The sequence below is a fragment of the Nocardia thailandica NBRC 100428 genome, assembly GCF_000308795.1.
Taxonomy (GTDB): Bacteria; Actinomycetota; Actinomycetes; order Mycobacteriales; family Mycobacteriaceae; genus Nocardia; species Nocardia thailandica.
In genome coordinates, this window is the sequence record NZ_BAGK01000130.1 from 1 (window position 1) to 46,526 (window position 46,526).

At 73.2% G+C, this 46,526-nt stretch carries 47 protein-coding genes; 14 read left to right on the forward strand and 33 right to left on the reverse strand.

Features of this window, described 5'->3' with window-relative positions; translation table 11 throughout:
- Positions 1-92 precede the first annotated feature (92 nt).
- Positions 93-3,800, reverse strand: coding sequence for a cobaltochelatase subunit CobN (gene cobN / locus ON36_RS14560; protein WP_043652795.1), 3,708 nt, complete (start codon positions 3,798-3,800; stop codon positions 93-95).
- A gap of 253 nt (positions 3,801-4,053) precedes the next feature.
- Here cobN and ON36_RS14565 point away from each other — a divergent pair, with 253 nt between their 5' ends.
- A complete protein-coding gene (locus ON36_RS14565) occupies positions 4,054-4,350 on the forward strand; it encodes a putative quinol monooxygenase (protein ID WP_043652798.1) in 297 nt (98 codons plus the stop codon).
- Between the two features lie 353 nt (positions 4,351-4,703).
- Entirely contained in the window at positions 4,704-4,985 is a 282-nt protein-coding gene (locus tag ON36_RS36175; protein ID WP_245558081.1) for a TetR-like C-terminal domain-containing protein, read from the forward strand.
- Between the two features lie 17 nt (positions 4,986-5,002).
- Here ON36_RS36175 and ON36_RS14575 read toward each other — a convergent pair whose 3' ends face one another.
- Genes ON36_RS14575 through ON36_RS14585 form a run of 3 tightly spaced genes read right to left on the reverse strand, consistent with a single transcriptional unit; the run spans position 5,003 to position 7,374 of the window.
- Positions 5,003-6,160 carry a MerR family transcriptional regulator gene (locus ON36_RS14575; RefSeq protein WP_043652804.1) on the reverse strand — a complete coding sequence of 386 codons (1,158 nt, stop codon included), beginning with the start codon at positions 6,158-6,160 and terminating at the stop codon, positions 5,003-5,005.
- A gap of 45 nt (positions 6,161-6,205) precedes the next feature.
- Positions 6,206-6,883, reverse strand: coding sequence for a hypothetical protein (locus tag ON36_RS14580; protein WP_043652806.1), 678 nt, complete (start codon positions 6,881-6,883; stop codon positions 6,206-6,208).
- A 53-nt stretch (positions 6,884-6,936) separates the two neighbouring features.
- A complete protein-coding gene (locus ON36_RS14585) occupies positions 6,937-7,374 on the reverse strand; it encodes a nuclear transport factor 2 family protein (protein ID WP_043652807.1) in 438 nt (145 codons plus the stop codon).
- A 108-nt stretch (positions 7,375-7,482) separates the two neighbouring features.
- Here ON36_RS14585 and cobG point away from each other — a divergent pair, with 108 nt between their 5' ends.
- A complete protein-coding gene (gene cobG, locus ON36_RS14590; protein WP_043652809.1) occupies positions 7,483-8,676 on the forward strand; it encodes a precorrin-3B synthase in 1,194 nt (397 codons plus the stop codon).
- A gap of 3 nt (positions 8,677-8,679) precedes the next feature.
- On the opposite strand, the gene ddaH is transcribed toward cobG, so the two are convergent.
- Together ddaH and ON36_RS14600 are read right to left on the reverse strand one after the other, a co-directional pair.
- Positions 8,680-9,525, reverse strand: coding sequence for a dimethylargininase (gene ddaH / locus ON36_RS14595; RefSeq protein ID WP_052313991.1), 846 nt, complete (start codon positions 9,523-9,525; stop codon positions 8,680-8,682).
- 123 nt (positions 9,526-9,648) lie between these two features.
- Positions 9,649-10,263: a putative glycolipid-binding domain-containing protein gene (locus ON36_RS14600; protein WP_052313992.1), complete on the reverse strand. Its 615-nt coding sequence runs from the start codon at positions 10,261-10,263 to the stop codon at positions 9,649-9,651.
- A 145-nt stretch (positions 10,264-10,408) separates the two neighbouring features.
- Here ON36_RS14600 and ON36_RS14605 point away from each other — a divergent pair, with 145 nt between their 5' ends.
- From ON36_RS14605 to ON36_RS14620, 4 genes are all read left to right on the forward strand, one after another.
- Entirely contained in the window at positions 10,409-10,846 is a 438-nt protein-coding gene (locus ON36_RS14605; protein ID WP_043652812.1) for an Lrp/AsnC family transcriptional regulator, read from the forward strand.
- A 38-nt stretch (positions 10,847-10,884) separates the two neighbouring features.
- Entirely contained in the window at positions 10,885-11,520 is a 636-nt protein-coding gene (locus tag ON36_RS14610) for a precorrin-8X methylmutase (protein ID WP_043652818.1), read from the forward strand.
- Positions 11,517-13,088: a precorrin-3B C(17)-methyltransferase gene (gene cobJ / locus ON36_RS14615; RefSeq protein ID WP_043652822.1), complete on the forward strand. Its 1,572-nt coding sequence runs from the start codon at positions 11,517-11,519 to the stop codon at positions 13,086-13,088. The genes ON36_RS14610 and cobJ overlap by 4 nt, the downstream gene beginning before the upstream one ends.
- 110 nt (positions 13,089-13,198) lie before the next feature.
- Positions 13,199-13,729 (forward strand): PadR family transcriptional regulator, encoded by a 531-nt coding sequence (locus tag ON36_RS14620; protein WP_043652825.1) that lies wholly within the window; start codon positions 13,199-13,201, stop codon positions 13,727-13,729.
- On the opposite strand, the gene ON36_RS35845 is transcribed toward ON36_RS14620, so the two are convergent.
- The 4 genes from ON36_RS35845 to dprE2 form a co-directional block, all read right to left on the reverse strand.
- A complete protein-coding gene (locus ON36_RS35845; RefSeq protein WP_218001205.1) occupies positions 13,672-14,457 on the reverse strand; it encodes a cobalt-precorrin-6A reductase in 786 nt (261 codons plus the stop codon). The genes ON36_RS14620 and ON36_RS35845 overlap by 58 nt on opposite strands.
- Complete coding sequence (locus ON36_RS35850) at positions 14,454-15,068, reverse strand: DUF8020 domain-containing protein (RefSeq protein WP_043652832.1); 615 nt, start codon at positions 15,066-15,068, stop codon at positions 14,454-14,456. The genes ON36_RS35845 and ON36_RS35850 overlap by 4 nt, the downstream gene beginning before the upstream one ends.
- A gap of 269 nt (positions 15,069-15,337) precedes the next feature.
- Entirely contained in the window at positions 15,338-16,570 is a 1,233-nt protein-coding gene (locus tag ON36_RS14635; RefSeq protein WP_043652835.1) for a bifunctional cobalt-precorrin-7 (C(5))-methyltransferase/cobalt-precorrin-6B (C(15))-methyltransferase, read from the reverse strand.
- Positions 16,567-17,316, reverse strand: a complete 750-nt coding sequence (dprE2, locus tag ON36_RS14640; RefSeq protein WP_043652838.1) for a decaprenylphospho-beta-D-erythro-pentofuranosid-2-ulose 2-reductase — start codon at positions 17,314-17,316, stop codon at positions 16,567-16,569. Before dprE2 ends, ON36_RS14635 begins: the two co-directional genes overlap by 4 nt.
- A gap of 117 nt (positions 17,317-17,433) precedes the next feature.
- On the opposite strand from dprE2, the gene ON36_RS14645 reads away from it, so the two are divergent.
- A complete protein-coding gene (locus ON36_RS14645; RefSeq protein WP_043652841.1) occupies positions 17,434-17,832 on the forward strand; it encodes a PPOX class F420-dependent oxidoreductase in 399 nt (132 codons plus the stop codon).
- A 1-nt stretch (position 17,833) separates the two neighbouring features.
- Here ON36_RS14645 and ON36_RS14650 read toward each other — a convergent pair whose 3' ends face one another.
- Complete coding sequence (locus ON36_RS14650) at positions 17,834-18,961, reverse strand: M24 family metallopeptidase (RefSeq protein ID WP_043652843.1); 1,128 nt, start codon at positions 18,959-18,961, stop codon at positions 17,834-17,836.
- Positions 18,962-19,061: 100 nt separating this feature from the next.
- Here ON36_RS14650 and ON36_RS14655 point away from each other — a divergent pair, with 100 nt between their 5' ends.
- Positions 19,062-20,036 (forward strand): 5'-3' exonuclease, encoded by a 975-nt coding sequence (locus ON36_RS14655; RefSeq protein ID WP_043652909.1) that lies wholly within the window; start codon positions 19,062-19,064, stop codon positions 20,034-20,036.
- A gap of 13 nt (positions 20,037-20,049) precedes the next feature.
- On the opposite strand, the gene ON36_RS14660 is transcribed toward ON36_RS14655, so the two are convergent.
- The 14 genes from ON36_RS14660 to ON36_RS14725 form a co-directional block, all read right to left on the reverse strand.
- Positions 20,050-20,484: an HIT family protein gene (locus tag ON36_RS14660; protein WP_052313994.1), complete on the reverse strand. Its 435-nt coding sequence runs from the start codon at positions 20,482-20,484 to the stop codon at positions 20,050-20,052.
- 77 nt (positions 20,485-20,561) lie between these two features.
- Positions 20,562-21,290, reverse strand: coding sequence for a DUF4333 domain-containing protein (locus ON36_RS14665; protein ID WP_043652846.1), 729 nt, complete (start codon positions 21,288-21,290; stop codon positions 20,562-20,564).
- Positions 21,291-21,445: 155 nt separating this feature from the next.
- Positions 21,446-24,142 carry a DEAD/DEAH box helicase gene (locus ON36_RS14670; protein WP_043652849.1) on the reverse strand — a complete coding sequence of 899 codons (2,697 nt, stop codon included), beginning with the start codon at positions 24,140-24,142 and terminating at the stop codon, positions 21,446-21,448.
- Positions 24,143-24,145: 3 nt separating this feature from the next.
- Entirely contained in the window at positions 24,146-25,096 is a 951-nt protein-coding gene (gene tatC, locus ON36_RS14675) for a twin-arginine translocase subunit TatC (protein ID WP_043652852.1), read from the reverse strand.
- An 89-nt stretch (positions 25,097-25,185) separates the two neighbouring features.
- The gene (gene tatA / locus ON36_RS14680; RefSeq protein ID WP_043652854.1) at positions 25,186-25,452 is read right to left on the reverse strand and encodes a Sec-independent protein translocase subunit TatA; all 267 of its coding nucleotides are present in this window, start codon (positions 25,450-25,452) and stop codon (positions 25,186-25,188) included.
- A 92-nt stretch (positions 25,453-25,544) separates the two neighbouring features.
- Positions 25,545-26,573, reverse strand: a complete 1,029-nt coding sequence (locus tag ON36_RS14685) for a 2-dehydropantoate 2-reductase (protein ID WP_043652858.1) — start codon at positions 26,571-26,573, stop codon at positions 25,545-25,547.
- Complete coding sequence (locus ON36_RS14690) at positions 26,570-27,553, reverse strand: helix-turn-helix transcriptional regulator (RefSeq protein ID WP_043652861.1); 984 nt, start codon at positions 27,551-27,553, stop codon at positions 26,570-26,572. The genes ON36_RS14685 and ON36_RS14690 overlap by 4 nt, the downstream gene beginning before the upstream one ends.
- Positions 27,550-28,545 (reverse strand): helix-turn-helix transcriptional regulator, encoded by a 996-nt coding sequence (locus ON36_RS14695; RefSeq protein ID WP_083885147.1) that lies wholly within the window; start codon positions 28,543-28,545, stop codon positions 27,550-27,552. Before ON36_RS14695 ends, ON36_RS14690 begins: the two co-directional genes overlap by 4 nt.
- 63 nt (positions 28,546-28,608) lie before the next feature.
- Positions 28,609-29,064, reverse strand: a complete 456-nt coding sequence (locus ON36_RS14700; protein ID WP_043652867.1) for a MaoC family dehydratase — start codon at positions 29,062-29,064, stop codon at positions 28,609-28,611.
- Positions 29,061-30,554: a long-chain-fatty-acid--CoA ligase gene (locus tag ON36_RS14705; RefSeq protein ID WP_043652868.1), complete on the reverse strand. Its 1,494-nt coding sequence runs from the start codon at positions 30,552-30,554 to the stop codon at positions 29,061-29,063. Before ON36_RS14705 ends, ON36_RS14700 begins: the two co-directional genes overlap by 4 nt.
- Before the next feature lie 9 nt (positions 30,555-30,563).
- Positions 30,564-31,808, reverse strand: coding sequence for an acetyl-CoA C-acyltransferase (locus tag ON36_RS14710; RefSeq protein WP_043652870.1), 1,245 nt, complete (start codon positions 31,806-31,808; stop codon positions 30,564-30,566).
- Positions 31,809-32,966: an acyl-CoA dehydrogenase family protein gene (locus tag ON36_RS14715; protein ID WP_043652873.1), complete on the reverse strand. Its 1,158-nt coding sequence runs from the start codon at positions 32,964-32,966 to the stop codon at positions 31,809-31,811.
- A gap of 13 nt (positions 32,967-32,979) precedes the next feature.
- Positions 32,980-33,732, reverse strand: a complete 753-nt coding sequence (fabG, locus tag ON36_RS14720) for a 3-oxoacyl-ACP reductase FabG (protein ID WP_043652875.1) — start codon at positions 33,730-33,732, stop codon at positions 32,980-32,982.
- 13 nt (positions 33,733-33,745) lie between these two features.
- Positions 33,746-34,897 carry an acyl-CoA dehydrogenase family protein gene (locus ON36_RS14725; protein WP_043652878.1) on the reverse strand — a complete coding sequence of 384 codons (1,152 nt, stop codon included), beginning with the start codon at positions 34,895-34,897 and terminating at the stop codon, positions 33,746-33,748.
- A gap of 126 nt (positions 34,898-35,023) precedes the next feature.
- Here ON36_RS14725 and ON36_RS14730 point away from each other — a divergent pair, with 126 nt between their 5' ends.
- Positions 35,024-35,683: a TetR/AcrR family transcriptional regulator gene (locus ON36_RS14730; protein WP_052313995.1), complete on the forward strand. Its 660-nt coding sequence runs from the start codon at positions 35,024-35,026 to the stop codon at positions 35,681-35,683.
- Between the two features lie 365 nt (positions 35,684-36,048).
- Here the strand turns inward: ON36_RS14730 and pafA are convergent, their stop codons facing one another.
- From pafA to dop, 5 genes are all read right to left on the reverse strand, one after another.
- A complete protein-coding gene (gene pafA, locus ON36_RS14735) occupies positions 36,049-37,407 on the reverse strand; it encodes a Pup--protein ligase (protein WP_218001204.1) in 1,359 nt (452 codons plus the stop codon).
- A 165-nt stretch (positions 37,408-37,572) separates the two neighbouring features.
- Positions 37,573-38,328 (reverse strand): proteasome subunit alpha, encoded by a 756-nt coding sequence (gene prcA / locus ON36_RS14740; protein ID WP_052313996.1) that lies wholly within the window; start codon positions 38,326-38,328, stop codon positions 37,573-37,575.
- Positions 38,325-39,095, reverse strand: coding sequence for a proteasome subunit beta (prcB, locus tag ON36_RS14745; protein WP_083885149.1), 771 nt, complete (start codon positions 39,093-39,095; stop codon positions 38,325-38,327). Before prcB ends, prcA begins: the two co-directional genes overlap by 4 nt.
- 62 nt (positions 39,096-39,157) lie before the next feature.
- Positions 39,158-39,352, reverse strand: coding sequence for a ubiquitin-like protein Pup (locus tag ON36_RS14750; protein ID WP_043652918.1), 195 nt, complete (start codon positions 39,350-39,352; stop codon positions 39,158-39,160).
- Positions 39,353-39,467: 115 nt separating this feature from the next.
- Complete coding sequence (gene dop / locus ON36_RS14755) at positions 39,468-40,967, reverse strand: depupylase/deamidase Dop (protein ID WP_043652887.1); 1,500 nt, start codon at positions 40,965-40,967, stop codon at positions 39,468-39,470.
- Positions 40,968-41,092: 125 nt separating this feature from the next.
- Here dop and ON36_RS14760 point away from each other — a divergent pair, with 125 nt between their 5' ends.
- Complete coding sequence (locus ON36_RS14760; RefSeq protein ID WP_052313997.1) at positions 41,093-42,307, forward strand: DUF418 domain-containing protein; 1,215 nt, start codon at positions 41,093-41,095, stop codon at positions 42,305-42,307.
- Here the strand turns inward: ON36_RS14760 and ON36_RS14765 are convergent.
- Positions 42,261-42,998: a TetR/AcrR family transcriptional regulator gene (locus ON36_RS14765; RefSeq protein ID WP_052314000.1), complete on the reverse strand. Its 738-nt coding sequence runs from the start codon at positions 42,996-42,998 to the stop codon at positions 42,261-42,263. The two genes, ON36_RS14760 and ON36_RS14765, sit on opposite strands and share 47 nt — an antisense overlap.
- Before the next feature lie 106 nt (positions 42,999-43,104).
- Between ON36_RS14765 and ON36_RS14770 the strand changes: the two genes are divergently transcribed.
- Together ON36_RS14770 and ON36_RS32740 are read left to right on the forward strand one after the other, a co-directional pair.
- A complete protein-coding gene (locus tag ON36_RS14770) occupies positions 43,105-43,998 on the forward strand; it encodes an AurF N-oxygenase family protein (protein WP_043652890.1) in 894 nt (297 codons plus the stop codon).
- Positions 43,995-44,897, forward strand: coding sequence for a DUF4873 domain-containing protein (locus ON36_RS32740; RefSeq protein ID WP_052313998.1), 903 nt, complete (start codon positions 43,995-43,997; stop codon positions 44,895-44,897). The genes ON36_RS14770 and ON36_RS32740 overlap by 4 nt, the downstream gene beginning before the upstream one ends.
- Here the strand turns inward: ON36_RS32740 and ON36_RS14780 are convergent.
- Positions 44,870-45,250: a nitroreductase family deazaflavin-dependent oxidoreductase gene (locus ON36_RS14780; RefSeq protein WP_043652892.1), complete on the reverse strand. Its 381-nt coding sequence runs from the start codon at positions 45,248-45,250 to the stop codon at positions 44,870-44,872. The genes ON36_RS32740 and ON36_RS14780 overlap by 28 nt on opposite strands.
- A gap of 54 nt (positions 45,251-45,304) precedes the next feature.
- Here ON36_RS14780 and ON36_RS14785 point away from each other — a divergent pair, with 54 nt between their 5' ends.
- Positions 45,305-45,835 carry an NUDIX hydrolase gene (locus ON36_RS14785; RefSeq protein ID WP_043652895.1) on the forward strand — a complete coding sequence of 177 codons (531 nt, stop codon included), beginning with the start codon at positions 45,305-45,307 and terminating at the stop codon, positions 45,833-45,835.
- A gap of 3 nt (positions 45,836-45,838) precedes the next feature.
- On the opposite strand, the gene ON36_RS14790 is transcribed toward ON36_RS14785, so the two are convergent.
- Positions 45,839-46,195 carry an arsenate reductase family protein gene (locus ON36_RS14790; protein WP_043652898.1) on the reverse strand — a complete coding sequence of 119 codons (357 nt, stop codon included), beginning with the start codon at positions 46,193-46,195 and terminating at the stop codon, positions 45,839-45,841.
- Between the last annotated feature and the right edge of the window lie 331 nt (positions 46,196-46,526).

Below are 46,526 nucleotides of genomic sequence, written 5' to 3' on the forward strand. Positions count from 1 at the left end.
ACCGCGAGAAAACGGCGGCCCCCGCCTGACCCGAACCCGAAACGGCCGTACGCCGGACCGGATCCCCGGTCCGGCGTACGGCCGTTCGCGGCCTATTCCAGTTCGCCCTCGGTCTCGAGGTACACCTGGCGCAGCCGGTCCAGCGTCTCGGACTCCGGGTGCTCCCAGAGCCCGCGCTCGGCGGCCTCGAGCAGGCGTTCGGCGATGCCGTGCAGCGCCCACGGATTCGACTGCTCCATGAACTTGCGGTTCACCTCGTCGAACACGTAGCTCTCGGTGAGCTTCTCGTACATCCAGTCGGCGACCACGTTCGTGGTGGCGTCGTAGCCGAACAGATAGTCGACGGTGGCGGCCATCTCGAAGGCGCCCTTGTAGCCGTGCCTGCGCATGGCCTCGAGCCAGCGCGGGTTGACCACGCGGGCACGGAAGACCCGGGCCGTCTCCTCCGACAGGGTGCGGGTGCGCACCGCGTCGGGGCGGGTGGAGTCGCCGATGTAGGCCTCGGGGTTCCGGCCGGTCAGCGCGCGCACCGTGGCGACCATGCCGCCGTGGTACTGGAAGTAGTCGTCGGAGTCGGCGATGTCGTGTTCGCGGGTGTCGGTGTTCTTGGCGGCGACCGCGATCCGCCGGTACGCGGTGCGCATGTCGTCGGCGGCCGGGGCGCCGTCGAGGTCGCGGCCGTAGGCGTAACCGCCCCAGGTGGTGTAGACCTGCGCGAGGTCGTCGTCGGTGCGCCAGCTCTTGGAGTCGATGAGCTGGAGCAGGCCGGCTCCGTAGGTGCCCGGCTTGGAACCGAAGATGCGGGTGGTCGCCCGGCGGGCGTCGCCGTGCTCGGCCAGGTCGGCCTCGGCGTGGGCGCGCACGTGGTTCCGCTCGGCCGGTTCGTCGAGGTCGGCGACCAGGCGGACCGCGTCGTCGAGCAGGGCGAGGACATGCGGGAAGGCGTCACGGAAGAAGCCCGAGATGCGGACGGTGACATCGATGCGCGGGCGGCCCAGCTCCTCGAGCGGGATCACCTCGAGGGTGGTGACGCGGCGGCTGGCCTCGTCCCACACCGGCCGGACCCCCAGCAGCGCCAGGACTTCGGCGATGTCGTCGCCGGAGGTCCGCATGGCCGAGGTACCCCAGATGGACAGGCCGACCGAGGTCGGATATTCCCCGTGGTCCGTCCGGTAGCGGTCAAGCAGCGACTCGGCCATGGCCTGACCGGTCTCCCACGCCAGGCGCGACGGCACGGCCTTGGGGTCGACGGAATAGAAATTGCGGCCGGTCGGCAGGACGTTGATCAGGCCGCGCAGGGGCGAACCGCTCGGGCCCGCCGGGATGAAGCCGCCGTTCAGCGCGTGCAGCACCCGGTCGACCTCGACACTCGTCTCGCGCAGGCGCGGGACGACCTCGGTGGCGGCGAAGCGCAGGACGGTGGCCACCGATGCCAGGCGCGCCGCGTCGGTCGCCGCCTCGGGCGCGCGGGCGGCGCTGTCGGTCGGGTCCGCAGCGGCGGGCAGGCCGGGCGTTCCGCCCGCCGCGTCGCCATTGTCGAGAACGACCGCGGCGAAGTCGGCGACCAGGCCGTCGACCGCGTCGACGGACCAGTCCGCCGCCTGCAGCGCGCCGAGGATCTCGCGGGCCCGCGCCTCGATCACGTCGACCCGGCCGCGCGCCTCGTCCCCGGACTCGCTGAGCCCCAGCGCCTCCCGCAGGCCGGGCACGTTCTGCTCGCCGCCCCACAGCTGGCGGGCGCGCAGCATGGCCAGCACCAGGTCCAGTTCCATCTCGCCCTGCGGCGCCTGGCCCAGGATGTGCAGCCCGTCGCGGATCTGCACGTCCTTGATCTCGCACAGCCAGCCGTCGACGTGCATGAGCATGTCGTCGAAGACGTCCTCGTCGGGGCGTTCGGTCAGGCCCAGGTCGTGGTCCATCTTCGCGGCCCGCATGAGCGTCCAGATCTGCTGGCGGATGGCGGGCAGCTTGGCCGGGTCCAGCGCCGAGATGTTGGCGTGCTCGTCGAGCAGCTGCTCGAGGCGGGAGATGTCGCCGTAGGTCTCCGCGCGCGCCATCGGCGGGATCAGGTGGTCGACCAGCGTGGCGTGGGCGCGGCGCTTGGCCTGGGTGCCCTCGCCCGGATCGTTGACCAGGAACGGGTAGATCAGCGGCAGGTCGCCGAGGGCGGCGTCGGTGCCGCAGGACGCCGACATGCCGAGGGTCTTGCCGGGCAGCCACTCCAGGTTGCCGTGCTTGCCCAGGTGCACCATGGCGTCGGCGCCGAACCCGCCCTCCGCCTCGGGCAGGGCCAGCCAGCGGTAGGCCGCCAGGTAGTGGTGGCTCGGCGGCAGGTCGGGGTCATGGTAGATGGCGACCGGGTTCTCGCCGAAACCGCGGGGCGGCTGCACGATGAGCACGATGTTGCCGAAACGCAGTGCGGCGATGACGATCTCGCCCGCGGGATCGGCCGAGCGGTCGACATACAGCTCGCCCGGCGGCGGCCCCCACGCCTCGACCACGGCCTCGCGCAGGTCCTCGGGCAGGGTCTGGAACCAGCGGGTGTAGGTGGCGGCGCCGATGCGGATCGGGTTGCCCTCCAGCTGTTCGGCGGTGAGCCAGTCCGGGTCCTGGCCGCCCGCCGCGATGAGCGCGTGGATCAGGGCGTCGCCGTCGCGTCCGGCCAGGCCGGGGATCTCGCCGTCGGCCCCGAGATCGTATCCGGCGGCACGCAGTTCGGTGAGCAGCCGGATGGCGCTGGCCGGGGTGTCCAGGCCGACGGCGTTGCCGATGCGGGCGTGCTTGGTCGGATAGGCCGAGAGCATGAGGACCAGGCGCTTGTCGGCCGCGGGGATGTGGCGCAGGCGGGCGTGCCGCACCGCGATGCCGGCGACCCGGGCCGCGCGCTCGGCGTCGGGGACGTAGGTCGACAGGCCGTCGGCGTCGAACTCCTTGAAGGAGAACGGGACCGTGATGATGCGGCCGTCGAACTCCGGCACCGCGACCTGGGTGGCGACGTCGAGCGGGGACAGCCCGTCGTCGTTGGCCGCCCACTGCTCGCGGCTGCTGGTCAGGCACAGGCCCTGCAGGATGGGCACGTCGAGGGCGGCGAGCGCCGCGACGTCCCAGGCCTCGTCGTCGCCGCCCGCCGAGGCGGCGGCGGGCTTGGCGCCGCCGGCGGCCAGGACGGTGACGACCAGGGCGTCCGCGCGGGCGAGGGTCTCGAGCAGCGCGGGCTCGGCGGTGCGCAGCGACGCGCAGTAGACCGGCAGCGCGTTCGCGCCCGCGTCCTCGATCGCCGAGCACAGCGCGTCGACGTAGGCGGTGTTGCCCGCCAGGTGCTGGGCCCGGTAGTAGACGACGGCGACGGTCGGGGCGCCCTCGACGCGGCGGGCCGGGCGGTCGAGTTCCCCCCACGCGGGCAGCTGCACCGGCGGCTCGAAACCGTGCCCGGTGAGCAGCACGGTGTCGGAGAGGAAGTGGTGCAGCTGGCGGAGGTTGTCCGGGCCGCCCGCCGCGAGATAGTTGTGGGCGTCGGCGGCGACGCCCACCGGCACCGTGGAGCACTCCATGAGCTCGGCGTCCGGCGCGATCTCGCCGCCGAGCGCGACCATCGGCACCCCGCTCGCGGCGACCGCGGCCAGCCCGTCCTCCCAGGCGCGCTTGCCGCCGAGGATGCGCACGATCACCAGGTCGGCGCCGTCCAGCAGAGCGGGCAGATCGTCGACCAGCAGCCGCGCGGGGTTGCCCCACCGATAGTCGGCCCCGCTGGCGCGTGCGCTGAGCAGGTCGGTGTCGGAGGTGGACAGCAGCAGGATCACAGGGGACCTTCCTTGGGTGACGCGCCCGGCGGTGTGTGCTCGCCGGTGAGGGTCTGGCTGTGACAGTGGCGCGACCGCCCGGAATCCCACCGGTTTCCTCGTCGCCCGCCGAGCACCGTCATGCTAGCGGCCGACCCGCGCGGCCGGGCCCCCGACCTGTGGCGCTCCCGTTCCACCGTTCTCGCACAGCGTAATTCGATTTCAATACAGCCCTGTATCGTAATGGGGACCGTCCGAGCCGGAGGAGAATCCCATGATCGTCGAGTACATCCGCTACACCGTCGGGGCCGACCGGGCCGAGGCGTTCCTCGCCGCCTACGACACCGCCGCCGAGGTCCTGGACGCGGACCCACACTGCCTGGCCTACGAGATCGCCCGGGGCGTGGAGGAGCCGGAGCACTTCGTGGTGCGCATCGAATGGGACTCGGTGCGCGGCCACGAGGAGGGCTTCCGCACCAGCCCGGCGTTCGGGCGCTTCTTCGCCGCCGTCCGCCCCTTCTTCGGCGACATCCAGGAGATGAAGCACTACGCGGTGCACCGCTCCGCGTAGTTCCCGGACCACCGGCCGCGCGGCCTTACAGTACGGGGATGCACCGACACGGCGGCCCGCGGTGACCGGCCGGACCCGCGACGACGGGATCGACGCCCGCATCCTGGCCGTGGCGGGCCGGCACCTGGCCCGCCACGGCTACGCGGGCATGTCCCTGGCCGCGGTGGCCGCGGAGGCCGAGACCACCCGCCAGGCCCTCTACCGCCGCTGGCCGACCAAGGCCGCCCTCGCCGACGCCGTCGTCGCCACCCTCGGCCCCGCCGACACCCCCGCGCCCCCCGCACGCGTTCGACGCGCTCGTCGCCGAACTCACCGCGTTCTCCCACGACATCACCCGCCCGGGCCGCCTGTCGCTGGTCGGCACCATGCTCCAGGACACCACCGATCAGCGGGTCCTCGACCGCTACCGCCGCACCGTGATCGCGCCGCGGCGATCCCGCCTGCGCGCGATCCTGGAATCCGCTCGCGCGGCGGGGGAGATCGACGCGGGCGCCGACCTCGAGGTCGCGCTGACGATGTGCACCGGCAGCTGGTACGGGCGTGCCCTGGCCGGCGAGCCGGTGCCCGGCGACTGGCCACGGCGGACGGCGGCGCTGGTGTGGCGGGCGCTCGGGGGTGTACCGCCCGGACCGTGAATGCCGCCCTCGGCCGGTCAGCGCGGGCCCGGCCGGTCCGCCGGGCCCTCGGGGTCGATCGGCATGGCGAGGGTGAGCAGGTCGCCGTCGTCGGCGGAGCGGACGCGGGCGGGGAGGTCGCGGCCGGTGAACTCGAGCATGACGTCGGGGCCGACGCCGCCGGTGACGGCCGGGTGCAGGACGGTGATGTCGAAGTGCACGGTGAGGTCGTCGCCGGTCGTCGTCGCGGCGAGCCGGGCGGGTTCGGCGCCCGGCGTGCCCACCTCGACGGTGCCCGATCCGGATCGGAGGCGCAGGCGGACGACCCGGTCGTGGTGGGCGTCGAGCACGCGCAGCAGGTCGGCGCGGGCGAGGACGGCGCGGGTGCGGACCGGGCCGAGGCCGTCGAGGACGACCCGGTGGTCCGGGAACGCGGCGCCCGGCGCGCCGCAGCGCCGGGTCTCCCCGTCCGCGCCGACGGCGAGCTCCTCGCCGGCCGCCCGCAGGGTGATCTCGGGGCGCCGCCGCACCCACGACAGCAGGGCGCGCAGGTCCCCGGCCGTCGCGGTCACCGCCCACGGCACGCCCGCGGGCGCCGCGATCCGGACGGTGCGCAGCGTCAGTCGGTAGCGGTCCGTCGCGACGAGCACCAGCGCGGATTCCGCCGCCTCCAGACGCACCGCGTCCAGCACGGGCAGCTCCGGATCGACCACCGTCGCCGGAAGAACCTGCTCGACGGCCGCGGCGAACGCGGGGCCGCCGAGGCGGATCTCCCCCGCGGGCTCGCCGGGCGCAGGCCGCGGGTCCGGGGCCGCCGGGGAGACGGCCGCAGCGACCGGTCGGCTCGGCGAATCGTCCGGCAGCAGAGCCGACTTGGCGGCCCGGGCGGCGGCACGGAGGTCGGCGAGGTGGCGGGTGGCGGCGTCGAGTCGGGTGTCGATGAGGTCGGCGGCGGCGCGGGGGTCGGGCTCGGCGAGGACGGCGGTGACGTCGGCGAGCGGCAGGCCCGCGGCGCGCAGCTGCCGGACCATGCGGGCGACGGGGATCTGGGCGGGGTCGTAGTAGCGGTAGCCGGTCGCGTCGTCGACGGCCGCGGGCACGAGCACGCCCGCGTCGTCGTAGAAGCGCAGGGCGGTCGCGGTCAGGCCGCAGGCGCGGGCGAAGGCGCCGATGGTGAGCAGGTCGGAGTCGATCACGCGCTCAGCCTGCGGCTTCGAGCGACTCGAAGGTCAAGGGCCGGTTCAGGGGTGCGCGGGGGCCGCCTCGCCGGCGCGCAGGCCCTCGGGCGAGCCGGTGCCCAGGGAGCGGTGCACGTTGTTGATCACCGAGTTGCCCAGCGCGTAGTTGCCGGTCCCGCCGATGACCGCGCCGACACCCGCGGGCACGACCGAACCGAACAGCAGCAGCGTGCGCTTGAGCAGGAAGTTGACCAGGAAGCGCTTGGCGGGCGAGTCGGGCATCGACGCCAGGCCGGGCACCCGGTCCACGACGACCGAGAACCACTGCTTGGAGGAGTGGCCCGCGGTCTGCTGCAGCGCGCTGGTTCCGGCCTTGCCCAGCACGATCTCGGAGACCATGTGCCTGCGGCGGCTGTCGCCGTCGTCGACCCCGTACGCCGCGGCGATGCCGCTGCCGAGCAGGGCCGAGGCCTCGAGGAAGATCGCACTGTCGGCGAAGGACAGCACGACACCGAGCACGGTCCCGACGCCGGGGATCACCGCGCTCAGGCCGACCGCGACGCCGCTGGTGGTGACGACGCCGAGATACTGGCGCTCCAGGCGCCGCGTGAGTTCCTGGGTCGACCGGTCCGGGTGGCGGCGCCCGAGCCACGCGACATAGGAGTCGGCCAGCGGGGCCTGCCGCGCCGAGACCCGGTCGAGCGCGGACACGAATCCCTTGTCGAACCATTCACGCAGCATCGGCGACCTCTCGGAAGCGTTGGGGGCGGGATCGCCCCCACCCTACCGGCCGCTCAGGTCAGATCGGCGTTGCCGTCGACGACTTTGAGCAGGTAGTGGAACTTCGCGACCCGCCAGGCGCCGTCGACCCTGGTGAGCGCGAGATCGTAGCTGCCGACGAAGGTGCGGGTGACGCCGTTCACCGCGGCGTTGTTCACGTGGACGGCGATGGAATCGGCGTGCACGCGCGCCTGGTCGCCGTCGAGGTCGATCAGGTGGTTGCCGGACTGGTGGTGGATGGCGTCGAGGGGGTCGAGGCCGGCCTGCCAGTCGGCGACGATGTCCTTCGCCGGGCGCAGCGACTGCCCCGCCCCGAAGCCGCCGTCGAAGTCGACCTCGTCGGCGAAGACGGTGGTCAGCTCGTCCCAGCGCTTCTGGTCGCAGTAGACGAACATGCGGGTGACGGCGTCGATGATGGCGAATCTGTCGGCGAGGGCGGCGATTTCGGTCATGGGGGTGACAGTAGGCGGCGCCGCCGCCGCGCTCCACTCGAACACCGCCCGCCTGCGGCGCCGACCGCGCCGGTCGCGCGGCGGCGCGGGTCGTAGGCTGGACGCATCATGACCCGTGACACCCCCGACGCCTGCCCGGGCGTGCTGCGCCTGCACCAGGCGGCCGACGGTCCCCTGGCCCGGATCCGGCTCCCCGGCGGACGGCTCGAACCCGCCCAGACGCAGGCGCTGGCCGAGGCGGCGCGCGACCTCGGCGACGGCGCCATCGAGCTGACCTCGCGCGGCAACGTGCAGCTGCGCCGGGTCGGCGACGCGGACGCGCTGGCGCGGCGGCTGGCGGCGGCCGGGCTGCTGCCCAGCGCCACGCACGAGCGGGTCCGCAACATCGTGGCCTCCCCGCTGTCGGGCCGGGTCGGCGGCTGGGCCGACGTGCACCCGCTGGCCGCCGCGCTCGACGCCGGGATCCAGGGCGATCCGCGCCTGTCCGGGCTGCCGGGCCGGGTGCTGTTCACCCTCGACGACGGGCGCGGTGACGTCAGCACGCTGCGCGGTGACATCGGCATCCAGGCGCTCGGCGCGGACGAGTTCGCGCTGCTGCTGGCCGGCGCCGACACCGGGATCCGGGTGACGGCGGCCCGGGCGGTGGAGGTGATGCTCGACGCCGCGCGCGGTTTCCTTGACCTGCGCGGCGCCGGTGCCGCCGGGCAGTGGCGGCTGCACGAGATCGAGGGTGGCGCGGAACGGGTCGCCGAGGCGCTCGCCCTGTCCCCGGTCGCGGGCCGGGTCGCGCTCGGCGACACCCACGACCTCCCCATCGGCTGGCTCGCGCAGGACGACGGCCTGGTGAGCCTGGGCGCGGGTGTCCCGCTGGGCTCGCTGCCCGCGCGCACGGCGGAGTTCCTCGCCGCGGTCGAACGCCCGCTGTTCGTGACCCCGTGGCGCAGTGTGGTGCTCGCCGACATGGACGAGGGCACCGCAGAGACCGTGGTGCGCGTGCTCGCCCCGCTCGGCCTGATCTTCGACGCCGCCTCGCCGTGGCTGCGGGTCAGCGCGTGCGCCGGGCGACCGGGGTGCGCGAAGTCGCTGACCGACGTGCGGGCCGACGCGGCGGCGGCGGTCGAATCCGGGCGGGTGCGCCTCGACCGCGGGACCGTCCCGCCGCCCGGGGACGTGGTGCCCGCGGCCGAGGTCGAGGTCGGCGGCAGGCAGCACTGGTCGGGCTGCGAGCGGCGCTGCGGGCGGCCGCGCGGTCCGGTCACCGATGTCGTCGCGACCGCCGGGGGGTACCGCGTCGAGGAGTGAGCGTCAGTGCAGCTCCAGCGTGCAGCACTTGATGCCGCCGCCGCCCTTCAGCAGTTCGGACAGGTCGACCGGGATCGGGACGAAACCGCGGTCGCCGAGCTGGGCGGCCAGGCCCGGCGCGTGCGGGGTCAGGAAGACGTGGCGGCCGTCGCTGACCCCGTTGAGCCCAAGGACCAGGGCGTCGGCCTCGCTCGCGACGATCGCGTCCGGGTAGAGCGTCTCGAGCACGTCGCGGGCGGCGGCGGAGAAGGCGGGCGGGTAGTAGGCGATCGTGGTGTCGTCGAGAACCATGAGCGCGGTGTCGAGGTGATAGAAGCGCGGGTCGACGAGCTCGAGCGAGACCACCGGCAGCGCGAAGAACTCCTGCACCTCGGCGTGCGCGCCGAGGTGACAGCGGAACCCCATCCCGGCCAGGATGCGCTGCCCGGCGACCGCGAAATCGCCCTCGCCCTCGTTGTGTTCCCCCGCGACCGCGAGCCGGGAGTGCCCGTTGGCGGCGAACCAGCGGTGGAACGCCGGGCCCTCGGGGCCGCGTTCGGGATGGGCGAAGCGGGCCGAGAGGGTGCGCCCGCCGACGGACAGGCCGCTGTTGGCGGCGAACACCATGTCGGGCAGGCCCGGCTCGCCCGGCACCACCTGGACCCGGTGCCCGAATTCCTCGTAGGTCTCGCGCAGCACGGTCCACTGGGCCAGGGCCCGGGCGCGGTCGACCGGCTCGCCCGGGTTCATCCACGGGTTGATGGCGTAGGCGACGTCGAAGTACTCCGGCGAGCACAGGACGAAGCGGCGCGGGGTGGCGACGCGCAGCGGGGTCGGTTCGGGGGCGCGGAGCCCGGTGACGACGGTCAAGGGGAACCTCCCGTGACACAGGCGGACGGTTCCCACGACAGTATTCGGCGTTCCGTTGCACCGGATACACCGAATCATTGCGTTGTCCGGGCCGGACCCGGTGATTCGTTGCGTGGTCGCGGGTCAGGGCAGGCGCCGGGCCAGGTGCTCGTAGTCGCGGACGAGCCCGTCCTCGTCCACGGTCAGCTGGGCGGTGAAATCCCGTGCGGCAGATGCGTATTCGATCAGCGCCGCGTCCCCGGCCCGGCCGCCCGGGGTGTAGACCTGGTCGCTGCGCAGCACCCGTAGCGACGGCACCTCCACCCAGGCCATGACGAAGGCGCGCGGCGGGCCCGCGGGGGCGCGGTGCAGGTCGTGGCGCAGGATCGGCATGGTGTTGGTCAGCGGGCACAGGCCGAGGTCGCAGTCGAGTGCCCCGGCGACCGCGCGCGGGTCGGCGAGGCCGGGCGCGGGCAGGTCCGCGGGCGGCGCGCCGTCGGCCGTCGCGACGGCCGACCACGCCCCGGACCCGTCGCGGTCCAGCCGCAGGCTCCGCGACCATCCCGCGCCCCGCACGGTCACCGCGAGCACGCGGGTGACCCACCCCGGACCGGTGTCCAGCGACCAGGCCGTCACGTAGTCGGCCGCGCGCGAGGTGCCAAGGGCCGTCAGGGCATCGGCGCGCAGCGTCACCGAGGCCGCGTCGAGGCGGCCCGGCTCGTCGACGCCGGTCCAGGCGATCGTCCGTCGTGTGGTCATGGCGGTGTCCTCTCCGGATCGGTCGGGTGCCCGGGGATTCGGTTCCCCGGGCCGGGTCCGCGTTACGGCGGCCCGCGCCGACCGCCGTGCGCGCGCATCGATGCGATGATGACGGCTCAGCGTGTCACCGACCGCAGGGAGCCACGTGGACGACATCGACCGGCGCATCCTCGCCCAGTTGCTGACCAACGCCCGCGCCTCCTTCGCCGACATCGGGACCGCGGTCGGGCTGTCGGCGCCCGCGGTGAAACGGCGGGTGGACAAGCTCGTCGCGGGCGGGCAGATCACCGGCTTCACCGCGCAGGTCAATCCGGCGGCGCTCGGCTGGACGACCGAGGCCTACGTCGAGGTCTACTACCGCGACAACATCTCCCCCGCCGAGCTGCGGCGCACGCTCGAGCCGATCCCGCAGGTCGTGGGCGTGTGGACCATCGCGGGCGAGGCCGACGCCCTCGTGCACGTGATGGCCACCGACATGGCCGAGATCGAGGTGACCGTGGAACGGATCCGGGAGAACGCGCGGGTCGGGCGCACCCGCAGCGCGCTGGTGATGTCGCGCATCCTCGAGCGCGCCCGCACCTGACACCGACCGGGCGGCGGCCGCGCAATACAGTTACCCCCATGTCCGACCTTCGCACCAGCTACCTCACCGACGGGGCCGAGATCTACCGGCGCTCGTTCGCCACGATCCGCGCCGAAGCGGATCTGGCGGGTTTCCCGCCGGATGTGGAGAAGGTCGCGGTGCGGATGATCCACGGCAGCGGGCAGACCGACCTGGCCGCCGACATCGCCTACTCCCCCGGGGTGGTCGCCGCGGCCCGCGCCGCGCTCGCCGCGGGCGCGCCGATCCTGTGCGACGCGAACATGGTGGTCGCGGGGGTGACCCGGCGGCGGCTGCCCGCCGACAACGAGGTCGTCTGCATGCTCACCGACCCGCGGGTGCCCGCGCTGGCCGCCGAACTCGGCAACACCCGTTCGGTGGCGGCCCTCGAGCTGCTGCGCGACCGGCTCGGCGGCGCCGTTGTCGCCATCGGGAACGCGCCGACCGCGCTGTTCCACCTGCTGGACATGCTCGACGACGGCGCGCCCGCGCCCGCGGCGGTCCTCGGCATCCCGGTCGGGTTCATCGGCGCCGCCGAATCCAAACAGGCGCTCATCGACTACGGCGGGGTCGAGTACCTGACCGTGCGGGGGCGCCGCGGCGGCAGCGCCGTCACCGCGTCGGCACTGAATGCGATTGCGAGCGAACAGGAATGAGCACAGGCAAGCTCTGGGGTATCGGTCTCGGCCCCGGCGACCCGGAACTGGTGACGGTCAAGGCGGCCCGCCTCATCGGCGAGGCCGATGTCATCGCCTTCCACAGCGCGCGCCACGGCCGCAGCATCTCCCGCGCCATCGCCGCGCCCTATCTGCGCGCGGGCCAGCTCGAGGAGCACCTGGTCTACCCGGTGACCACCGAGACCACCGACCACCCCGGCGGCTACCAGGGCGCGATCGACGAGTTCTACGCCCACGCCGCCGAGCGGCTGGCCGCGCACCTGGCCGCCGGGCGCTCGGTCGCGCTGCTCGCCGCGGGCGATCCGCTGTTCTACAGCTCCTACATGCACATGCACCGGCGCCTGGCCGACCGGTTCGAGGCCGAGATCGTTCCCGGCATCACCTCGGTCAGCGCCGCCTCGGCCGCCCTCGGCACGCCGCTGGTCGAGGGCGAGCAGGTCCTGACCGTGCTGCCCGGCACCATGGACCCGGCCGAGCTGGCCGAGCGGCTGCGCACCACCCAGGCCGCCGCGATCATGAAGCTCGGGCGCACCTATCCCGGTGTGCGCCGGGCGCTCGCCGAGTCCGGGCGGCTCGACGGCGCCTACTACGTCGAGCGCGCCTCGTCGTCGCGGGAGCGGGTGCTGCCCGCCGCCGAGGTCGACGACGCCGACGTGCCCTACTTCTCCATCGTCGTGGTCCCCGGCCCGGAGCCGACCCTGCCGGTGCCGCCCGCCGGGCGCGCGGCGACCGGCGCCGAATTCGCCGCCGACGCCCCCGCGCCCGCCGCACCCGCCACGCCGGCCGTGGGCGAGGTCGTCGTGGTGGGGCTCGGCCCGGGCGACACCGCCTGGACCACCCCCGAGGTGACCGAGGCGCTCGCCGCCGCCACCGACCTCGTCGGCTACACCACCTACATCGACCGCGTGCCCGTCCGGCCCGGTCAGCGCAGGCACGCCAGCGACAACAAGGTCGAGTCCGAGCGGGCCACCATGGCCCTGGACCTGGCCCGTCGCGGCGCGCGGGTGGCGGTCGTGTCCTCCGGCGATCCGGGCGTGTTCGCCATGGCCGCCGCCGTGCTCGAGGTCGCCGCGGAACCGCGCTACGCGGACCTGCCGGTGCGGGTGCTGCCCGGGGTGACCGCCGCGCACGCGGTCGCCAGCCGCGTCGGCGCGCCGCTGGGGCACGACTACGCCATGATCTCGCTGTCGGACCGGCTCAAGCCCTGGGAGGTGGTCGCGCGCCGCCTGACCGCCGCGGCCGCCGCCGACATGGCCATCGCGATCTACAACCCGGCCTCGAGCCGGCGTCGCTGGCAGGTCGGCGCGATGCGCGACATCCTGCTCGAACACCGCGCGCCCACCACCCCGGTGGTGCTGGGCCGCGACGTCGGCGGCCCCACCGAGACCGTGCGGGTCACCACCCTGGCCGAGCTGGACCCCGACCAGGTCGACATGCGCACCCTACTCATCATCGGCGCCTCGACCACCGCCACCTTCGACACCCCCGCGGGCCCCCGCGTCTACACCTCGCGCCGCTACGCCGTGGCGCAGCCCGATCCGGCCTGACCGCGCCACGGCCCGGCGCGGTGCCGGGCGGCGGCGCCCCGATGGGCTATATTCCACATAGGAATGTGTTAGGCGTTAGGTGTTAGGCGTTTCGAAGGGAGAGCGAACCGATGACCGACACCGCGACCCGGCGCCGCCCGCTGAACTCCACGGCGGCCTCGCTGCTCGGCTTCCTGCACGAGGGCCCGATGTCGGGCTGGGACCTGGCCACCGCCGCGCAGCAGCGGATCGGCGACTTCTGGACCATCACCCAGAGCCAGGTCTACCGCGAGCTCACCACCATGGACGCCGCCGGCCTGGTCACCAAGGGCGAGAAGGGCGCGCGCGACCGCATCCCGTACCGGATCACCGACGCGGGCCGCGAAGCCTTCATCGAGTGGATCACCCGGGACCCGGGTGCCGAGACCATCCGGGTTCCGCTCCTGCTGACCCTGTCCTTCGGCGAGCACCTCGAACCGGCGCACCGCGACCGGATCATCGCGGCCAACAAGAACATTCATCAGGACCGGCTCGACCGGTACCTGGACTCCGACCCCGGCGCGCTGTCCCCCCATCAGCGCGCCACCCTGGAGTTCGGGATCGCCTACGAGCGCGCCGTCCTCGACTGGTTCGACCGGCTGCCCGCGATCTTCGGGCGCTGAGCCCGCACCCACTCCATCGCCTCGAACGGAGTCGCCACCGACACGACTCCGGCGGGCAGGGGCGGGCGGTCCACCATCACCACCGGGACCCCGACGGTGCGGGCGGCGGTGAGTTTGGCTTCGGTCAGCGGGCCGCCGCTGTCCTTGGTCACCAGCACGTCGATGCGGTGCCCGGTCAGCAGCAACATCTCGTCGTCGAGGCTGAACGGCCCACGGGCCAGCAGGATCTCGTGCCGTTCCGGCAGCGGCGGGGCGGGCGCGTCGATGGCCCGGATCAGGAAGTGGCAATCGGCACGGTCGGCGAAGGCGGCCACACCCTGCCTGCCCACGGTCAGGAACACCCGCCGGCCCGCGGCACCCAGCGCGCCCGCCGCGGCGTGCAGGTCGGGCACCCGGCGCCACAGGTCGCCGGGGCGTTCCCGCCAGCCCGGCCTGCGCAGGACGACCAGCGGGAGCTGCTCGGCGGCCGCGGCGGCGACGGCGTTCGCGGTGATGGCCGCCGCGAAGGGATGGGTCGCGTCGACGATCGCGTCGATCTCGTTGTCGCGCAGCCACGTCCGCAGCCCGTCGACCCCGCCGAAGCCGCCGACACGCACCTGCCCGTCGGGCAGCACGGGCGCGCCGACCCGCCCGGCGAGCGAGGACACCACGGTGAGCCCCGGCTCGTCGGACGCCAGCCGGGCCAGGCTCCTCGCCTCTCCGGTCCCGCCCAGGATCAGGATGTTCAGGGCTGCCCGCTGAAGTAGGCGACCCCCGCGTCGATCAGCGACGGCCCGCCTGCCACCAGCAGGCCGAGCACGCCGCCGATGATGGCGCCCGGGATGATCGTGACGATGCCGATGGCGCCGAGCAGCGCGCCGATGATCGCGCCGACCAGCGCACCGGTCGAGGCCCGCTGCAGCTCGGCGAAGAACCACTGCTGGGAGCTGATGTCCCGGACCGCGGCGACCGGCGCGGCCGCGTTGGTCAGGGTGAGCCGGGTGCCGTCGGCCTCGACGGTCGCGGCGATCTCGGCGGCGCCGCCGCCGACCGCCTGGCCGGAGAGCGGGATCTGGGCCAGCACAGCGCCTTCGGCGTTGCGCAGCGTCACCGACTTGTGGTCGGAGTCCAGGCTGAACGCGCCGCCGGTGACCGTCGTCACCACGGAGCGACCGGCGTCGGCCAGCGCGGCGGAATACGTGACGCCCCGGTCGGCGCCCTGCACGGCGGGGGCGGCCTGGTCCTGCGCCGCGGGGGCGGGCGCGGGGGCGGGTGCCGGATCGGCGGCGGCGGTGCCCGCGGCGATTCCGGTCGCGGCGATGGCGGCGAAGGCGGTCAGGGTGAATGTCGAGTGCTTCATCTAACTCCCCATCAGGAATAGGTCCGGCAGTGTCGCCCGGACCGCGCCCGACCCTACCCGTTATCGACTCGTTATTCACGTTCGGTTCATAAGTTTCCGTCCGAATCCCGCATAGTGCGGGGTCAGCGGCCGGAAAAGGATTTCGCGCGGCCCGCACGGAAACCCGCGGGCCGCGATACGCCCGAATTGACCAGTTTCCGACGAAAGTCCCTCCGGCCATTGCCCGGGACGCGCCGCGGGCGACCTCGGCATTTCGACGAACGCGGCACTCAGCCCGGTTTCGTCACCGACCATTGCGCCACCGGCAGCTGCGGACGCCACGCGGTGAAACCGCCGAGGGGCTCGCCGCGATAGATCTGGAACTTGCGCAGCGCCCCGCCGTGCCGGGCGCGCGACTCCAGCAGGAACGCCTCGGATTCGGCGGTGACCGCGTTGGCCACCAGCCGCCCGCCCGGCCGCAGCCGCCGCCAGCACAGGTCGAACAGGCCCGGCTGGGTCAGGCCGCCGCCGACGAAGATCGCGTCGGGGTCCGGGCCGTCGTCCCCGGCGAGTTCGGCGGTGAGTTCGCCGCGCACCACGACACCGGGGACACCGAGCGCGGCGCTGTTGACCGCGATCTGCTCGCGCCGCGCCGCGACCCGCTCGAAAGCGACCGCACGGCAGGTGGATTCGGTGCGGCACCATTCGATCGCGATGCTGCCCGAGCCGCCGCCGACGTCCCACAGCAGCTCGCCGGGCGCCGGGGCGAGGGCGGTCACGGTCAGCGCGCGGACCTCGGACTTGGTGAGCTGGCCGTCGCCGGTGAAGGCGGTGTCGGCCAGACCGGGCAGCCGGGTGCGGCGCGGCGCGCCCGGGTCGGCCACGCACCGCACCGCGACGAGGTTGAGCGGATCGCCCGGGGCGTGGTGCCATCCGGCGGCGGTGCCGTCGCGCCGCGCCTCGGCCGGGCCGCCCAGCTGATCGAACACGGTCAGCGCGGACCCGCCGAAACCGCAGGCGCACAGCAGTTCCGCCAGCGACTTCGGGGTGTGCTCGTCCTCGCTCAGCACCAGCAACCGTCGCCCGTCGGCGAGTTCGGGCAGCACGGACTCGAGGCGGCGGGCCACCGCGCTGACCACCGGCGTCGCCGCCACCGGCCAGCCCAGGCGCGCGCAGGCCAGCGAGGCCGAGGACGGCTGCGGGTGGACCTCGAGCGCCTCGGGACCCACCAGCCGGGCCAGCGTGACGCCGATCCCGAAGAACATCGGATCGCCGCTGGCCAGCACCCCGATCCGGCGGCCCTCCCACGCGGCGAGGAGCCCGGGCAGCGCGGGCAGCAGCGGTGACGGCCACGGGATCCGCTCGCCCGGGCCGCGGGGGACCAGCGCGAGCTGGCGGGGCGAGCCGAACAGAACGTCGCAGGCCGTGATCGCGGCGCGGACCCGCTCCCCCAGGCCGGACCAGCCGTCCGCGCCGACCCCGGCGACCAGGATCGGCGGAGTCGGCCCGGCGGGCGCGTTCATCGGGGCATCCGGCGCCAGATCGGTTGCGGCACCAGGCGCATGATCGCGGCGAGCACCGCGAGGCGGCCCGGGATCCAGACGCTGGTCCGGCCCCTGCGCAGGGCGCGGACCACCCCGTCGGCGACCTGGTCCGGCGTGGACGACAGCGGCGCGGGGTCCATGCCCGCGGTCATCCGGCCGATGACGAAACCGGGCCGGACCAGCAGCAACTGGACGCCGGTGCCGTGCAGGGCGTCCCCGAGGCCGGAGACGAAACCGTCGAGCCCGGCCTTGGCCGACCCGTAGACGTAGTTGGCGCGGCGCACCCGGACACCGGCGATCGAGCCGAAGGCGACGATCTGCCCACGGCCCTGGGCCCGGAACAGCGTGGCCAGGGTGGTCAGCACGCTGACCTGCGCGACGTAGTCGGTGTGCACGACGGCCACCGCGTGCGCGGGGTCGGCCTCCGCGCGGGCCTGGTCGCCGAGGATGCCGAACGCCAGCACGGCGGTGCCGAGCGGGCCGTGCTCGGCGGTGATCTTCTCCAGCAGCGACGCGTGACCGGCGACGTCGTCGGCGTCGAATTCCACCGTGTGCACCGCGGCCGCGCCCGCCGCGCGCATCGCGGCGACCTCGTCGCCCAGCTCGCCGCTGCGCCGCGCGGCCAGCACCACCACCCGGCCCGGCGCCAGCCTGCGCGCCACCTCGACACCGATCTCGCTGCGCCCACCGAGCACCAGCACCGGGCCATCGATCCTGTCCGCCATGGGCGCAAGTCTTCCATCCCCGGGCCGGCCCCGTCACCCGCCCCGGAGCCCGCGCGCCGGCGGCGATCGGCGGCCCGTGCGCGGCGGCGCGGCGGGCGGGTGACTACCGTCGACCCCATGCCGACCACGACCACGCAACTCACCCCCGCCGCGCTCGACTTCGTCACCGAACGCCACCTCGCCTCGCTCACCACGCTGCGCGCCGACGGCACCCCGCACGTGGTCGCGGTCGGCTTCACCTGGGACCCGGAGGCGGGCCTCGTGCGGGTCATCACCGACGGCGCCTCGGTCAAGGCGCGCAACGCCCGCCGCGGCGGGTACGCCGCCGTCCACCAGGTCGACGGCCCGCGCTGGCTCACCCTCGAGGGCCCGGCCACCGTCCTCGACGACCCCGACAGCGTCGCCGAGGCGGTCCGCCGCTACAGCGAGCGCTACCGGATCCCCCGCGAGAACCCGACCCGGGTCGTGCTCGCGATCCGCGTCGGCCGGGTCCTCTCCAGCGGGACGCTGAAGTAGCTCAGAGCACCGTGAGGCCGTGCGGGCGCCGATTCATCGATTCGGCGCCGTCGGCGGTGACCACGACGATGTCCTCGATGCGGGCGCCCCACCGGCCGCGGAAGTAGATGCCGGGCTCGATGCTGAAGGCCATGCCGGGTTCGAGGACCAGGTCGTTGCCCGCGACGATGTAGGGCTCCTCGTGCACCGACAGGCCGATGCCGTGGCCGGTGCGGTGGACGAAGGCGTCGCCGTAGCCCGCCTCGGTGAGCAGGTCGCGCGCGGCGGCGTCGACGGATCCGGCCGTGACCCCGGGGCGCACCGCGGCCACCGCGGCCGCCTGGGCGGCCTCGAGGACCGCCACGCGCTCGGCCGACTCCTTCGACGGCTCGCCCAGCGCGTAGGTGCGGGTGGAGTCGGAGAAGTAGCCGGGCTCGACCGGCCCGCCGATGTCGATGACCACGACGTCGCCCTGGGCGATGGTGCGGTCCGACACCATGTGGTGCGGGTCGGCGCCGTGCGGGCCGCTGCCGACGATGACGAAGTCCGCCTCCAGGTGGCCCTCCTCGACGATGGCGGCCGCGATGTCGGCGCCCACCTCGGCCTCGGTGCGGCCCGGCCGCAGGAACTCCCCCATCCGGGCGTGCACCCGGTCGATGGCCGCGCCCGCGCGGCGCAGGGCCTCGATCTCGGCGTCGTCCTTGATCATCCGCAGCTGCCGCAGCACGGGCGTGGCCGAGGAGGGCAGGCCGGTGGTCTGGTGGGCCAGCGGGATGAGGTGCAGGGCGGGCATGGCGTCGGCGACGGCGATGCGCGACCCCGCGTGCAGCGTGCCGCGCACCAGCTCGTAGGGGTCGACCCCGTCGACCCAGTCCAGGACCCGCAGCCCCAGCTCGCCGACCGCGGACGGCGCGAGCCCGGGCACCTCCAGCTTGGGCACCACCACGGACGGTGTCTCGCCGTCGGCGGTGATCACCAGGCAGGTCAGCCGCTCGAAGGATTGCGCCGCCGAGCCGACGAGATAGCGCAGGTCCGGTCCCGGGGTGATGAGAAGGGCGTCGAGATGCGCCGCGCGCATCGCCTCCACCGCCCGCTCGAGCCGGTCGCCGTACACACTCGCCGCGAACCTGGATTCCGGGTGCTCGCTCATAGGCCCCGACGTTACCCGCACGGGCCGCGACCGCCCAGTAACGGTTCGACACGCCACCGCGGTCGGCGCGATGTCGGTGCGGCGGGGCAGAATCGGCGGCGTGACCGTCGACGAGAACGCCCGAGGCCCCCTGCTGCTGCTCGACGGCGCGAGCCTGTGGTTCCGCGCCTACTACGCGATCCCGGACAAGCTGAAGGCCGCCGACGGCCGCTCGGTCAACGCCCTGCGCGGGTTCACCGACATGGTCGCCGCCCTGGTCACCAAGCACCGGCCCGGCCGCCTCGTCGTGGCGCTCGACCTGAACTGGCGGCCGCAGTTCCGCGTCGACCTGGTGCCCTCCTACAAGGCGCACCGCCTCGACACGGCCGCCGACGCCCCGCCCGGCGCCGAGGAGGTGCCCGACACCCTCACCCCCCAGGTGCCGATGATCCTCGAGGTCCTCGAGGCCGCCGGGATCGCCACCGGCGGCGCCGACGGGCTCGAGGCCGACGACGTGCTCGGCACCCTGGCCACCCGCGAGGACCGCGATCCCGTGATCGTGGTCAGCGGCGACCGCGACCTGCTCCAGCTCGTCCGCGACACCGCCCCGCCCGTGCGGGTCGACTACGTCGGCCGCGGGCTGGCCAAGGCCGAACTGTTCGGCCCGGCCGAGGTCGCGGCGAAATACGGTGTGCCCGTGGCGAACGCGGGCCCGGCCTACGCCGACATGGCCACCCTGCGCGGGGACGCGTCCGACGGCCTGCCCGGCGTCACCGGCATCGGCGACAAGTCCGCGGCCCAGCTCATCTCGCGCTTCGGTTCGCTCGACGCCCTCACCGCCGCCGTCGACGATCCCGGCTCCGACCTGGCCAAGGGCGTGCGCGCGAAACTGGCCGCCGCCCAGCCCTATCTGAAGGCCGCGGCCCCGGTCGTCCGGGTCGTCCGCGACGCCGACGTGGTCCTCTCCGGCGCCGACCGCCTGCCCGCGAGCCCCGCCGACCCGGACCGCCTGCTCGCCCTCGCCGGTGCCTACAACGCCGAGAGCCCGGTCACCCGCCTGATCAAGGCGCTGACGGTCGCGCGCGAGAACCGCTGAGCCCGCGGCCCGCTCAGACTCCGTCCAGGATCGCGCGCAGCGCCGCGGCGATCGCGAGCCGCACGTCCTCGTGCGCCGCCCCGGGCCGGTGTTCGGGGGCGACCCGCGCCGATCCGTACAACCACACCGGGCCCCGGCGCCGCTCCTCGGGCTCCCACCCGTAGCGCGCGTGCACGTGGCCGTGCAACCGGTGCACGGAGTTGCCCAGCACCTCGTAGTTGATCCGCAGGAACGCCGGATCCACTGCGCGGCAGGCGGTCTCGACCGCCTCGCCGAGCAGCATGAGGTCGGTGAGGAACGCCAGCCGCTCGGGCCGCGGCAGGTCGGTGAGGTGGTCGGCGTCGCCGTCGTACAGGAGCACGCTGTAGCCGGGCAGGTGCTGGGTGTCGCCGAACACGGCCACCCCGGTGCGCATCCGGGCCAGGACGGTGGCATCACGGTCGGTCATCGGGAACTCGCCTCCCCCAGACGAAACGGGCGGACCGCCAGTATGCGGTCCGCCCGGGGTTCCGTGGCCGGAAAGGATCAGCTCGGGCGGCCGACCTCGTAGGTGCCGTCGTCCTTGGTGATCTTGATGGTGACCTTCTTCTGCTCGCCGCTGACCTTGACGTCGCAGGTGAAGGTGGAGTCGACCTCGACCTTCTGGCCGGACGGGCACTTGACGTCGCTGACGTCGGAGATGCCGTAGGAGTCCTTCAGGACGGTGGTCACGCCGTTCTGCACGGCGGTGTTGTCCAGCTCGTCCGAGGACAGGAAGACCAGCAGCAGGGCGATGACGATGGCGATCACGGCGACCGCGGCGACGGCCAGGCCGATGATCAGGCCCTTGCCCTTCTTGGCGCCGGGCTGCCCCGCCGCCGGCTGCTGCCCCCACTGCTGCTGCGGCTGCTGAGCCTGGCCCCACTGCTGCTGCGCGCCCGGCTGCTGTCCCCACTGCGGCTGGGCGGCCGCGGCCTGATTGTTCCAGTCCTGCGGCGGAGGCTGGGTCTGACCCCACTGCTGCTGCGGCTGCTGCGCGGGCTGACCCCACTGCGGCTGGGAGGCGGGCTGGGCGGGCTGGCCCCACTGCTGCTGGGCGTTGGGGTCACCCCACTGCTGACCGGGCTGGGCGGGCTGGCCCTGCGGCGGCTGGGCGGCACCACCCCACTGCTGCGTCGGTCCGGCGTTGCCGGGCCCCTGCTGTCCACCCCAGTGCAGGGTCGGGTCGTTGTTGCTTCCCTCCCCGGGGCCGTTCGGTCCGTACGGGCCGCTCATCGGATCGCCTCCACTCGCATCGAAAGTACATACGGTAGCCCCCCGCGCCAGTCTCGCCGCTGCAGCACGACTCCTCCACCACGGTCGGTACGCCACGAAATCAAATCACAGACGCCGATCCGGTGTTGACATCGCCGCTCCGGCGCCCGGCGCGATCACGCGGCGTCCACCGCGACGACGCCGCGGCGGATCGCGCGCACCGCCTTGGCCGCGGTCGAGGCGATCTCGGTGTCGTCGGCGGTGTTGTGGATCTGGTCGAGCAGGTCGATCACCTGACGGCACCAGCGCACGAAGTCACCCGCCGACAGCGGGGTGCCCTGGTCGCCGCTGGCCAGCAACGACTCCGCCAATCCGTCGCCGCGCGCCCACTTGTGCACGCCCTCGACGAAACCCAGGTCCGGCTCCCGGGTCGGCGGCAGCTTGTGGCGGGCCTCGTCCTCACGCAGCTTCGACCACACGCCCAGCGTGTCGCCGACCGCGCGGCGGATCGGCGCGGTGGGACCGGCGGCGCCGAGATAGCCCGCCTCCTGGCGGGATTCGTAGACCAGCACGGAGACCACCGCGGCCAGCTCGGCCGGGCCGAGGCCGCGCCACAGCCCCTGGCGCAGGCACTCGGCCACCACCAGATCGGATTCGGCGTAGAGGCGGGTGAGCCTGCGCCCGTCGGCGGTGACCTCGCCGTGGTCGACGAATCCGCGCTCCTCGAGCAGCCCGACGATGCGGTCGAAGGTACGGGCGAGCGAGTTCGTGGTCGCGGCAACCTTCTGGCGCATCTGCTCGGTCTCGCGGACGAGCCGGTGGTAGCGCTCGCCGACGCGGCTGAGCTGCTCGCGGTCGGGCCGGGTGTGCGCCGGATGCGAGCGCAGGCTGCGGCGCAGGGTGTTGAGCTCGCGGTCGTCGCCCGCGCCGGTGTGGTCGTTGCGCCTGCGCCGGCCCGGGGCCGAGATGCCGGTGCCGCGGAGCGCGGAGGCGAGGTCGCGGCGCGACCGGGCGGTGCGGTGGTCGACGCGGCGCGGCAGGCGCATGTGGCCGAGCGCCTCGGCGGGCGTCGGGAAGTCCGCGGCCGACACCCGGCCCGCCCAGGTGTCCTCGGTCAGCACCAGCGGGCGGGGGTCGCCGGGGGTCTGGTCGGGTTCGAGGATGACCGCGAGCCCGGCCCGCCGCCCGGACGGGATGGCGACGACGTCACCGCGGCGCAGCTCGATCAGCGACTTCACCGCGGCCCCGCGCCGGTCGGCCCGGCCCCGCTGCTGCAGCTCGCGTTCGCGCTGCTTGAGACGCTCGCGCAGCGACAGGTACTCGAGGAACTCGCTCCCCGGCCCGCCGAGCTGGCTCTCCAGCTTGCGCAGGGCGCTCTCGTTGCGCTCGATACCGCGCACCAGCCCGACCACCGACCGGTCGGCCTGGAACTGGGCGAAAGAGCGTTCGAGCAGGGCGCGGGCCTCGGCGGCGCCGAGCCGGTCGATGAGATTGATCGACATGTTGTAGCCCGGACGGAACGAGCTGCGCAGCGGGTAGGTGCGCGTCGAGGCCAGACCGGCCACGGCGCTGGTGTTCACCTCGGGCTGCCACAGGACGACCGCGTGCCCCTCGACGTCGATCCCGCGGCGGCCCGCGCGGCCGGTGAGCTGGGTGTACTCGCCGGGGGTGAGTTCGGCGTGTGTCTCGCCGTTGAACTTCACCAGGCGTTCGAGCACGACGGTGCGGGCGGGCATGTTGATGCCGAGCGCCAGGGTCTCGGTGGCGAACACCGCGCGCACGAGCCCGTGCACGAACAACTCCTCGACGGTGTGCCGGAAGGCGGGCAGCATGCCCGCGTGGTGCGCGGCCAGCCCCCGGTGCAGCGCCTCGCGCCACTCCCAGTAACCGAGCACCTCGAGGTCGGCCTTGGGCAGGTCGCCGGTGTGCTTCTCGATGATCTCGTCGACCCGGTCGGATTCCTCGGGACGGCCGAGGTCCAGCCGCGAGCGCAGGCACTGGGCCAGCGCGCCGTCGCAGCCCGCGCGGCTGAAGATGAAGGTGATGGCGGGCAGCAGCCCTTCCTCGTCCAGCCGGGCAAGGACCTCCGGGCGCGGCAGCGGCCGGAAGCCGCCCCGGCCGCCGCGCCCGCGCGGCCCGCCGTAGCCGTGCATGCGGTCGGCGGCCTCGCGCTGGCGGATGAAGCGCACCAGGTCCTCGTCGACGAGCACCTTCTGGTCACTGGACTTGGTGTCGAACAGGTCGAACATGCGCCGCCCGACCATGACGTGCTGCCACAGCGGGATCGGCCGGGTCTCGTCGACCACCACCGCGGTGTCGCCGCGCACGGTCTCCATCCAGGCGCCGAACTCCTCGGCGTTGGACACCGTCGCCGAGAGGCTGACCAGCCGCACGTCGGCGGGCAGGTGCAGGATGACCTCCTCCCACACCGCGCCGCGGAACCGGTCGGCCAGGTAGTGCACCTCGTCCATGACGACATAGGACAGCCCGCGCAGCGCGTCGGAGGAGGCGTAGAGCATGTTGCGCAGCACCTCGGTGGTCATCACGACCACGGGGGCGTCGGCGTTGACCGACTGGTCGCCGGTGAGCAGGCCGACCCGGTCGCGGCCGTAGCGCTCGGTCAGGTCCGCGTACTTCTGGTTCGACAGGGCCTTGATCGGCGTGGTGTAGAAGCACTTGCCGCCGGAGGCCAGGGCCATGTGCACCGCGAACTCGCCGACGACCGTCTTCCCGGCGCCGGTCGGCGCGCACACCAGCACGCTGTGGCCCCCCTCGAGGGCTTCACAGGAGGTGCGCTGGAACGGATCGAGCGCGAAGCTCAGCTGGTCGGCGAACCGGTCCAATTCGGTGTTCCGCGCGGGAGAATCGGTCACCCGTCAGAGCGTATCGGAGTAGTCCGACACCGGGCGCGCGGTTTTCTCCTCGTCGCTCAGCGGCGTCGCCCGCGCGATGGGGTCGGGCCGCTCGACCGCCGACGCCTCGTCGTCGTCCAGGCCGCCCCAGCCCTGACCCTCGCGGCGGGCCCGCCGCGCGTCGTTGATGCGGGCGAACTGCACGGCGAACTCGAACAGCACGGTCAGCGCGAGCGCCAGCGCGAGCATGGAGAACGGGTCCTGCGGGGTGACCACCGCGGCGAAGACGAACAGGCCGAAGATCAGCCCGCGCCGCCACGCCTTGAGCTTGGCGTAGGTCAGCACGCCGACGAGGTTGAGCCCGATGATGATCAGCGGCGTCTCGAAGCTGACACCGAAGATGATCAGCAGCTGGATGATGAAGCCGAAGTACTGGCTGCCGCTCAGCGCGGTGATCTGGACGTTGTCGCCGATGGTGAGCAGGAAGGCGAGGGCGTGCGCGACGACCACGTAGGCCAGCACCGCGCCGAGCACGAACAGCACCGAGCCCGAGACGACGAACCCGACCGCGTAGCGGCGTTCCTTGGCGTAGAGCCCGGGGGTGATGAACGCCCACAGCTGGTAGAGCCAGAACGGGGCGGCCATCACCACGCCGGCGGTGAAGCCGACCTTGAGGCGCAGCATGAACTGCTCGAAGGGCGCGGTCGCCAGCAGGCGGCAGGCGCCGTCGGGCGACAGCTGGGCGCGCGCCGACGCGGGCAGCGAGCAGTACGGGCCACGCAGGATCTCGCCGAGGCTCTCGAGACCGAAGAAGGAATGCGCGTACCAGAGGAAACCGATCAGGGTGGTGACCGCGATCGCCGCGAGCGAGAGCAGCAACCGGGTGCGCAGCTCCTGCAGGTGCTCGACCAGCGACATGGTGCCGTCGGGGTTGGTCCTGCGTTTGCTGCGCCGGGGATCGAACGGGATGCGCATGGGTGTGGTGGCCTCTTAGGCGTCGGTGCGGCGGCTGACAGCGGAGAACGCCGGGACGGTCGTCGCCGTCCCGGCTCGGTGTCGCCTGCTCAGACCGACTTCTGGCCCGGCTGCGGGTCGGCGACCGGCGCCGCCTGCGGCTGCGCGGCGGGCAGCTGCTGCGGGGCGGCGGGCGCCGGGGCGGGGGCCTGCGCCGCGGGAGCCTGCGACTCCGACTGCATCTGGCCGACCTCGCTCTTGAAGATCCGCAGCGACCGGCCGAGACCGCGCGCCGCGTCCGGGAGCCGCTTCGCGCCGAAGAGCAGAACGAACAGCAGCGCGATGATCAGCAGGTGCGTCCAGCTGAACGTGCCCATTATCAGTTACCTCCGAAGACTGTGGTGATTACCGATGCTACCCGCCACCCCGTGTCCGCCGCCGACCCCGGGGATGGGATTTCATCACGAGTTCAACGCCGGACAGCTGGGGAGACGGCGCGCAGTTCGGCCAGCAGACCGCTGCCGCTGTAGCGCCTGCCGTGGCCCTCCTCGGCGGCGCGGACGAGGTCGACCAGCCGTTGGTTGACCGGCGCCGGCTCCCCCACCATCTGCCCGAGACGCACGATTTCCCCACAGAGCCAATCGATTTCGGTGCGCCGGCCCAGCGCCAGGTCATCGGCCATCGACGAGCGGGCGAGCGGATCGACGGCCAGCACGCGCCCGAACACGCGGCGGAACACCGGGTCGGGCACGGTCAGCAACCGCACCATCAGCTCCGGCGGGACGGGAGTGAGCCGGGCGGGACGGATCCGCGCGACACTCATCACACGCAGCGCCTCGCTCTGTGCCAGGGCCAGGCAGCGCCGGTAGTCGCGCTCGGCCAGTTCCTCGCGCAGCGGCAGCCCCGACAGCGCGTTGACCGGGTTGTTGAGGTTGAGCAGCAGCTTGGCCCACTGCACGGGCCGCAGGTCGCGGTGCCGCTGCCACGACAGCGCGCCCCCGCGCAGCAGCGCGTCGAACCGGTTCAGCACGACGTCGTCCTGCACCGCGACGACCCCGTCGCTGGCCCGGTGGAACCGGCCGTGGCCGGACTGCACCACGTTGAACATGACCATGCCCGCCAGCACCACGCAGCCGGGCAGGTGCTCGCGGATGACGGTGTCGTTGCCGATCCCGTTCTGCAGGCTGATCACCGGGGTGCCCGGCCGCAGCCGGCTCGCCAGGCCGCGCACCGCCGACGCGGTGGCCGCCGACTTCACCGCGACCAGGACCAGGTCGGCCCGCTCCGGCTCGTCGGGAACCAGCGACAGCCCGAACCGGTCGGGGGCGACGGTGACCGCGCCGCCGTCGAGATCGGTCAGGTGCAGGCCGTGCTCGGCGATGTCGTCGAGCACCCGCTGCCTGCCGACGAACACCACGTCGGCACCCGCGGCCGCGAGGTGACCGCCGACGAAGACCCCGACGCTCCCGGCACCGAGGACCAGTACACGCACACTCACGCCGGTTCGGTCTCCAGCCCCGCCGCCGCGTAGGCGGCCAGGGCCGCCTCGGACCGGTCCCGCACCGCGCGCACCAGGTCCGGCGGCCCGATCACCCGCACGCCCGCGCCGAAGCCGAGCACCAGCCGGGCCATCCAGTCGGTCGCGGCGAAGCGCATGCCGACCTCGATGCTGTCGCTGTCGCCGTCGCCGTCGCCGAGGTGCTGCATCGGGTACTGGTCGAGCACCCAGACGTAGTCGCGGCGCACCCGCAGCCGGGCCATCGGCAGGTCGGCGTCGTCGGCGAAGAAGCCGAGGGCGGTGCCGGGATCGGCGGCCAGCGTGCTCGGCGGGCGGGCGGGCTCGTCGAGCTCGGTCGCGTCCTCGATGCGGTCGAGGCGGAACAGCCGCTCGCCCTCGGCCTGGCGGCACCAGGCCTGCAGGTAGCTGTTGTTGTCGACGAGCAGCACCCGGACCGGGTCGACGATGCGCTCGGAGACCTCGTCGCGGCTGGCCGAGTAGTAGACCAGCCGCAGCGCGTGCCCGGCGGCCAGCGCCGCGCGCACGGTGGCGACCGCGGGTTCCTCGACCGGGGCGACCGGCCCCGCCGCGGGGGTCGGCGCGGCGCCGGCGATGGCGGACTCGAGCTTGGCGATGGCGGCGTGCGCGGCGGTCGGGTCGACCATGCCGGGCATCTCGACGATGGAGCGCAGGGCGACCAGCAGCGCGGTGGCCTCGGTCGAGGTCAGCCGCAGCGGCCGGTCGATGCCCGCGGAGAAGGTGACCTCGATGCTGTCCTCGGAGAACGACAGGTCGATCAGGTCGCCCGGGCCGTAGCCGGGCAGGCCGCACATCCACAGCTGGTTGAGGTCGCTCATCAGCTGCTTGGTGCTGACACCGAGGTCGGCGGCGGCCTCCGCGGCGCTGATACCGGGGTTGGCGAGGAAGTAGGGGACCATGTTGAGCAGGCGGGAGAGCCGCAGCGACAGACGCGAACTCACGAGCGGACCTCCGTGCGGTCGAGCACCGTGCGCAGCCGGGCGACGACGTCGGCGCGCAGATCGGCCGGTTCAAGGACGAGGACGTCGGGGCCGAGGCCGGTGATCAGCCGGGCCAGCCAGTCGCGCGAGCGCACCGGGATCTCCACGACGGTGCCCGCCCGGCCCGCCAGCTCGCGTCCGTCGATCTCGCGGCCGATGCGGCGCAGTTCGCGGCCGCGCCCCTTCGCCACCCAGACCGTGGCGGTGCCGGTGACCGGCGCGCTGCCGGTGACCCGCTCGACCAGCGCGCCCAGGTCGACGCCGTCGGGTTTGCGCACCGCGTTCTCCGGGCCGTACGGCGTGACCTCGCCACCGATGCGGGAGAGCCGGAAGGTGCGCACGTCGTCGCGGTCGCGGTCGTGGCCGACCAGGTACCAGCGCCCGTGGCGGGTGACCACGCCCCAGGGCTCGACGTCGCGGCGGGTGAACGGTTCGGTGATGGCGCTGCGGTGGGAGAACCGCACCGCCTGGCCCGCGTCGACCGCGGCCAGCAGCTTGCCGAGCACCGGCTCCGAGCCCCGGGTGCGGGCGGGCACGGCGGGCACCGAGGCGAAGGCGGAGTCGGTCTCCACCGTGACCCCGGCCGCGCGCAGTTTCAGCAGCGCGCCCTCGGCGGCGGCGGCCAGCTCCGGCGACTCCCACATCTGCACGGCGACGGCGACGGCGGCCGCCTCCTCGCTGGTGAGGTCGATGTCGGGCAGCTCGTAGGCGTCGCGGTTGATGCGGTAGCCCTCGAGGGTCGAGAACCGTCCCACCGGACCCACCTCGAGGGGGATGCCCAGGTCGCGCAGTTCGTTCTTGTCGCGCTCGAACATGCGGCTGAACGCCTCGTCGGTCGCGGAGTCCTCGTAACCGGCCACGCTGGCGCGAATCCGCTCCGCGCTCAGGAACTGCCGGGTCGACAACAGCGCGATGACCAGATTCATCAGCCGCTCGACCTTGGATATCGCCACCCGATAGAGGGTAATGGTCCGCCCGCGCCGCGTGCGCGGCGGCGGTGGGTTGTGTGGGAGACCTCAGAGCAGGTAGCGGGCTATCGCCTCGGCCACACACGCGGGCCGCTCCGCGCCCTCGAGTTCGACGGTGACCGTGCGGTGCGCCTGGACCCCGCCGGGCACCTCGGTCAGCGCGGTCAGCGCGACGCGGCCGCGCAACCGGCCGCCCACGGGGACCGGGGTGAGGAACCGGACCCGGTCCAGCCCGTAGTTCAGCGCGACCCGCGCCGCGCTGACGGTCATCACCTCGGCGGTGATGGGCACGATGAGCGAGAGGGTGAGGAAGCCGTGGGCGATGGTCCCGCCGTAGGGCCCGGCCGCCGCGCGTTCGGCGTCGACGTGGATCCACTGGTGGTCCTCGGTGGCGTCGGCGAACCGGTCGACGCGGTCCTGGTCGACGGTGATCCAGCCGCTGACGCCGATCTCGGTGCCCACCGCGGCGCGCAGGGAGTCGACGTCGGGGAAATCGATGGTCATCGGGCACCTCCGAACCGGTCGCGCAGGACGCGCTTGAGGACTTTGTGGCTGGGTCCGAGCGGCAGTTCGCCGACGAACTCCACCCGGCGAGGGTATTTGTAGCGCGCGAGATGCTCGCGCGCGTAGTCGATGATCTGCGCCTCGGTGACCGGCGCCGACGCCACGACCACGGCGACGATCTCCTCGCCGTAGGTCGGGTCCGGCACCCCGATCACCGCGACCTGCGCGATGGCGGGATGGCGCAGCAGCGCCGCCTCGACCTCGGTGGGATAGACGTTGAAGCCGCCGCGCAGGATCATCTCCTTGATCCGGTCGACGATGCGCAGGAAGCCGTCGTCGTCCTTGACGCCCAGGTCGCCGGTGCGGAACCAGCCGTCGACGACCGCGCGGGCGGTGGCCTCGGGGTTCCCGGTGTAGCCGGAGAACACGTTGTGCCCGCGGACGACGACCTCGCCGGTCTCCCCGGTCGGCAGCAGCACGATCCGGTCGGCGACGGCGGGATCGGCGATCTCGACGTCGACACCCCACACCGGATGCCCGACCGTGCCCGCGCGGGTGCCGAGGGCGGGCTGGTTGACCGCGGCGGTCGGGGAGGTCTCCGACAGCCCGTAGCCCTCGAGGATGTCGGCGCCGTAGACCCGGGCGAACTCCTCGAGCACCGGTGGTGGCAGCGCGGCGCCGCCGCTGACGCAGAGTTTCAGCCGGGGCAGGGTGGCAGTCCGTGCCGCGGCGTCGAGCAGCCCGACGTACATGGTCGGCACGCCGTGGAAGGTGTTGACGCCCTCGGCCAGCATGAGCTCGATCGCCGCCGCGGCCTCGAAGCGCGGCAGCAGGACCAGGGTCGCTCCGACCCGCCAGTGCGAGTTCATCGAGACGGTCTGGCCGAACACGTGGAACAGCGGCAGCGCGCCGAGCGCGATGTCGTCGCGGTGGACCTCGTTGGCGTCGAAGGAATTCACCGTCGCGCACAGCACCATGTTCAGGTGCGAGAGCTCGGCGCCCTTGGGCGTGCCGGTGGTGCCGCTGGTGTAGAACACGACCGCGGTGTCGAGGGGGTCGCGGCTGACGAAGGCGGCCACCGGCTCGCCGTCGAGGTCGCCGGGGGCCACGCAGTCGATGCCCGCCTCGGCGGCGGCCGCGCGCCCCACCGCCGCCACCTGGTCGTGGCACAGCAGCAGCCGGGCGCCGCTGTCGCGCAGCACGTGCGCGGCCTCGCCCGCGGTGAGCAGCAGGTGCACGGGCACCACGGTGGCGCCCGCGGCGAGGATGCCGAAATAGGCGCGGGGGAAGTCGACGGTGTTGGGGCACATCAGCGCGACCCGGTCGCCGGGCGCGATGCCGCGCGCCCGCAGCGCGCCCGCCACCGCGCGGGCCTGGCGCCACAGCTCGGCGAAGGTGAGACGGTGGCGGCCCTCGACGACGGCGAGGTGGTCGGGGCGGCGCCGGGCGGGTTCGGCGAGGATGCTCGCCAGGGACAGGGTGGCGGTCATGGGGTCACCTCATCGTCGCAGGTGCAGGGCAGTGCCCTGGCCGACACCGACGCACATCGTCACCACAGCGTGGCGGGCGTCGCGGTCGGCCAGTTCGAGCGCGGCGGTCAAGGCGAGGCGGGCCCCGCTCGCGCCGAGCGGATGCCCCAGGGCGATGGCGCCGCCGTGGGGGTTCACGTGCTCGGCGTCGTCGGGCAGCCCGAGGTCACGCAGGACCGCGAGCGCCTGGGCGGCGAACGCCTCGTTGAGCTCGACGACGTCGATGTCGTGGATCGACAATCCGGTGCGGGCCAGCAGTTTCGCGGTCGCCGGTGCGGGACCGATCCCCATCACCCCGGGCCGGACACCGACCGACACGCCCGCCCCGATCCGGGCGAGGGGCGCGAGCCCGTAGCGGCGCACCGCCGCCTCGGAGGCGACGAGCACCGCGGCCGCGCCGTCGTTGACTCCGGAGGAATTGCCCGCGGTGATCGTCCCGCCGGGGACAATCGGCCGCAGCGCGGCCAGCGCCGCAGGCGTGGTCGGCCGCGGGTGTTCGTCGACGGACACCGCGTGCGCGTCCGCCGTCCCCGCCCGCACGCTCCCGTGGGTCGTCGGCTCGGGGGCGCCCCGGCGGGGTTCCGGCAGCGGCACCGGCGCGATCTCGCGGGCGAAGCGTCCCGCGGACCGCGCCGCGGCCGCCCGCTCCTGCGAGCGCAGCGCGAACGCGTCCTGATCCGCGCGCGACACCCCGTACTCCTCGGCCACGCGCTGGGCCGTCTCGGGCATGGTGTCGGTGCCGTGCGCGGCATGCAGACGGGGATTCACGAATCGCCAGCCGATGGTCGTGTCGTGGAACTCGGCCGACCGGCCCCAGGCCGCGCCCGCCTTGGCCAGGACGAACGGCGCCCGGGTCATCGACTCGACCCCGCCGGCGATCACCAGGTCCGCATCGCCCGCCTTGACCGCCCGCGCGGCCACGGCCACGGCGTCGAGCCCCGACGCGCACAGCCGGTTCACCGTCACCCCGGGGACGGCGGTGGGCAGCCCGGCGAGCAGCGCCGCCATCCGCGCCACGTTGCGGTTGTCCTCCCCCGCCTGGTTCGCGCAGCCGAGGACGACGTCGTCGACGGCCGAGAAGTCCACGCCCGGAAACCGTGCCACGAGCGCGGTCAGCACGTGCGCGGCCAGGTCGTCGGGCCGCACCCCCGCCAGGGCGCCGCCGTAGCGGCCGAACGGCGTGCGTACGCCGCCGACCAGGAACGCCTCGCCCATCTACAGCCCCATGTCCTTGGCGATGATCGTCTTCATCACTTCGCTGGTGCCGCCGTAGATCCGGTTGACCCGGTTGTCGGCGTACAGGCGCGCCACCGGGTACTCGGTGATATAGCCGTAGCCCCCGTGCAGCTGCAGGCAGCGGTCGATGACCCGTGAGGCGACCTCGGTGCAGAACAGCTTGGCCGAGGCAGCGTCGGCGGGGGTGAGCGTGCCCGCGTCCAGCGCCTCGAGCGCCCGGTCGACCACGGCCTCGGCGGCGTCGACCTCGGCGCGGCAGGCCGCGAGTTCGAACTTGGTGTTCTGGAACTCCGCGACCGGCCTGCCGAAGACCGTGCGCCCCTTGGTGTATTCGACGGCGAAGCGCACCGCGGCCTTGGCCTGGGCGTAGGCGCCCGCCGCGATGGAGAACCGTTCCTGGGGCAGGTTGCGCCCGAGGTAGGTGAAGCCGCGGTGCTCCTCGCCGAGCAGGTCGGCCGCGGGGACGCGCACGTCGGTGAAGGACAGCTCCGCGGTGTCGGACACCTTGAGCCCGAGCTTGTCCAGCTTGCGGCCGACGGTGTACCCGGGCGAGGTCGTGTCGACGACGAACAGCGAGATGCCGTGGCGCCGGTCGGTCTCCGAGGGTGGCGCGGTCCGCGCGCACACGATGACCCGGTCGGCGTGCACCCCGCCGGTGATGAAGGTCTTGGCGCCGTTGAGCACGTAGTGGTCGCCGTCGGCGGACCGGGTGGCGGTGGTGCGCATGCCCGCCAGGTCCGAGCCGGTGCCCGGTTCGGTCATGGCGATGGCGAACATGAGCTCGCCCGCCACGAAGCCCGGCAGCCAGCGCCGCTTCTGTTCCTCGGTCGCCAGGCTCTTCAGGTACGGCAGGCACAGCCCGACGTGCACGCTCGACCCGCCGAAGGACACGCCCGCCCGCGCCGCCTCCTCGATGAGGACGGCCTGGAACTTGAACGATTCGATCCCCGCGCCGCCGTACTCCTCGGGGACCTCGATGCCGAACACCCCGAGTTCGGCCAGCTGGTGGTAGAACTCGCGCGGCACGATGCCCGCCTCGTACCACTGGTCGTACACGGGTACGACCCGGGACTCGACGAAGGCACGCACCGTCGCGCGGAAGGCCTCGTGTTCGTCGGTGAAAACTGTGCGCTGCAACGGAACTCCTGGCTTACAGACGGCGTCCGCCGTCGACGTACACGGTCTGGCCGGTGACGAACCCGGCCTGGTCGGAGGCCAGGAAGGCCACCACGTTCGCGATGTCCTCCGGGGTACCGACCCGCCGCAGCGGCGTCACTGCGGCCGTCTTCTCCTGCAGTTCCTCGGCGCTCACCCCGACCCGCGCCGCGGTCGCCGCGGTCATCTCGGTGGCGATGAAGCCGGGCGCCACCGCGTTCACCCGGACGCCGAAGGGTCCGAGTTCCATCGCGAGCGTGCGGGTCAGGCCCTGGATGCCTGCCTTGGCGGCGGCGTAGTTGGCCTGGCCGCGGTTGCCCAGCGCGGAGACGCTGGAGGTGTTGACGATCGCGCCGGACTTCGCGGCGACCATGTGCCGCTGCGCGGCCCTGCTGCACAGGAACGCGCCGCGCAGGTGCACCGACATGACGGTGTCCCAGTCGTCCACCGACATCTTGAACAGCAGGTTGTCGCGCAGGACGCCCGCGTTGTTGACGAGCACGTCGAGGGAACCGAACGCGGCGACGGCGGCCTCGACCGCGTCGGCGACCGCGCTCTCGTCGGCGACGTCGGCGCCGACGCCGAGCGCGACGCCGCCGGCCGCGGTGATCTTCTCGGCGGTGGCCTCGGCCGCGGCGGCGTCGAGGTCGACCACGGCGACGGCGAGCCCGTCGGCGGCCAGGCGGGCCGCGGTGGCGGCACCGATGCCGCGCGCGGCGCCGGTGACGAAGGCGGTTCTGCGGGTCACGGGGTTCTCCTTGTCAGGCGATGGCGTTCACGCCGGTCAGGGCGCGGCCGATGAGCAGTTTCTGGATCTGGGTGGTGCCCTCGTAGAGGGTGAGCACGCGCGCGTCGCGCAGGTATTTGGCGACCGGGTACTCGTCGATGTAGCCGTAGCCGCCGAACACCTGGATCGCGTTGTTCGCCGCCTTGACCGCGGCCTCGGAGGCGAACAGTTTCGCCATGGACGCGGCGGTGCCGAACGGCTCGCCCCGGTCGACGAGGTCGGCCGCGCGCCAGGCCAGCAGCCGGGCGGCGTCGGTGTCCACCGCGATGTCGGCGAGCAGTTCCTGCACCAGCTGGTATCCGGCGATCGGCCTGCCGAACTGCTCGCGCTCCCCGGCGTAGCGCACGGCCGCCTCCAGGCAGGCCCGCGCGAGCCCGACGCAGCCCGCGGCCACGCCCATCCGGCCCTTGTCGAGCGCGGCCATGGCGATCCGGAAGCCCTGCCCCGGCTCGCCCAGCCGCAGCGCGTCGGGAACGCGCACCCGCTCGAGGACGAGTTCGGCGGTGGCCTGACCGCGCAGGCCGAGCTTGCCGTGGATCTCCGACCGGCCGAAGCCCGGCGTGTCGGTGGGGACGAGGAAGGCGGTGACGCCCTTGGGGCCCGGGCCGCCGGTGCGGGCGAACACCAGCGCCACCGAGGCCCAGGTGCCGTTGGTGATGAAGATCTTCGTGCCGTCCAGGATCCAGTCCTCGCCGTCGCGGACGGCGCGGGTGGCCAGGTTCGCCGCGTCCGATCCGGTCCCCGGCTCGGTGAGCGCGAAGCAGCCGAGCTGCTCGCCGGCGCAGAGCGCCGGCAGGAACCGCCGCTTCTGCTCCTCGGTCCCGTAGGCGGCGACGGACTTGGCGACGAGCCCGAGCGAGACCGAGACGATGCCGCGCACGGCGGAGTCGCCGCGGCCGAGTTCCTCGAGCAGGACGCAGTAGGCCAGCGCGTCGCCCCCGGAGCCGCCGTACTCCTCGTCGATCCCGATGCCGAGGAAGCCGAGCTCGCCGAGCCGCGGCACGATCGCCGGATCGACCGACTCGGCGCGGTCCCACTGCGCGGCGAAGGGCACGACCTCCTTGTCGACCCAGTCGCGGGCGAGCTCGCGCAGGTCGCGGTGGGCCGGGGGCAGGGTGAGATCCATCGGCGGTCTCCTCAACCGAACAGTGTTAGTTTTGACGTCCGCACCGTATCCTAACGGTGTTCGGTTTTTCAAGACCCGGCTTCGCGCAGTGCTATTTTCGACACCCGACCCCCGAAGGAGTTACCGATGGCGAGGCCCCGCGTGCCGCTGCTCAGCCGCGACCGCATCCGCGAGACCGCACTGGCGATGATCGACCGCGACGGGCTCGCGGAGCTGTCCATGCGCAAACTCGCCGCCGAGCTCGGCGTGCAGGCCGCCTCCCTCTACGGCCACTACCCCAACAAGGACGACCTGCTCGACGGCATCGCCACCGGCATCATGGCCCGGGTGGACACCTCGTCCTTCGGCGAACGCGACTGGCGCACCGCGCTGCTGGACTGGGCCCGCTCCTACCGCGCCGCCCTGGCCGCGCACCCCAACTTCGTGCCCTACCTCGCCGCCGGCCCCGGCCGCCGGGCGGAGAACCTGCGCGCCGCCGACGCCGTCCACGGCGGCCTCGTCGGCGCGGGCTGGCCGCCCAGGGAGGCCACCATGATCGGCGCGGCCACCCGCTACCTGGTCATGGGCTCGACCGTCGGTTCCTTCGCCGGCGGTTTCGCCGACGACGTACAGGTCTACCGCGACCGCTACCCCCACCTGAACCAGGCGCACCGCCTGCGCGCGGTCGCCCAGGAGATCGACGACGACAGCTTCGAGCTGGCCCTCGACGCCTTCGTCACCGGCTTGAGCACCCGCCCCGGCGCTCCCCCGCCCACCGCCGCCCCCACGCGACCCGACCCCGACTGACGCGACCACGCGCCCCGCCGAACCCGAGTAGCCCAGCGAGCGCGCCCCGCGCCGCAGCCGTCCGCGCCCCGACCGGCCCACCCCACACAACCGCCGCAACCACACCCGGGCCGACCTCGAGCGGCCCAGCGAGCGTCGCAGCCGGCCTGGGACAGACACACCCACGCACCCACGCCCAGACCGACCCCGCCCGACACAACCACACCCGGGCCGACCTCGAGGAGGCCCAGCGAGCGCAGCGAGCGTCGCGGCCGGCCCGACGACCAGCGGGGCGGGACCATGTGCCGAAGGCACGAGTCCCGCCCCGCTGGTCGTCGGGCCCTGAAAGGCCGCGACCCGAGCGCGCCAGCGCTCAGACAACACAGCTACATGCTGGCGATCAGCCGCTCCACCCGCTCGTCGACCGAACGGAACGGGTCCTTGCACAGGACGGTCCGTTGCGCCTGGTCGTTGAGCTTGAGGTGTACCCAGTCGACGGTGAAGTCGCGCCCGGCCTCCTGGGCGGCGGTGATGAAGTCGCCGCGCAGTTTGGCCCGGGTGGTCTGTGGCGGGGTCTCCACCGCGGCGTCGATGGCCTCGTCCTCGGTGATCCGCTTGGCCAGGCCCTTGCGCTGGAGCAGGTCGAAGACGCCGCGGCCGCGCTTGATGTCGTGGTAGGCCAGGTCGAGCTGGGCGATCTTGGGGTCGGACAGCTCCATGTTGTAGCGGTCCTGGTAGCGCTGGAAGAGCTTGCGCTTGATCACCCAGTCGATCTCGGTGTCGACCTTGGCGAAGTCCTGCGCCTCGACGGCGTCGAGGGTGCGGCCCCAGAGGTCGACCACGGCGTCGACCTGCGGGTCGCGGTCGCGGTTACGCAGGTGCTCGACCGCGCGGGCGTAGTACTCGCGCTGGATCTCGAGCGCGCTGGCCTGCCTGCCGCCGGCCAGGCGGACGGGGCGGCGGCCGGTGAGGTCGTGGCTGACCTCGCGGATGGCGCGGATCGGGTTGTCCAGGGCGAAGTCGCGGAACGACACCCCGGCCTCGATCATCTCGAGCACGAGCGAGGCGGTGCCCACCTTGAGCATCGTCGTCGGCTCGGCCATGTTCGAGTCGCCCACGATGACGTGCAGGCGCCGGTACTTCTCGGCGTCGGCGTGCGGCTCGTCGCGGGTGTTGATGATCGGGCGCGAGCGGGTGGTCGCCGAGGAGACGCCCTCCCAGATGTGCTCGGCGCGCTGCGACAGGCAGAACGTGGCCGCCTTGGGCGTCTGCAGCACCTTGCCCGCGCCGCAGATCAGCTGGCGGGTGACCAGGAACGGCAGCAGCACGTCGGAGATCCGGGAGAACTCGCCCGCGCGCACCACGAGGAAGTTCTCGTGGCAGCCGTAGGAGTTGCCCGCGGAGTCGGTGTTGTTCTTGAACAGGTAGATGTCGCCACCGATGCCCTCCTCGGCCAGCCGCTGCTCGGCGTCGATGAGCAGGTCCTCCAGCACCCGTTCGCCGGCGCGGTCGTGGGTGACCAGCTGGACCAGCGAGTCGCACTCGGCGGTGGCGTACTCCGGATGCGATCCGACGTCGAGGTACAACCGGGCACCGTTGCGAAGGAACACGTTGGAACTACGGCCCCAGGACACCACCCGGCGGAACAGGTACCGGGCCACCTCGTCGGGGGACAGCCGACGGTGACCGTGGAAGGTGCATGTCACACCGAACTCGGTCTCGATCCCCATGATTCGTCGCTGCACACCATCGACACTACCCGGACACACCGACACCGCGCGGGGCCTCCGACATCCCATATGCATACGTGTTGGCAACGATTCGTACCGACTCCGGCCGGGCGGAGCGCCCACGGAAAGGGCCCGTGTACCCCTGGGTACACGGGCCCTTTCGCCGTCCGGCGGGGGCGATCAGTCGCCGTCGCCGGGCAGATTCACCTCGGTCACACCCGTCTGCGGCGTCGCTGCCAGCAGTTTCTCCAGGGCCGCGCCCTGGAGCCTGCGGAACGCGCGCCGCGGGCGCGCCTGCTCGAGGGTGGCCACCTCGAGCGAGGACACCCCCAGGGTGCGCTTGTCCCGGTCGCCTTCGGGCCAGCCGGCCTGCAGGGCGTCGGTCGCGACCTTCACCGCCGCCTCCAGGCTCAGGCCCGCCTTGTAGGAGGACTTGAGCGCGGTGACGATCGGCTCCGTCGTGCCGCCCATGACGACGTACTCGCGTTCGTCGACGATGGACCCGTCGAAGGTGATGCGGTAGAGCACCGCGTTGCTCTGCTGTTCGGGGTAGCCGACCTCGGCAACCACGATCTCCACCTCGTAGGGCTTGAGCTGATCGGTGAAGATCGACCCGAGGGTCTGCGCGTACAGGTTGGCCAGGCCACGGCCGGTGACGTCGCGCCGGTCGTACTGGTAGCCCTTGAGGTCGGCCTGCAGGATGCCGCCGCGCCGCAGGGACTCGAACTCGTTGTACTTGCCGACCGCCGCGAACCCGATGCGGTCATAGAGCTCGCTGACCTTGTGCAGCGTCGCCGAGGGGTTCTCGGCGACGAACAGCACGCCCTTGTCGTAGACCAGCACCACCACGCTGCGACCGCGACCGATGCCCTTGCGGGCCAGCTCGGTCTTGTCGCGCATGATCTGCTCGGCCGAGGCGTAGTACGGCAGCGTCACGCCGAAGCACCCCCTTCCTGGGCTTCCCGGTCCGCGACGATGCCGCGGGTGATCTCGGCGAGGCGCGCTTCCTCGACCTCGACCGCGCCCTCGGCGTCGATGAGCACCGCCGTCGGGAAGATGCCGCGGACCAGGTCGGGACCGCCGGTGGCGGTGTCGTCGTCGGCGGCGTCGAACAGCGATTCCACCGCGATCCGCAGCGCGCGGTCGGCGTCGATCCCGCTCGCGTAGAGCTTCTTGAGCGAGGATTTGGCGAACAGCGAACCCGAGCCGACGGCCGTGTAGCCGTGCCGCTCCTCGCTGCGCCCGCCGACCACGTCGTAGGACACGATGCGCCCGGCCCGGTCGGGGTCGGTGGCCTGGTCGTCGAAGCCGACCAGGATCGGCACCACGGCCAGGCCCTGCATCGCGGCGGGCAGGTTGTCGCGGACCATCTTCGACAGCTTGTTGGCCTTGCCGTCGAAGGTCAGCGGGACACCTTCGATCTTCTCGTAGTACTCGAGCTCCACGGCGAACAACCGCACCATCTCGATCGCCATCCCGGCGGTACCGGCGATGCCTGCCGCGGAGAAGGTGTCGGTGATGTACACCTTGTCCATGTCGCGGCTGGCCAGCAGGTTCCCCATGGTGGCCCGGCGGTCACCGGCGATCAGCACACCACCGCGGAAGGAGACCGCGACGATGGTGGTGCCGTGCGGCGCCAGGTCGGCGGCGGAGCCTTCCGAACCACCGAACCTGCTGGCGGGCAGCAGGTCCGGGGCGTGCATCCGCAGATGTTCGGTGAACGAGGACAGCGCGTTGCCCGCGTGGAGGCGCAACGGGTCTGAGGTCACTGGCCACCCTTCTGCACGTAGGCCCGCACGAAGTCCTCGGCGTTCTCCTCGAGCACGTCATCGATCTCGTCGAGCAGGTCGTCGGTTTCCTCCGCGAGCTTTTCCCGGCGCTCCTGACCCGCCGCGTCCGCGCCCTCGGGGCCTTCGTCCTCGTCGCCACCCCCGGCGCGCTTGGTCTGCTCTTGTGCCATGGCAGCCGACCTCCTCTTTCCCTCGTGAGCCCTCATTCGTGCTCGTTCTTCAACCCTACCGACGACAACCGACAGAATGGTCCATTCGCTACGGGATTGTCGCCGCACCGCGCCCTCAGTGCGTGAGCTGGTCCACCAGATCCGCCGCCGAGTTCGAGGAGTCGAGGAGTTTGCCCACATGGGCCTTGGTGCCCCGGCGCGGTTCCAGCGTCGGGATGCGCACCAGCGAATCGCCACCGAGATCGAAGATCACCGAATCCCAACTGGCGGCGGCGATGTCGGCGCCGAATCGGCGCAGGCACTCGCCGCGGAAGTAGGCGCGGGTGTCGGTGGGCGGGTTGTGCATGGCGTCGAGCACCTGCTGCTCGGTGACCAGCCGTTCCATCGAGCCGCGCGCGACCAGGCGGTTGTAGAGGCCCTTGTCGAGGCGCACGTCGGAGTACTGCAGGTCCATCAGATGCAGTTTCGGCGCGCCCCAGCCCAGGCCCTCGCGGTTGCGCATGCCCTCGAGCAGGCGCAGCTTGGCGGGCCAGTCCAGCAGGTGCGCGGCGTCGAGCGGGTCGCGCTCGAGCAGATCGAGCACGTGCGCCCACTTGTCGAGGATGTCGCGCACGCGCGCGTCGTCGGTGCCCTCGCGGTCGACGAACTTGGCGACCCGCTCGTGGTAGAGCCGTTGCAGCGCAAGGCCGGTCAGCTCGCGGCCGTCGGCGAGGGCGACCACGGCGCGCAGGCTCGGGTCGTGGCTGATCTGGTGCACGGCGGTGACCGGGCGGGCCAGCTGGAACTCGGTGAGGTCCTCGCCCGCCTCGATGAGGTCGAGCACGAGGGCGGTGGTGCCGACCTTGAGGTAGGTCGACCACTCGGCCAGGTTGGCGTCGCCGATGATCACGTGCAGGCGCCGGTACTTGTCGGCGTCGGCGTGCGGCTCGTCGCGGGTGTTGATGATGCCGCGCTTGAGCGTGGTCTCGAGGCCGACCTCGACCTCGATGTAGTCCGCGCGCTGGGACAGCTGGAAGCCCGCGTGGTCACCGGACTGGCCGATACCGACGCGCCCGGACCCGCAGACCACCTGGCGCGAGACGAAGAACGGGGTCAGCCCGGCGATGATGTGGCTGAACGGGGTGTCGCGGCTCATGAGGTAGTTCTCGTGGGTGCCGTAGGAGGCGCCCTTGCCGTCGACGTTGTTCTTGTAGAGCTGCAGGCGCGGGGCGCCGGGCACGCTCGAGGCGTGCCGCGCCGCGGCCTCCATGACCCGCTCGCCCGCCTTGTCCCAGATGACCGCGTCCAGGGGGTCGGTGACCTCGGGGGCGGAGTACTCGGGGTGGGCGTGGTCGACGTAGAGCCGGGCGCCGTTGGTGAGGATCATGTTGGCCGCGCCGACCTCGTCGGCGTCGATCACCGGCGCGGGGCCGCTCATCCGGCTCAGGTCGAACCCGCGCGCGTCACGCAGCGGCGATTCGACCTCGTAGTCCCAGCGGGTACGCCGGGCCCGGGGCACCCCCTCGGCGGCCGCGTAGGCGAGCACGGCCTGCGTGGAGGTGAGGATCGGGTTGGCCGTCGGCTCCGTGGGGGTCGAAATGCCGTATTCGACCTCGATTCCGATGATGCGCTGCATGGGTCGAGCCTAGTTGACGGGGTCGACCGGATATCGGGCGTTGGCCCTCAGCGCGGCGGATGTCATACCCGTGGTCGTCCTCGCGGACGATGTCCGGGTACGGCGACGGCGGCGATCATCGAGCGATGAGCGAGGCAGCAGAGGTCGCGCCGGGCCGCATTCCGGCGCTGGACGTCCTCCGGGGGATCGCGATCCTGGGGACGCTGGGCACCAACATCTGGATCCTGACGAACGTGGCCGGCATGCCCGGCTACCTGGACGAACTGGGCCGCACGCCGGAGACGGCGGCCGACTGGACCGAGCGCGTGCTCCAGCAACTGGCCCAGGGCAAGTTCCTCGGCCTGCTGACGGTCATGTTCGGCGTCGGTCTCGCCATCCAGCAGGGCTCGGCGCTGCGGCGCGGGCGGCCCTGGCCGGGCACCTACCCGTGGCGGGCGGTGCTGCTGTTCCTCGACGGCGTGCTGAACTTCCTGCTGGTGGCCGAGTTCGACGTCCTGATGGGCTACGCGGTGACCGGCCTCGTCGTCGCCTACGTGCTGGCGACGAGCGAGCGCGCGCAGCGGCGCTGGCTGATCGCCGCGGCCGCCGTGCACGTGGGCATGCTGACCCTGATCGCGGCGGCCTTCGCCCTCGCGCCCGCGGCGGAGCAGCCGCCCGCCCGGCTGCCCGACCCGAATCCCTATGCCGACGGGTCGTTCTGGGACCTGGTGGTGTTCCGGGCCGAGCACGCGCTCGTCTTCCGGCTGGAACCGGTGTTCGTGTTCCCGATGTCGATCGCGCTGTTCCTGACCGGCGCCTTCCTGTTCCGCGCCGGGGTGTTCACCGCGGCGGGCGCCCGGCTGCGGAAATGGCTGCTGGTACTCGGTTTCGGTGTCGCGGCGCCGATCGACCTGCTGGTCGGGATCTTCGGCGGCGGCGACCTGATCGTGTTCACCCGGTACGGCACCGCTCCCCTGGTCGCCCTCGGCATCCTCGCGCTGGTCGCGGAGTTCTTCCTGCGCCGACCGCGCGTCGGCTGGGCGGGCAGGCGGCTGACCGAGGTGGGCCGCACGGCGCTGAGCTGCTACATCCTGCAGAATCTCGTCGCCTCGATCCTGTGCTACGGCTGGGGCTTCGGGCTCGCGTCCCGGGTCTCGCCCGAGGCGCGGGTGCCGTTCACGGTGGCGATCTACGTGGTGGTGGTCGTGATCATCGTGGCCGCCGCGCACCTGTGGCTGCGCCGCTTCGACCGTGGCCCGGTCGAGTGGTTCTGGCACAGCGGCTACCGGGTGCTGTCCGGGGAGAACCGCCGGGTCAGAAACGCTCGGCGGGCGGCGGACCCGCTTCCGGCGCGACGATGAGGTCGGCGACGAGCGAATCGCGTTGCAGCGGAACGCCGAGGCTGCGGGCGTTGCCCTCGAACAGCGAGAGCACCGATTCGGTGAGGATGCCCTGGACCTGCTCGGTGGTCAGGACCGGTTCCGGATCGGACCGCCAGCTGCCGACGACGCCGTCGACCAGGCCGATCATGCCGAAGGCCATGGGCCGGGCGCGGGCGGGTTCGATCCCGAAGCGGGCCAGGGTGACGGCGAACATGTCGGCGAGCTGACCGCCGATCTGCCTGCCCGCGCCGGACAGGGTGGCCGCGTCGGGATCCTTGGTCGGCTCCTCGCTGAGGAAGCGGTGCAGGTTGGGGTGGGCGTCGATCCAGCCGAGATAGGTGCCGACCGCGCCGCGCACCGCGTCGCGCAGGGTGCCGTCGGGCTGCAGGGCGGGCAGCAGCTCGGCCAGCAGCAGTTCCAGGATGCGCCTGCGCGCCAGCCGGTCGAGGTCGGCGCGGCCGCCGACGTGCCGGTAGACCACCGGGCGCGGCAGGTTGAGCCGTTCGGCGATGAGCTGCACGGAGATCTCGAGCCCGTGTTCCTCGATGACCTCGATCGCGGCGTCGATCATCTCGGCCCTACGGCGCTCCTTGTGCCCCTGCCACCGGGTGGCGCGGCCGTCGGCCACCGGGGTCTCGGCGGGCGCTGCGGGGTCGACGGAAGCTGTCACGACCTCCACGATACCCGCAGGCACATTGACCGTTACGCCCTGTTGCACTAACATAAGTGATACACCTTGTATCACCTATATGGGTACGCCCGAGAGTGAGCCTGACATGGGGAACAACGCCGTTTCCGCCCGTGATGCCTTCTCCCGCCGGCTGCTGGCCGGTTCGGTCCGCCGATCCTACGAACCCGCCGTCGACCTCGACTGGGACGCGCCGCTCGACCCGGACGGGTACTTCCTGCCCCCCGAGGTCGTGTCCCTGCACGGCACCGCGATCTGGGACGCCCTGCCGCCCGCCACCCGGCGGGAACTGTCGCGCCAGGAGCTGGCCAACATCCTCTCCGTCGGCATCTGGTTCGAGAACCTGCTCGAGCGCCTGCTGCTGCGCGAACTGCTCCACGGCGACCCCACCTCCCCGACCGCGCACTACGTGCTCACCGAGATGGGCGACGAGTGCAGGCACATGCTCATGTTCGGCAAGCTGATCGAGCGCATCGAGGCGCGGCCGTACTGGCCGCGCCCCGCGGGCAGGCTCGCCATCTCGGCGCTGCCGCTGGTCCTGCGCGGCAACATGGTGTGGGTCGCGGCGCTGGTCGGCGAGGAGATCTTCGACGCGGTCCAGCGCCGCATCCTCGACGATCCGCAGCTGCAGCCGATCGTGGCACGGGCCATGCGCATCCACGTCACCGAGGAGGCCCGCCACATCGGGTTCGCCCGCGACGCCCTCGCCCGGCGGGTCTCGCACATCTCCGCCGCCGAACGCGCCTACATCCGGCTCTGCGTGGCCGCCGCCGGTCCGCTCTTCGCGGCCCTGATCACCAACCGGCACGCCTACGACCGGGCCGGGCTGGACGGCCGGGCCTGCCGCCGCGCGGCGCTGGCCAACCCCGACGCCCGCCGGGTGCGGGCCCAGGGCGCGGCCGAACTGACCGCCTTCCTCGACCGCAACGGGCTGTTCGGCCCGATCGGCAAGCGGCTGTGGCGACGGGTGGGACTGGCATGAGCGTGCTGGTACTCGGCCCCGATCGCGACCGGCGGCTGCTCGCCGCCGCCCTGGGCAGGCCGGTCACGGGGGCACCGGCCCCGGACGAGCTGACCTTCGACGAGGACGCCGACGCCTGGCGGGCGCGCTTCGCCGACGGGCGCGTGGTGCGCAGCCCGCTGGTCGTGCTCGGCACGGGCCTGCCGTGCCCACCGGACGGGCCGGCGCTGCCGGTGTACGGGCGCGGCGCCCGCGAGCTCTCGGCGGTGCTGGCCCCGCGGCCCCGCACCCTGCTCGGCCTCGCCGTGCACGGCTTCCCGAACCTGTTCCTGCTGGACGGCCCGGATTCCGGTGCCGCCCGGCCGCTCTCGCCGCGCAGCCGCCGCGCCCGCGCGAGCTGCCTGGCCGGGTTGATCCGGCACACGGAGCGGGTGGCGGCCACCCGGATCGAGGTGCGCGCGAGCAGTCAGCACGAGAGCAGCAGGCGGCTGGCGGCCTACGTGGTCAGCGGGACCAAGCCGCCCGCCGTCCGGGACGCGGCGCACCGGCGGGCCGTGCGGCGCTGCACCGCACGACATTTCGATCTCACCGTCGCCGCCGACCGCGAACCGGCCTGGGACTACGCCGGTCCCGCGGTCCTCGAGCTCCCGGGCGAGGACATCGCGGTCACCGCCACGCTGGCCGGGCATCCGGACCCGATCGACGGCCGCTACCACTGGTACGGCCGGGTGCGCGCCGCCGACCCCGCCGCTCCCCTGCCCACCCGGCTGCGGGTCAGCGCCGCGCTCCGCACCGACGGCGAGGCGGTGGCCGTCACGCTCGCCGAGCGCGACCCGTGGGGCGGCCTGCGGGTCACCGGGACCGGGCCGCCACCGTACGGCCGCTCGCGCGCTCAGTGCAGCGATTCCGCCTCGAGGTAGTACCGGACCTCCATCGCGCGCAGCACGTCGCGGACCACCGGCGGCGCCCAGTCCGCCGACGGGTCGCGGTGCACCGTCGCGCGTCCCACGCGCAGGTGCGCGCCACGGGTGTACAGGACGAACTCCGGCGCCGCGGTGACGTTGCGCACCCAGTCGGTGTCCGGGCCGTAGGTGAGCGCGATCCGGTAGCGGCCCGCGGCGTGGAAGAGCAGCACGGGCGTGCGGTAGGCGGCGCCGGTGCGCCTGCCGCGGTGTTCGACCACCGCCAGGGGCGGCACCCGCCCGGCGAGCGTGCCGAGGACGGGATTGGTGACCCGGCGGTTGAATCGGGCCAGGCTTCGCGGCAGCACCATCGCCGGTGTCCTCTCGCGGGGTGACGGCGTCGGATCCCACGGTACCCTCGGCCGATGTCCGCGCATCCGGAACGGGAACCGCTGGCCGTGTACGACGCGACGGGCGCGGTGATCGGCACCGCCGACCGGGGCACCGTCTATCGCGAGGGCCTCTGGCACGCGAGCGCCGGGGTCCTGGTCCGCTCGCTGGACGGGACCCGCGTCCACGTACACCGGCGCACCGACACCAAGCTGGTCTTCGCCGGTCTGCACGACTGCGTGGCGGGCGGCGTGGTCGGCGCCGGCGAGACACCCGCGGCCACCGCGAGACGCGAACTCGGCGAGGAACTCGGGCTCACCGTGCCCGACGGCACCACCCTCCCGCTGCGCGTGCGGACGTCCTGGGACGGGGCGTGGGCGGGGCGGCCGCTGCGCTGCCACCTGTTCGTCTACGAATTCCGCTCCGACGGTCCGGTCCACCTCCAGCCCGGCGAGATCGCCGGCGGCTGGTGGTGGACCGACGCGCGACTGCGCGCGCGGCTGGCCGACCCGGCGTGGCCGTTCGTCCCCGACACCCGCGCGGTCGTCGACCGGCTGCTGCGCTGACCGTCAGTCCAGCGAGCGCAGCGACTCCTCGTCGCGCGCGACCACGGCGCCGCCGTCGGCGGTGAGCACGATCGGTCGCTGGATCAGCTGCGGATGCTCGGCCAGCGCGCGCACCCAGCGATCCCGGTCGGCCTCGGTCCGGCCCCAGTCCGCCATGCCCAGCTCCTGGGCGATCCGCTCGCCCGTGCGGGTGATGTCCCAGGGTTCGGCGCCGAGCCGGGCCAGCACCGCGCGCAGCTCGTCGGCCGAGGGCGGGTCCTCCAGGTAGCGGCGCACGGTGTAGCCGACACCGGCCGCGTCCAGGTGCGCGGTCGCGTTCCGGCTCTTGGAACAGCGGGGGTTGTGCCAGATCTCGGTCATCGGTGCAGCGTAGCGCCGGTGCGCCGACCGCGGCCCCGCGGTCGGCTCCGGACGCGGCGACACCGGGGTCGCGCGCGCCCGGCCGACACCGAACCACCTGGCGCGCAGGGCTTCCCGGCGTAACGCCGCGCGCGCGGGCCGGAGCTGGAATGATGCGCCGTGCCCCCTCCCCCCGCACCCACCACGAGGAGACACCGCCCGGTGAGCATTCCTTCCCAGGCGCCGGTCGTCCGCCGGTTCGCCGCCGTCCTCGGCGCGGCCGCCGCCACGGCCGCGCTCGTCGCGTCCGCCCCGTCCGCGGGCGCCGCGCCCGCCGCGAGCTGCGCCGCCG

Bases quoted from the DNA above. Each gene is read 5' to 3' on its own strand.
- ON36_RS14750 (WP_043652918.1), bottom strand. From the start codon at position 39,352: ATGGCACAAGAGCAGACCAAGCGCGCCGGGGGTGGCGACGAGGACGAA.
- ON36_RS32740 (WP_052313998.1), top strand. From the start codon at position 43,995: ATGAGCGTGCTGGTACTCGGCCCCGATCGCGACCGGCGGCTGCTCGCC.
- ON36_RS14725 (WP_043652878.1), bottom strand. From the start codon at position 34,897: ATGGATCTCACCCTGCCCCCGGCCCACCGCGACCTGCGCGAGCTCGCC.
- cobJ (WP_043652822.1), top strand. From the start codon at position 11,517: ATGAGCACAGGCAAGCTCTGGGGTATCGGTCTCGGCCCCGGCGACCCG.
- prcB (WP_083885149.1), bottom strand. From the start codon at position 39,095: ATGCACGCCCCGGACCTGCTGCCCGCCAGCAGGTTCGGTGGTTCGGAA.
- ON36_RS14785 (WP_043652895.1), top strand. From the start codon at position 45,305: ATGTCCGCGCATCCGGAACGGGAACCGCTGGCCGTGTACGACGCGACG.
- ON36_RS14770 (WP_043652890.1), top strand. From the start codon at position 43,105: ATGGGGAACAACGCCGTTTCCGCCCGTGATGCCTTCTCCCGCCGGCTG.
- ON36_RS35850 (WP_043652832.1), bottom strand. From the start codon at position 15,068: ATGAAGCACTCGACATTCACCCTGACCGCCTTCGCCGCCATCGCCGCG.
- ON36_RS14610 (WP_043652818.1), top strand. From the start codon at position 10,885: ATGTCCGACCTTCGCACCAGCTACCTCACCGACGGGGCCGAGATCTAC.
- ON36_RS14730 (WP_052313995.1), top strand. From the start codon at position 35,024: ATGGCGAGGCCCCGCGTGCCGCTGCTCAGCCGCGACCGCATCCGCGAG.
- ON36_RS14710 (WP_043652870.1), bottom strand. From the start codon at position 31,808: ATGGGCGAGGCGTTCCTGGTCGGCGGCGTACGCACGCCGTTCGGCCGC.
- ON36_RS14665 (WP_043652846.1), bottom strand. From the start codon at position 21,290: ATGAGCGGCCCGTACGGACCGAACGGCCCCGGGGAGGGAAGCAACAAC.
- ON36_RS14705 (WP_043652868.1), bottom strand. From the start codon at position 30,554: ATGACCGCCACCCTGTCCCTGGCGAGCATCCTCGCCGAACCCGCCCGG.
- ON36_RS14650 (WP_043652843.1), bottom strand. From the start codon at position 18,961: ATGAGCGAGCACCCGGAATCCAGGTTCGCGGCGAGTGTGTACGGCGAC.
- dop (WP_043652887.1), bottom strand. From the start codon at position 40,967: ATGCAGCGCATCATCGGAATCGAGGTCGAATACGGCATTTCGACCCCC.
- ON36_RS14585 (WP_043652807.1), bottom strand. From the start codon at position 7,374: ATGACCGAAATCGCCGCCCTCGCCGACAGATTCGCCATCATCGACGCC.
- ON36_RS14780 (WP_043652892.1), bottom strand. From the start codon at position 45,250: ATGGTGCTGCCGCGAAGCCTGGCCCGATTCAACCGCCGGGTCACCAAT.
- tatC (WP_043652852.1), bottom strand. From the start codon at position 25,096: ATGCGCATCCCGTTCGATCCCCGGCGCAGCAAACGCAGGACCAACCCC.
- tatA (WP_043652854.1), bottom strand. From the start codon at position 25,452: ATGGGCACGTTCAGCTGGACGCACCTGCTGATCATCGCGCTGCTGTTC.
- ON36_RS14635 (WP_043652835.1), bottom strand. From the start codon at position 16,570: ATGAACGCGCCCGCCGGGCCGACTCCGCCGATCCTGGTCGCCGGGGTC.
- ON36_RS14760 (WP_052313997.1), top strand. From the start codon at position 41,093: ATGAGCGAGGCAGCAGAGGTCGCGCCGGGCCGCATTCCGGCGCTGGAC.
- ON36_RS14790 (WP_043652898.1), bottom strand. From the start codon at position 46,195: ATGACCGAGATCTGGCACAACCCCCGCTGTTCCAAGAGCCGGAACGCG.
- ON36_RS14565 (WP_043652798.1), top strand. From the start codon at position 4,054: ATGATCGTCGAGTACATCCGCTACACCGTCGGGGCCGACCGGGCCGAG.
- cobG (WP_043652809.1), top strand. From the start codon at position 7,483: ATGACCCGTGACACCCCCGACGCCTGCCCGGGCGTGCTGCGCCTGCAC.
- ON36_RS14660 (WP_052313994.1), bottom strand. From the start codon at position 20,484: ATGACCGACCGTGATGCCACCGTCCTGGCCCGGATGCGCACCGGGGTG.
- ON36_RS14620 (WP_043652825.1), top strand. From the start codon at position 13,199: ATGACCGACACCGCGACCCGGCGCCGCCCGCTGAACTCCACGGCGGCC.
- ON36_RS14700 (WP_043652867.1), bottom strand. From the start codon at position 29,064: ATGACCATCGATTTCCCCGACGTCGACTCCCTGCGCGCCGCGGTGGGC.
- dprE2 (WP_043652838.1), bottom strand. From the start codon at position 17,316: ATGGCGGACAGGATCGATGGCCCGGTGCTGGTGCTCGGTGGGCGCAGC.
- ON36_RS14580 (WP_043652806.1), bottom strand. From the start codon at position 6,883: ATGCTGCGTGAATGGTTCGACAAGGGATTCGTGTCCGCGCTCGACCGG.
- ON36_RS14645 (WP_043652841.1), top strand. From the start codon at position 17,434: ATGCCGACCACGACCACGCAACTCACCCCCGCCGCGCTCGACTTCGTC.
- ON36_RS14600 (WP_052313992.1), bottom strand. From the start codon at position 10,263: ATGACCACACGACGGACGATCGCCTGGACCGGCGTCGACGAGCCGGGC.